The following is a 57,444-nucleotide window of genomic DNA, read 5'->3' on the forward strand; positions in this document are numbered from 1 at the left end:
CTGATAACCCTGCTCCGGCAGCCACCAGCTTCCGCCCAGGTGCATCGGCAGGTTGCCACCGTTGCCGTGCAGGTGCAGCACCGTGCCCTTGACCGCCACGCCCGGCTTGGCAGGCAGCCACCAGGCGTGCAGGCGCGTACCGTCCGCTGCCGTAAGGGTCAGGTCGCGGTATTCAAGCTTGGCTTTCTCGGGCGTGAACAGCTGGCCGGGCTCGGGGTAGAACAGCAGTGAACTGCAGCCGCCCAGACTCAACAGCACCAGCAGCAGGCCCAGGGTCCTGCACCATGCGTCAGAGAATGTTCGAATAATCGGCTTCAATCCGGTCCAGGCTCAGGTGGTTAAGGAAGTTGGAGAAACACATCCAGGCCGACAGTGCGTTGAGGTCGCGAAACTGCTCCGGCAAATACTTGGGCGGTTCCACCAGACCTTCATCGACCAGTTGACGCAAGGTGCGCATGTCCTCAAGGGTGGTCTTGCCACAGAACAGCAAGGGGATCTGTTCGAGCTTGCCCTTGCGCACGGCCAACTGAATATAGTTGTAAACCATGATAAAGCCCTTGAGGTAGGACAAGTCCTTGGTAAACGGCAAGCCATTGGGTACCGAACCACGAAACACCCGGCTGGCATTGCCGTAACTGGCTGCCATGTCGAAGCCCTGTGCGCGGAAGAACTCGTAGATCTGCATGAAGTCCGCCCCCTCCTCGACCATGTGAATGGCCCGGGTACGGTTGGTCAGCTTGCGCAAGCGACTTGGGTAAGAGGCAAAGGCGATGACCTCCATGAGGATCGCCAGGCCTTCCTGGGTCACCGTCGACGAGGGCGGCCCCTTGGCCAGGAAGGTACAGATCGGCTGGTTCAGGCCGTTCAGGGTGGTGCCAACATGCACCAGCCCTTCATGCACTTCCAGCGCGCGCACATCGCGGCTGTTGAACATCGCATCGCTGCGGATCTTGATGTAGTCCGCGCCGGCGGCGGCATCGGCGACGATACCGTCGGACTCGAACACCCGGATGGTGTCCTCGGCCTCGTTGAACACCTTGTTCAATCGCCCCTGGAGCATCTCCACCGCCTGCTTGGCGGTCAGATCCTTCGGTTCGTCCTTGAGGTCGCCGCGGCCGTCGATGTTGTTCAGGTAGTCCGAAAGCATCAGCCCCAGGTCTGCCAGGGTCGGGTCACCGGCATGAAACGCATCGGAGGCGGCGCCATACAACTCCTGGGAGATCAGGCCGAAATCCTCGGTGCCGCGCGCTTCGAGCATGCGCACCACCATGCGGTACTCCTTGCACATGCGCCGCATGATCTGCCCGACCGGGTTGAACTGGCCCAGTTGGCGGGTGATGTCGCGCTCGATGTTCTGGAACTCGAGCTTCACCGCCGCCGAATCGAACGACAGTGGCCGCCCCAGGTAATAGGCACGGTCCACCGCCGGTGGCTCCTTGCCTTTGGCCTTGAGGAAACCCTGGCGGATGCTGTCGTCCCATTTCACCGCATCGAGCACGCGAATGGGCGTTTGTGCCAGGACAATGCGATCAGACAGGGCACGTATCGTCTGCTGGTACTCGTCCACCCTACACTCCTTGATTGGTCTGTATTACTTGCCGGCCCGCTGGAACCGCGCCACTTCGATAAACAGGTCGGAATTGGCCGGATCGTCCAGATACGCCAGGACGCGCTCGGCCGGGCTGTCGATCAGCACGCCTTCACCGTGATCCGCTGACACCTCATAGGTGCGCCCGCTGAGCTCTTTCTTGTCCACGGCCTGGCTGACCTGTTCGACATCGAGGTTGTATACCACCAGTTCCTTGCGATCGGTGATTTCGAACCCGCCAATCAGGAAGTTGCCCCCCAGGCGCTTGGGCACACCGGCCGAGAGGTACCAGCGACTACCGTGACGAGATACGGTGAAGACGTACTCATCACGTTTTTTGTCCTTGCCGATGGCCACTGCCTTGTAGGCATCGCCACCGCTACGGCTGATCTGCAGCGTCAGCGGCTCTCCCCAGGCATCTTTGCTGGTCCATTTGCCGAGCAGGGCCTTGGGCGCCGCCTCATTGGCCGGCATGGGCTCGTTGAAGGTCACCAGACAACCGCCAAGCAGCAAAAACGACAGCGCCAACAGCAGACTTCTGGCTTTCATCAGGTTCTCCTTGAAATAGGGTCGCGTCTCACACGGCAGCCAGCACCAGATGCAGGTACCGGGTAAGGATAGCGAGCATCTGCGCATGCGCATCGGCCTGTGAGCCGTCGAGCAGGCCCTGATATTCCATCTGCTCGATAATCGCCGTCAACACCAGCGCATCCTGCTGAGGCTGGCGCGAACCCACGACCTGAAGCAGCTGGCAGGCACCGCGCAGCAAAATCTGCTCGTGCAGCTTGACCAGTTCAGCCAGCCGCGGGCACAACAGGGCCTCCTGGCGAAACGCCTGTTCGGCCATGAGAAAGTCGCGGCGGTTGTGCAATTGGCGCTGCACGTACTCAGCCGTCATCCTGGCCACTTCATCGGCCAGCTGCGCCCGCCATTGCGGGCTGCCATCGCCTTGGGACAGCAACTGGCGCAACAGCACTTCGCTGTTCTCCCACAGTTTGGCCATGTACGCGGCACTGCGTTCTACATACTGGGCGAAGGTATCGGTGAGCAGGTCCTCGATATCCTTGAAGTAGTAGGTGGTCGCCGACAGCGGTACCCCGGCTTCGGCAGCCACCGCGCGGTGACGTACACCGCGTACACCTTCGCGCACGACGATGCGCATGGCGGCATCGAGGATGTCCTGGCGCCGTTGTTCACTGCCCTGGCGACTGGCCTTGCGCCCTTGGTACTGCACACTTTCGGCAACCGCGGTGGCAACGCCGGCGGCACCCTGTTGAGCCATTGCAGGAGTCACTGCTGATCTACCCCCCAAAGTTGGATCCGATAAAGGAATTTTCTACAGGCATGAAAAAGCCGCCCCGGAAGGCGGCTTGTTCAGGTTACTCAGGCCTGTGGACGCATGTGCGGGAACAGGATCACATCACGAATCGATGGCGAGTTGGTCAGCAGCATGACCAGACGGTCGATACCAATGCCTTCACCGGCCGTTGGCGGCATGCCGTACTCCAGGGCGCGAACGAAGTCGGCGTCGTAGTGCATGGCTTCGTCGTCGCCGGCGTCCTTGTCGGCCACCTGGGCCATGAAACGCTCTGCCTGGTCTTCCGCGTCGTTGAGCTCGGAATAGGCGTTGGCGATTTCACGGCCACCGATGAACAGCTCGAAGCGGTCGGTGACGTTCGGGTTCTCGTCATTGCGACGTGCCAGCGGCGACACTTCGAACGGGTACTGGGTAATGAAGTGCGGCTGCTCCAGCTTGTGCTCGACCAGCTCTTCGAAAATCATCACCTGCAGCTTGCCCAGGCCTTCGAAGCCCAGGACCTTGGCACCGGCTTTCTTGGCGATCGCGCGGGCCTTGTCGATGTCGTTGAGGTCATCGGCAGTCAGATCGGGGTTGTACTTGAGGATCGAGTCGAACACCGACAGGCGTACGAACGGCTCGCCGAAGTGGAACACCTTGTCACCGTACGGCACGTCGGTGCTGCCCAGCACCAGCTGCGCCAGTTCACGGAACAGCTCTTCGGTGAGGTCCATGTTGTCTTCGTAGTCAGCGTAGGCCTGGTAGAACTCGAGCATGGTGAACTCGGGGTTGTGCCGGGTCGAAACGCCTTCGTTACGGAAGTTGCGGTTGATCTCGAAGACCTTTTCAAAACCACCTACCACCAGACGCTTGAGGTACAGCTCCGGCGCGATACGCAGGAACATGGCCATGTCCAGGGCATTGTGGTGGGTTTCAAACGGCTTGGCTGCTGCGCCACCGGGGATGGTCTGCAGCATCGGCGTTTCCACTTCAAGGAAGTCGCGCTTGATGAGGAAATTGCGGATGTGGTTGATGACCTGCGAGCGGACGCGGAAGGTATCGCGAACTTCTTCGTTGACCATCAGGTCGACGTAGCGCTGGCGATAGCGCTGCTCGGTGTCGGTCAGACCGTGGTGTTTGTCCGGCAGCGGGCGCAGCGACTTGGTCAGCAGGCGCACGTTGGTCATTTCGACGTACAGGTCGCCCTTGCCGGAACGGGCCAGGGTGCCTTCGGCGGCGATGATGTCGCCCAGGTCCCAGGTTTTCACGGCGGCCAGGGTTTCTTCCGGCAGGGTCTTGCGGTTGACGTAGACCTGGATACGCCCGGTCATGTCCTGGATCACCATGAACGAGCCACGGTTGAGCATGATGCGCCCGGCAACCTTGACCGGAATCGCTGCAGCTTCCAGCTCTTCCTTGGTCTTGTCGACATACTTTTTCTGCAGGTCGTTGCAGTAGCTGTCACGGCGGAAGTCGTTGGGGAAGGCATTACCCTTGGCGCGCTCGGCAGCAAGCTTTTCCTTGCGCAGCGCGATCAGGGTGTTTTCTTCCTGTTGCAGGTCTTGCGGGTCGAGTTTGAGGTCGCTCATGTCGTTACACTTTCCATCTGGGGTTCATTGCCCCCGCCCGCAGGCGAGGGTCTTATAGCGGGTCGGGAAACTTACAGCCCCTGCTTGAGGCTGGCTTCCAGGTACTCGTCGAGGTCGCCGTCGAGCACCTTGTTGCAGTCGCTGCGTTCAACGCCGGTACGCAGGTCCTTGATGCGCGAGTCATCAAGCACGTAGGACCGGATCTGGTGGCCCCAGCCGATGTCCGACTTGCTGTCTTCCAGTGCCTGGGAGGCGGCGTTGCGTTTTTGCATTTCCAGCTCGTACAACTTGGCCCGCAGCATTTTCATGGCGGTGTCCTTGTTCGCGTGCTGGGAGCGTTCGTTCTGGCACGCCACCACGGTGTTGGTCGGCACGTGGGTGATACGTACGGCCGAGTCGGTGGTGTTTACGTGCTGACCGCCCGCGCCCGAGGAGCGGTAGGTATCGATGCGCAGGTCCGATGGGTTGATGTCGATCTCGACCTTGTCGTCGATCTCGGGGGACACGAACACCGCCGAGAACGAGGTGTGGCGACGGGCGCCGGAGTCGAACGGGCTCTTGCGTACCAGGCGGTGCACGCCGATTTCGGTGCGCAGCCAGCCGAAGGCGTATTCGCCCTTGATGTGCACGGTGGCGCCCTTGATGCCGGCAACCTCACCTTCGGAAAGCTCGATGATGGTGGCGTCGAAGCCACGCTTGTCGGCCCAGCGCAGGTACATGCGCAGCAGGATGTTGGCCCAGTCCTGGGCCTCGGTGCCGCCGGAGCCGGCCTGGATGTCCAGGTAGGCGTTGTTCATGTCCATCTCACCGCTGAACATGCGGCGGAACTCGAGCAGTGCCAGGGCCTCTTCCAGGCCTTCCAGCTCGGTCACGACGTCGGCTACGGCGCCTTCATCGTTTTCGCCGACGGCCATGTCGAGCAGGTCCTGGCAGTCGGCCAGGCCACCGGCCAGCTTGTCCAGGGTCTCGACGACCTGCGCCAGCATGGCGCGCTCGCGGCCGAGTGCCTGGGCGTATTCAGGCTTGTTCCAGACGTTCGGGTCTTCGAGTTCGCGGTTGACTTCGATCAGGCGGTCATGCTTTTGATCGTAGTCAAAGATACCCCCGAATGGACTCGGAGCGCTCGGTCAGGTCCTTGATGGTGTTCAGGATCGGTTGGATTTCCATGGGCGGGCAACTCTCGTGCGTAATCGGTAGAAAAGCGGGAGAGTATAGCTGAGTTACACGCGCAAGCGCCAAGCCGCAAGCGACAAGAGGCCAGAGAAATACCGGCCGGCCGTGCCGTTACCTTGCCGCTTTTAACCTACAGCTGCCGTCAATTCACCCCGACCTGATTGCGCCCGTTGTTCTTGGCCTGGTACAGGCCCTTGTCCGCCGCCGAGATCAGTGACCGGCAATGGCTGCCGATGCTCGGTGTCTGGGTTGCCAGGCCAATGCTCACGGTCAGACGGGCATTGGCCTGCGGCATGTTGTGGGCAATGTTCATCGCCTCGACGCTCTGGCGCAGTTTTTCCGCGACCAGCCGCGCCCCGCCCGGTGAGGTGTTGGGCAACACCAGGACGAACTCTTCGCCACCATAGCGCGCCGGCAGGTCGCTTGGCCGGGAACACGAGCCACGGATGGTCTCGGCCACTTTGCGCAGGGCTTCGTCGCCGGCCAGGTGGCCGAAGGTATCGTTGTAGGCCTTGAAGTAGTCGACGTCGATCATCAGCAATGACAGCTGGGTCTGCTCGCGCATCGCCCGACGCCATTCCAGCTCCAGGTACTCATCGAAATGCCGACGGTTCGACAAGCCGGTTAGGCCGTCGGAGTTCATCAGGCGCTGCAGCACCAGGTTGGTATCGAGCAACTGCTGCTGGCTGACACGCAGGGCCCGGTAGGCCTCGTCACGCTGCAGCAGGGTCAGGTAGGAGCGCGAGTGATAGCGAATGCGCGCCACCAGCTCGATGTTGTCCGGCAGTTTGACCAGGTAGTCGTTGGCACCGGCGGCAAAGGCCGCGCTTTTTACCAGCGGGTCTTCCTTGGTCGACAGGACGATGATCGGGATGTCCTGGGTTGCCGGGTTGCTGCGGTAGGCGCGCACCAGGGTCAGGCCGTCGAGCCCGGGCATGATCAGGTCCTGGAGAATGACCGTCGGCTTGATCCGGATCGCCTGGGCCACCGCCTGGTGCGGGTCGGCACAAAAGTGGAAGTCGATGTTCTCTTCATGCGCCAGGCCACGACGCACCGCTTCGCCGATCATGGCCTGATCGTCGACGAGCAGGACCATTGCCGAGTTTTCGTTCGCGGCCGGGAAACCCTCGAGCGGTAATTCATTCATGCGCTGTCACCTGGTCACTACCGGCAGACCGGCGTGCCACAATACATATCGTCATTTAGGAAAAATTTCCATCAATCGTGCAGCAATGCGCTCCAGAGGGCGAATTTCCATTGCTGCATCTATTGCGGCCGCAGCCTTGGGCATGCCGTATACGGCACTGCTGTGTTGGTCCTGAGCGATGGTCAGGAAGCGCTGCTGGCGCATCAATTTAAGGCCCTGGGCACCATCGCGCCCCATCCCGGTCAGCAGGACGCCAACCGCGTCGCCACGCCAGTAACGGGCCACACTCTCAAAAAACACATCGATCGAAGGCCGGTAGATCTCGTTTACCGGCTCCGCGGTGTACGCCAGGCTGCCATTATCGAGCAAGCGTATGTGGTGATTGGTCCCTGCCAGCAGCACTTGCCCGGGTTGCGGCGGCTCACCTTCGCGGGCCAGCCGTACTGCCAGGCCCGAGGCACTGCTGAGCCATTCGGCCATGCCGGCGGCAAAGACCTGGTCAACATGCTGGACCAGCACAATGGCGGCAGGAAAGTCACGCGGTAACCCCTTGAGCAAAACCTCCAGGGCCGCCGGCCCTCCCGCCGACGATCCAATGGCCACCAGCGCCTGGCGCTGCGCAGCCTCACGCAACGGTGTAGCCAGGGGCCGCGGGGTATTGGTGCGCTGCTGGCCGACCAACCAGCCGATGTTAAGGATCTTGCGCAGTAGCGGTGCTGCGGCCTGCCGGGGGTCGCCGGCGCCCAGGGCGGGGGTGTCGACCACATCCAGCGCGCCGTAACCCATGGCTTCGAACACACGGTGGACATTCTGCTGACGGTCGACCGTGACGATCACGATCGGACAGGGTGACTCGGTCATGATGCGCCGGGTCGCCTCGACCCCGTCCATGACCGGCATGATCAGGTCCATCAGAACCAGGTCCGGGGTCTGCTCGGCGCACAGGCGCACGGCTTCGGCGCCGTTACTGGCAACCCACACCACCTGGTGCGCAGGCTCGAACGCCAACGCCCGGCGCAAGGCCTCAACCGCCATGGGCATGTCGTTGACGATAGCGATCTTCATCCCTGGGCTCCCCCGATCAGCTCGACCACGGCATCAAGCAAGGCGTCATCATGAAAACTGGCTTTTGCCAAATAGTAGTCGGCTCCGGCGTCCAGTCCACGACGGCGATCCTCTTCACGGTCCTTGTAAGAGACCACCATGACCGGCAGCGACTGCAAGCGGCTGTCGCGACGCAACAAGGTGACCAGTTCGATACCATCCATGCGCGGCATGTCGATGTCCGTGATGAGCAGGTCGAAATCCTCGCTGCGCAAGGCATTCCAGCCATCCATGCCATCAACCGCGACCGCCACCTCATAACCACGGTTGCTGAGCAGCTTGCGCTGCAACTCACGCACGGTGAGCGAGTCATCCACCACCAGAACACGCTTACGCGCCGCCTCACGTGCTGCCGACTGGCCGCGTTCGATGCGCTCCAGGCGCCCGGTGCTCAATAGCTTATCGACCGAGCGCAGCAAGTCTTCAACATCGATGATCAGTACAACGCTGCCATCATCGAGCAACGCACCGGACGAAATGTCCTGAACCTTGCCCAGTCGCGCATCGAGCGGCATGACGACAAGCACACGTTCACCGATCAGGCGTTCAACTGCCACACCATACAAGGTCTCGCGCTCGCGGATGACCACCACCTTGATGGTCTGGCCGTCGGCCTGGCTCGGCGGGCGATTGAGCAACTGACTGGCAGCGACCAGGCCGATGTGCCGGCCGTCGTGCCAAAAATGCTGGCGCCCCTCGATCTGGACGATGGCCTCGGCGGGCAGCTCCAGCGTGCGTTCGATATGCGCCAGAGGGAAGGCATAGGCCTCCTCCCCGACCTCAACCACCAGGCTGCGCACCACCGACAGCGTCAACGGCACCTCCAGGTGGAAGCAACTGCCCTGTTCGCCGGTATGGGTCATCACGATCGCGCCGCGCAGCTGGCGGACCATATGCTGCACCGCGTCCAGCCCGACACCGCGCCCGGACACTTCGGTAACCTCGTCACGCAAGCTGAACCCCGGCAGGAAGAGGAAGGTCAGCAGCTCCGCCTCGCTCATCTGCGCCACGGTTTCAGCAGGCGACAATTGACGGTCGACAATGCTCCGGCGCAAACGCTGTAAATCGACACCACCGCCGTCATCACTGATTTCAAGCACCAGCAGGCCGGCCTGATGAGAGGCGCGCAAGCGCACCTGGCCTTCCAGCGGTTTACCCGCCAGCAGCCGGCGCTCAGGCAACTCGATACCGTGATCGACCGCGTTGCGCAGCAAGTGGGTCAACGGCGCTTCAAGTTTTTCCAGGACGTCGCGATCAACCTGGGTCTTCTCACCCTCGATGTCCAGCCGCACCTGTTTGCCCAATGAGCGCCCCAGGTCACGGACCATACGGCTTTGCCCGGTCAGCACGTCGGCAAAGGGGCGCATGCGGCACGCCAGGGCGGTGTCATACAGCAACTGGGCGCGCTGGCTGGCTTGCCAGCCGAACTCATCAAGGTCGGCGGCCTGTTGCAGGAGGATCTGCTGGGTCTGCCCCAGCAACTGCTGGGCCTGGGCCAGCGCCTCCTGCACTTCGGCGCTCTGGCCACTGGCCTCGAGCTGGGTTTTCAACCCGTCCAGGGCACGGATGCTTTGGCTGTGCATGCGCTTGAGGCGCTGCAACGTAGCCAGGTACGGCTTGAGCCGCTGGGTTTCAACCAGGGATTTGCTCGACAGGTCGAGCAGGCTGTTCAGGCGCTCGGCCGTAACCCGCAAGACCCGCTCGCCACCTTCACCGCTACGCTTGCCTTTGCGTGGCGCGGTAGGTTCGGGCTCGGTATCAAGATGAGCAGCTTCGACCACGGCCTCTTCCACAAGCGGCATTGCCTGCGGTACCGGCATGGCGAGCGGCGCAGCAGGCGCCGCAATAGTCGCAGTAGCAGTCGGGTCCAGCAATGTGGCCATTTGCAGCAAAAAAGCCTGTACCGCAGGTTCAAGGGTGTCATCACCCGGCGTGGCAATGCGCATGAGCAGGTCGGTGCCTTGCAGCAAGGCATCGATGTGTTCTGCACTCAAACGCAGACGGCCTTCCTGGGCACCGACCAGGCAATCTTCCATTACGTGGGCAACACTGACCCCGGCATCCACTCCGACGATACGTGCCGCCCCTTTCAGGGAGTGCGCCGCACGCATGCAGGCTTCGAGCTGGTCGGCCTGTGTCGGGTTACGCTCGAGGGCCAACAGGCCGGCACTGAGCACCTGGGTCTGGGCATCGGCCTCCAGGCTGAACAGCTCGAGCAACGAAGCGTCGCGCATTTGCTCTGGGGTCATGTCAGGCTCCGGTTCACGGCAGACAGCACTTGTTGTTCATCCAGCACACGCACACTGCGTCCGCGCCACTGCAGCACCGCCGCAGTAAAGCGGGCCTCGCCCTGTTCGTGCTCCAGGCGCTCGGGATCCAGGCCATGGATGCCGTCTACTTCATCAACCCGGACCACCACCGCACCACCGGTGGCGGCAATAATCAACATGCGCGGCATGACCCGGCTGGAGGCGCTGGCCGAGGCGAGCACACCCAGGCCTAACAGCTCTGCCAGCGACAGGCACGGCACCAGCGCCCCACGCACATTGGCTACCCCTTGCAGTACCCGCGAGCGTTGGTGGGGTAGCGAATGCACCGGCTGCAACGGCGCGACTTCGACCAGGCAAGCGGTAGGCAGGGCCAGCCATTCTTCGCCCAGGCGGAACAGCAACATCGAGCGGCCACTCCCCTCCTCTTGCACCTGAACCTGTGCATGGCTGTCCTGAGACAGCGAGTAACGGTCCAGCAGTCGCGTTGCCGCACTGGCGTAGGTGGCACAGTTGCGGCAGTGAATATGCTCGACCAGCAAGGGGCAGCTTTTATCGCCGCGCACACCAATACGGTTCCAGCAGTCATCAATGGCAGCGGCATCCGTTGCAACAACCTGCACCTGGTTATCTCCAATCATTGTTCAGGCTCCCGGTCGAGCCGGCGTGCGGCGCGCTCCTGCAGACGGCGAGCACCTGCGCTGTCGCCCCGTGACTCAAGCAGTGCAGCCAGATGAACCAGGGCCTCGGGATGCTGAGGTTCAAGGTAGAGCGCCTTGCGGTAATGGCCCAGTGCCGCGTCGGCCTCGCCTGCCGTATCACTGAGCAGGCCCAGCCAATAGAACACCTGGGCATGCGGCGGATAGTGCTGCAAATAACGCGCGCAGGCCGCCTGAGCCTCGACGCTGCTGCCGGCGTTGGCCAGGCGCGCTATCTGTGCCAGCAACTCGGCGCTGTTGTCTGACGCCAGCACCCGGGCCGCCACAGGCGGCGTGATCGCCGTGCGTTTGCGCGCAGGCACAGGCAACGGTCGCGCCACGTTGGGCGCCGACGCCATGATTGGCACGACGTTCAGCGGTTTGGGCTCGATCACAGGCGCCGGCTCGGCCTGATGCACAAAAGCAAAGGACTGCGAGATGCCCAGCGGTCGCATGCCCAGGCGCGCCAGCAGGCTGCCTTCGGCAGGCCCGATAAACAGCACACCCTGAGCGTGGATCAGGCTTTTGAGCACCTCAAAGACCCGTTGCTGGGTGGGCACATCGAAATAGATCAGCAAGTTGCGGCAAAAGACAAAATCATAACTGCCTTCGCGCGACTTGAGTGCCGGGTCCAGCACGTTGCCCACCTGCAAATCGACCTGCTGGCGCACCCGCTCATGCAGACGATGGCCTTCATCGGTTTCATCGAAGTGCCGTTGACGGAAATCCAGGTGCGCCCCGCGAAAGGCGTTGCGGCCATACAACCCTTGCTCGGCACGCTGGACCGAAAACGGGCTGATGTCCATGCCGTCGATCCGGAACGAATGCCCGGCGATGCCTGCGTCGAGCAGGGCCATGGCAATGGAATATGGCTCCTCGCCAGTGGAGCACGGCAGGCTGAGGATACGCAGTGGCCGGAGTCCGCCAAGTTCTGCCAGGCGTTTGCGGGCAAGATCGGCCAGCGCCGTGAACGACTCCGGATAACGGAAAAACCAGGTTTCCGGAACAATCACGGCCTCAATCAGTGCCTGCTGCTCTTCGTTCGACTGCTGCAACCGCAGCCAGTAGTCGTCGAGGTCAACGGCGTTCACGGCGGCACAGCGTTGGCGCAGGGCCCGCTCGACCATCGGTGCGCCCACCGAGGCAACGTCCAGGCCGATACGCTGTTGCAAGAAGCTGAAAAAACGCTGTTCTTTACTCATGGCGACTCCCGCTGTTCACCTGCCTGCGGATCCGGCAAGGGGTACAGCAGCGCGCGCACAGAATCGCTGAGCAAGTCCTGCACGCCGATGCGTTGCACGAGCCCGTGCGCATCCTCGCGCACCGGGCCCAGGTAAGGCGCTTGCTGGTTATCCAGGCCGTAAGGCTGGAACTCCTCCGGCAGGCAACGCAAGGTGTCGGTCGCCTGCTCAAGAATCAGCCCCAGCAACAACTCCGGGCGCAGCGGGTCGGCCCGATAGTGCACCAGCACCAGACGCGTACTGGTGCGCACCGGTGCCGGCATGCCAAAACTCAAGGCACCTACGTCAATCACCGGCACCAGCGCGCCGCGATGGGCCAGCACACCGGCCACCCAGTCAGGGGCATGAGCAATGGGCTTGAGTGGCAGGCGTGGCAATACTTCGACCACTTCATGAGCATCAAGGGCGAAGCGGTGCTCAGCGATCCTGAACAACAGGTACAAGGTCCCGTGAGCAGTCGCGTTCTGGCCACGGCGAAGCGGAAAGTCGGTCATCGGCGCGTCAGACTTTAAACCGCGATACACCGCCACGCAGGCCGGTTGCAACCTGGCTCAACTCATCGATGGCAAAGCTGGCCTGGCGCAGCGACTCGACGGTCTGGCTGCTGGCATCGCCCAGTTGCGCCAGGGCGTGGTTGATCTGCTCAGCGCCGGTGGCCTGCGCCTGCATCCCTTCATTGACCATCAGCACCCGCGGCGCCAGGGCCTGGACCTGATGAATGATCTGGCTCAGTTGTTCACCGACCTGCTGCACTTCGAACATGCCGCGGCGCACTTCTTCGGAGAACTTGTCCATACCCATGACCCCGGCTGACACCGCCGACTGGATCTCGCGGACCATCTGCTCGATGTCGTAAGTGGCCACGGCGGTCTGGTCGGCCAGGCGCCGCACTTCGGTGGCGACCACAGCAAAGCCACGCCCGTACTCACCGGCTTTTTCCGCCTCGATGGCGGCGTTGAGCGAGAGCAGGTTGGTCTGGTCGGCGACCTTGACGATGGTCACCACCACCTGGTTGATGTTGCCGGCCTTCTCGTTGAGGATCGCCAGCTTGTTGTTGACCAGGTCGGCGGCGCCCATCACCTGATGCATGGTCTCTTCCATGCGCGCCAGCCCCTGCTGCCCGGAACCGGCAAGAATCGACGCCTGATCGGCGGCCGAGGTAACTTCGGTCATGGTCCGTACCAGGTCACGCGAGGTGGCGGCAATTTCCCGCGAAGTAGCACCGATCTCAGTGGTGGTCGCGGCGGTTTCAGTGGCGGTTGCCTGTTGCTGCTTGGACGTGGCGGCAATCTCGGTGACCGAGGTGGTCACCTGCACCGAAGAGCGCTGGGCCTGGGACACGAGGTTGGTCAACTCGCCCATCATCTCGTTGAAGCCTGTCTCGACGGCGCCGAACTCGTCCTTGCGGTCGAGGTTCAGGCGCACGCTCAGGTCACCGCCCCTGAGCTTGTCCAGGGCATGCACGATGCGTTGCATCGGCGCGGTAATGGCGCGCATCAGCAGCAAGCCGCAAATGGCTGCGGCAATGATCGCCAGGGTCAGCGAAATGGCCATGCTGAGCTTGGCCGTGATCACTGCACCATCAATCGACTCTGCTGCAGCTTCAGCGGCCTTGCGATTGTGTTCGATCACACCGTTCAAGTGCGTGCGGCCGGTGGTCCAGGCGGGCGTCAGCACCTCGTTGATCAACTGTCGAGCGGCGTTGTAATCCTTATTGCGGTAGGCCCCGACCACGCTATCCACAGCCTTGAGGTAGTTCTGCGCATAACCGCCAAACTCCTCGAAGCGGGCCTGGTCGTCAGGGTCCTGGATGGTGCGCTGGTAGCTGTCCATGTGCTGCTTGAGGCGCGCGTCGAAGCTTTTGTACAGCTCCATGTCAGCCGCAGTGAGCTCGCGATTGTCACTCAAGCCCACCAGTTGCTGGGTGAACAGATAGCTGTCTACCCAGGCACTGCGAATCATCGAGCTGTAGTAGACCCCGGGGATGCTGTCGGTGCGCACCGCTTCCTCACCGGCCTGGATCGTCAACAACCGCGAGTAAGCGGCAACCACCATGAGCAGCATGATGGCAATTATCGCGGCGAAACTCGCCAGTATCCGTTGGCGCAAGGTCCAGTTTTTCACAGTCAGCCCTCAAAGGTTCTACGCGAGCAGAAAAATTGGCTGAGTATAGCCCAGGCACTGCGCGGTTTTTCGCCTGACTTTGCGCACTGTTCGGCACTTATTGAGGGCAATAGTGGCCATTAGCCCGCATTCATTGCGCGGCGGCCATCCGCACCTGATTTTCCAGCTCTGCCTTCAAGGCCGGGTCGAGCTTCAATTGCCGCGCCAGTTCGTCCAGGTAGGCGCGCTCCATGAAGTGTTCCTCGTCCACCATCATGACGCTGGCGATGTACATTTCAGCGGCCATTTCCGGCGTACTCGCAGCCCGGGCCACATCAGCCGGATCCAGCGGCTTGTTGAGTTCGGCGTGCAGCCAGTGCTGAAATTGCGGGTCGTTGTCGAGCCTGACGAACTCACCTTCGATCAAGGCCCGCTCGCGCTCATCGACATGGCCATCGGACTTGGCCGCGGCTACCAGCGCCTTGAGGATCGCCTGGCTGTGCTGTTCGACCTGCGCCGGCGGCAAACGATCGAGAGTCTGCGGCTCACCCGCCGACGTGGCGCCCTGCTTGGACTGCCAGTTGCCATACGCCTTGTAGGCCAATACCCCAAGGGCAGCCAGACCGCCGTAGGTCAGCGCTTTGCCGCCGTACTTGCGTGCTTTTTTGTTACCCAGCAGCAAGCCCATTGCGCCGGCGGCCAGGGCACCGCCACCGGCACCGCTGAGCAGGCTGCCCAGGCCGCCGCCTTTGCCGCCGAGCAGATCACCCAGCCCACCACTTGCGCCGGGCTTTGCAGCCTGGCCTTTGCCAGCCTGGTTCTGCAACAGGTCCTGGCCGGATTTGAGCAATTGATCGAGTAAGCCACGGGTGTTCATCAGAGGTCTCCACTGTAGTCTTCGAGCTAGCTACTCTAGCGCGCTGCCTGTGTTGATCAGCTTGAAATGTATTGCTACACGTGACGAAGCCAATCACCTTCACTACCTGCGCCTTGCTCGCTTCGTCGCATAAATTAAATTTAAATTGAATTTAAACTTAATGAAGATCAATCTCTGCCAACGATCATCCTCTGCGGAGCGCTTCCCATGGCCACCTATCCCCGTGAACCTCGCAAAGACGGCGAAGCTACCCGCACGCGTATTCTCGAGGCTGCCGGCGAGCTCTTCGCCGCGCTTGGCCATGCCGATACCAGCAACAAGGCAGTGGCCGCCAAGGCCGAGGTTGACCTGGCGTCGATCAACTACCACTTCGGCAGCCGCAACGGCCTGTACCTGGCGGTACTGGATGAGGCCCGACGGCGCTTTCTGGATATTGCCGACCTCCAACGCATTACCCGCAGCGCACAACCGGCAGCGGAAAAACTGCGCGAACTGATCGAGCTCGTCGTACGCAAGGCGTCGCGAGGCCGTGAGAGCTGGCACTTGCGTGTGCTGGCGGCCGAAATTCTCACCCCCAGCAGCCAGAACCCGACAGGCCTGCAGACCGAGGCGTCACTGAAACTGACACTGCTCAAAGGACTGTTCAGCGAAATTACCGCTATTGCGGTAGACGACCCTGCACTGACCCGTTGCATCCTCTGCGTTACCGCCCCTTGGGCAATGCTGCTGATCGGCCCACGCGGTGGTTCCGGTGCCCTGCAGGAAATACTCGACATGCCCGGCGATGTCGTTTCTGCCCAGCTGTACAGCTTCGCCCTGGCAGGGTTGCAGGAAGTCGGCCGGCAATACACGCAACGCGAAAGCCGCTGAATACGCACAGCCATCATCGATTGCCCTTTTTTGTTCAGGTCCCCGCATGCAACCGACATCCGAGAACGCTGCCGCTATCGCTACCGCCGCGCCCGTCGAGAAGGCCGAGCACCCGCCCATCCCTCTGTTGCTCAGTGCCTTGCTGCTGGTGATGTTCCTCGCAGCGCTGGACCAGACCATCGTCTCGACCGCCCTGCCGACTATCGTCAGCGACCTGGGCGGTTTGCGCTGGCTGTCCTGGGTGGTGACCGCCTATTTGCTGGCGTCCACCGTGGTGGTGCCGCTGTATGGCAAGTTCGGTGACCTCTATGGCCGCAAGCGCGTGCTGCAGGTTGCCATCGTCCTGTTCCTGGTGGGCTCGGTGCTGTGCGGCGCCGCGCAGAACATGACCGAGCTTGTATTGCTGCGCGCGCTTCAGGGCCTGGGCGGTGGCGGCTTGATGGTGGTGGCGATGGCGGCTATTGGCGACGTCATTCCACCCGCTGAACGTGGGCGCTACCAGGGGTTGTTTGGCGGCGTGTTCGGCCTGGCAACCGTGGTCGGGCCACTGATCGGCGGCTTTCTGGTCGAACAGCTGTCCTGGCGCTGGATCTTCTACATCAACCTGCCATTGGGGCTGCTCGCGCTGCTGGTGATCGGCAGTGTGTTCCGTCCACCCGTGGCCCGGGTAAAGCACGACATCGATTACATCGGCGCGTTCTTCCTGACCGTGGCGCTGGCCTCGCTGGTGCTCATTACCAGCCTGGGCGGCACCCAGTTTGCCTGGGCCTCGCTGGACATCCTGTGCCTGTCGCTGTTCGCCCTCATCGGCCTGGCAGGGTTCGTTCTTGAGCAGCGCCGCGCGGCCGAGCCGATCATGCCGCTGCACCTGTTCCGTCACCGCACTTTTGTGCTGGCCGGGCTGATCGGCTTTATCGTCGGCGTGTCATTGTTTGGCTCGGTGACCTTCCTGCCGATGTACATGCAGGTGGTCAAGGACGCCACCCCGACCAGCGCCGGTCTGCAGATGCTGCCATTGATGGGCAGCCTGCTGGTGGTGTCCGCAATTACCGGGCGCCTGATCAGCCGCTGGGGCCGTTACCGGATCTTCCCGATCCTCGGCACCTTGCTCCAGGTGATCGCCCTGGGCCTGCTGAGCCGCCTGGACCTGGATACGCCAACGGCGCTGATGAACCTCTACATGGGGCTGCTGGGTGCCGGCCTGGGCATGGTCATGCAGGTGCTGATCCTCGCCGTGCAGAACAGCGTGGAGCTGCGCCACATGGGCGTTGCAACCTCGGGCGCGACGCTGTTCCGTTCGATTGGCGGAGCCATCGGTGTCTCGGTGTTTGGCGCCCTGTTCTCCCATAGCTTGCTCGATCGGCTGACCGGTGACTTCCCCGCCAGCGCCGGTGCCCCCGCCAGCTTGTCGCCGTCAGACGTGCATGCCCTCGCCGCGCCCCTGCAACACCTCTACCTGGAGGCGTTCTCCGGCGCCATGCACGGCGTGTTCCTGGTGGCCTGCGTGATCACCGGCGTTGCCTTTGCGTTGTCCTGGCTGCTGAAAGAAGTGCCCCTGCGCAAGGCACAGGGGGTCTGACGCCATAGCCATCGGAAAAAAAGATATACACTCCATCAGGCCGATAAAACTCATAAAAGATCGCCGCCATGATGACCCTGCGCCAGATTCGCCACTTCATCGCCGTTGCTGAAACCGGCTCGATTTCCGCCGCGGCCCAGACCGCGTTCATTTCTCAATCCACCCTGACCCTGGCGATTCAGCAACTGGAGCAAGAGATCGGTGTCAGCCTGTTCAACCGCCACGCCAAGGGCATGACCCTGACCCACCAGGGGCATCAGTTCCTGCGCCAGGCGCACTTGATCCTGGCCACCGTCGACAATGCCAAGCGCAGCCTGCAACAGAGCACCGACCAGGTTGCCGGGCAATTGACCATCGGCGTTACCAGCCTGGTCGCCGGCTATTACCTGGCCGACCTGCTGACCCGCTTCCAGCGCGCCTACCCCAACGTCGACATCCACGTCACCGAAGACGAACGTCCCTATATCGAACACTTGCTGGTCAGCGGCGAAATCGATGTCGGCGTGCTGATTCTCTCCAACCTCGAAGACCGCCTGGCGCTGCAGACCGAAGTCCTCACCCACTCCCCGCACCGGCTCTGGCTTCCGGCCCAGCACCCGTTGCTGGAGCGCGACAGCATCAGCCTGGCCGAAGTGGCACTGGAGCCGCTGATTCAGCTCAACGTCGATGAAATGGAGCAGAACGCCAAGCGCATCTGGGCCGGTGCCGGCTTGCGCGCGCAGATCAGCCTGCGCACGGCCTCTACCGAAGCGGTGCGCAGCCTGGTGGCGGCGGGGCTCGGGGTATCGATCCAGCCCGACATGACCTACCGCCCGTGGTCACTGGAGGGTGACATTATCGAAGCGCGGCCGCTGGCCGACCTGCACCAGACCCTCGACGTCGGCCTTGCCTGGCGCCGGGGCACGGCACGCCCGGCGCTGGTCGACCCGTTCCTCACTGTCGCCCGCGAACAACCGACTGCCGGAAGACGGCATTCGATTTAATCGAATGGTGCCTTCAGTATTTAGCATTTGTCGGGCTGGCTGAGTCGCTCTAGTCTCAGACAACGCATCCAACGTGCCACCATAAAAATAGAGAATCCGCACGATGTCAGGTTCCCCCTCCACTGCGCTACGCACCGCCCTGCTCATTGATGGCGAGCTGGTGAACGGCAATGGCCTGGCCGAGCCCATTCTCAATCCGGCCACCGGCGCCGTGCTGGCACATATCCCCGAGGCCAGCACCGAACAGGTCGAAACCGCGATCCTGGCCGCACACCGAGCCTTTGCCAGCTGGTCACGGACCACGCCACAACAGCGTGCCAACGTGCTCTTGGCGATTGCCGATGCCATCGAGCAGCATGCCGATCAACTGGCGCAGCTGGAGGCCCTGAACTGCGGCAAGCCGTTGCACCTGGCACGCCAGGACGACCTGCCGGCTGCCATCGATGTGTTCCGCTTCTTTGCCGGCGCCGTGCGCTGCCAGACCGGGCAACTGGCCGGCGAATACCTGCCCGGCTACACCAGCATGGTGCGCCGTGATGCATTGGGCGTGGTGGCGTCGATTGCGCCCTGGAACTACCCGATGATGATGGCGGCGTGGAAAATCGCCCCGGCCCTCGCAGCCGGCAACACCCTGGTGTTCAAACCGTCGGAACACACACCGCTGTCGATCCTGGCCCTGGCACCCGCGCTCAATGCGCTGTTGCCGCCCGGTGTACTGAACATCATCTGCGGTGGCGGCGAAAGCGTCGGCAGTCACTTGGTCAGCCATGCCAAGGTGCGCATGGTGTCGCTGACCGGCGATATCGTCACCGGCCAGAAAATTCTGCAGGCCGCCTCGAAAACCCTCAAGCGCACCCACCTTGAACTCGGTGGCAAAGCGCCCGTAATCGTCTGTGACGATGCCGACTTGCAGGCGGTGGTCGAGGGGGTTCGCACCTATGGTTACTACAACGCCGGGCAAGACTGCACCGCCGCCTGCCGCATCTATGCCCAGGCTGGCATCCATGATCGCCTGGTGGCCGAACTGGGTGCCGCGGTCGCCAGCCTGCGTTTCGCCGGCAAGCGCGACAGCGACAACGAAATCGGCCCGTTGATCACTGCCCGCCAGCGCGACCGGGTTGCCAGCTTTGTCGAGCGCGCGCTGAGCCAGCCGCATATCGAGCGGATCACCGGCGCCGCCGTGCACTCAGGGCCTGGCTTCTATTACCAGCCAACCTTGCTCGCCGGCTGCAAGCAAAATGACGAGATCGTCCAGCGCGAGGTGTTCGGCCCGGTCGTGACCGTGACCCGCTTCGAGGCGCTGAGCCAGGCGGTTGACTGGGCCAATGACTCCGAGTACGGCCTGGCCTCCTCGGTGTGGACGCAGAACCTCGACAAGGCCATGCAGATCGCCGCCCGCCTGCAGTACGGCTGCACCTGGATCAACAGTCACTTCATGCTGGTCAGCGAAATGCCCCATGGCGGCCTGAAGCGCTCCGGGTACGGCAAGGATCTGTCCAGTGATTCGCTGCAGGACTACAGCGTGGTCCGCCACATCATGGCGCGCCACGGCGAGCATTTGGCCTAGACCGGAACAACAGCACTACGCTTATAAGAGTTGTGTCACCGCTTTCACTACTGCCCCGACCATAATTTGAACAAGAGGGAATACCATGTCAGTGCACAAGAACGCTCTGCTCAGCGCCCTGAGCACCGCCCTGCTGGCCAGTGCCGCGGTCCAGGCCGCCGAACCGCTCAAAGCCGTGGGCGCTGGCGAAGGCCAGCTGGATATCGTGGCGTGGCCTGGTTATATCGAGCGCGGTGAAAGCGACAAGGCCTACGACTGGGTCACCGGCTTCGAAAAGGAAACCGGCTGCAAGGTCAGCGTGAAAACCGCTGCCACCTCCGACGAAATGGTCAGCTTGATGGCCAAGGGCGGCTACGACCTGGTCACCGCCTCGGGCGACGCCTCGCTGCGCCTGATTGCCGGCAAGCGCGTACAGCCGATCAACACCGCGCTGATCCCCAACTGGAAGAACGTCGACCCGCGCATGCAGAACGGCGACTGGTTCGTGGTCAACAAGCAGGTTTATGGCACCCCTTACCAGTGGGGCCCTAACGTGCTGCTGTACAACACCAATGTATTCAAAGAAGCGCCGACCAGCTGGAACGTGGTGTTCGAGCCGCAGAACCTGCCTGATGGCAAGCCGAACAAGGGCCGTGTGCAGGCCTATGACGGCCCGATCTACATTGCCGACGCCGCGCTGTACCTGAAGTCGGCCAAGCCGGAGCTGGGCATCCAGAACCCCTACGAACTGAACGAAACCCAGTACAAGGCCGTGCTTGACCTGCTGCGCCAGCAACAACCGTTGATCCACCGCTACTGGCACGACGCAACCGTGCAGATGAGCGATGTGAAGAACGAAGGCGTCGCGGCCTCCAGCTCCTGGGGTTACATGGTCAACGGGCTGAAGGCCGACAACCAGCCGGTGGCTTCGACTGTGCCGAAAGAAGGTGCCACCGGCTGGGCCGACACCACCATGCTGCACACCGACGCCAAGCACCCGAACTGCGCCTACAAGTGGATGGACTGGTCGCTGCAACCGAAGGTCCAGGGTGATGTCGCCGCCTGGTTCGGCTCTCTGCCAGCGGTACCGGCAGCCTGCACCGGCAGCGAGCTGCTCGGCGCCGAGGGCTGCAAGACCAACGGCTACGACTTGTTCGAGAAGATCGCCTTCTGGAAAACCCCGCAGGCCGAGGGCGGCAAGTTCGTGCCGTACAGCCGCTGGACCCAGGACTACATCGCGATCATGGGCGGCCGCTGAGTCCCCGTTCCCCTGTAGGAGCGGATTCATCCGCGAAGGCCCGCAGCGCGGGCCCAACATGGGGCTGCTTCGCAGCCCATCGCGGATAAATCCGCTCCTACAGGAAATTGCGCCCACACAAACAACCCGCAGTCCGGAGCAACACCATCATGACCCTTGCAGTCCAGTTCACCCAGGTTTCCCGCTCGTTCGGCGAGGTCAAAGCCGTCGACCGGGTTTCCATCGACATCCAGGACGGCGAGTTCTTCTCCATGCTTGGTCCGTCGGGTTCGGGCAAAACCACCTGCCTGCGCCTGATCGCCGGCTTCGAACAACCCAGCAGTGGCTCGATCCGCATTCATGGCGCCGAAGCCGCCGGCCTGCCGCCGTACCAGCGCGACGTCAACACCGTGTTCCAGGACTACGCGCTGTTCCCGCACATGAACGTGCGCGACAACGTCGCTTATGGCCTTAAGGTCAAGGGCATTGGCAAGCAGGAGCGTCATGCCCGCGCCGAAGAAGCCCTGGCCATGGTGGCCCTGGGCGGCTATGGCGAGCGCAAGCCGGTACAGCTTTCCGGTGGCCAGCGCCAACGGGTGGCCCTGGCCCGCGCGCTGGTCAACCGTCCGCGTGTGCTGCTGCTGGACGAACCGCTCGGCGCCCTCGACCTCAAACTGCGCGAGCAAATGCAGAGCGAGCTGAAAAAGCTCCAGCGCCAGTTGGGCATCACCTTCATCTTCGTCACCCACGACCAGACCGAAGCGCTGTCGATGTCCGACCGCGTGGCGGTGTTCAACCGCGGGCGCATCGAACAGGTCGACACCCCACGCAACCTCTACATGAAACCGGCAACCACCTTTGTCGCCGAATTTGTCGGCACCTCCAACGTCGTGCGCGGTGAACTGGCCCAGCAACTGAACGGCAGCCAGCTGCCCTTCTCGATCCGTCCGGAGCATATTCGCCTGGGCGATCAGGCCGCGGCCAGTCACGAAATCCAGGTCAGCGGCCTGCTCCACGACATCCAGTACCAAGGCAGCGCCACCCGCTTCGAGCTCAAGCTGGACAACGGCCAGCTGCTGGCGGTGAGCCACGCCAACAACCAATGGCAAGAACACGCCCAGCCCTGGCAAACCGGCCAGCGCGTTCAGGCGCGCTGGGCCCGCGCGGCGATGACCGCGTTGCAGGAAACCGTGCTGAGCGAGGGCCACTGAAATGAGCCTGGCCCTCGAAAAACCGGGCTTGCGCCCCGTAAACTCGCCGTTGCGGCGTTTCTCCAACCTGCTTTATCGGCGACCGAACCTGTACTTGCTGATGCTGCTGATTCCGCCGCTGATCTGGTTTGGCGCAATCTACCTCGGCTCGTTGCTGAACCTGCTGTGGCAGGGCTTCTACACCTTCGACGACTTCACCATGGCGGTGACGCCGGACCTGACCCTGGCCAACTTTGCCGCGCTGTTCAATCCGGCAAACTTCGACATCATCCTGCGCACCCTGGGCATGGCCATCGCCGTGTCCATCGCCAGCGCCGCGCTGGCCTTTCCCATCGCCTACTACATGGCGCGCTACACCACGGGCAAGACCAAGGCATTTTTCTACATCGCGGTGATGATGCCGATGTGGGCCAGCTATATCGTCAAGGCCTACGCCTGGACCTTGCTGCTGGCCAAGGGCGGGGTCGCCCAGTGGTTCGTCCAGCAACTGAGCCTGGAGCCGGTGCTGCACTTCATCCTGACCATCCCGGGGGTTGGCGGCAGCACCCTGTCGACGTCGCACCTGGGACGCTTCCTGGTGTTCGTCTACATCTGGCTGCCATTCATGATCCTGCCGATCCAGGCTTCGCTGGAGCGCTTGCCACCATCATTGTTGCAGGCTTCCGCCGACCTCGGTGCCAAGCCCCGGCAAACCTTCATGCAGGTGATCCTGCCGCTGTCGGTGCCGGGCATTGCCGCCGGCTCCATCTTTACCTTCTCGCTGACCCTGGGCGACTTCATCGTGCCGCAACTGGTCGGCCCGCCCGGCTATTTCATCGGCGGCATGGTCTACGCCCAGCAAGGCGCGATCGGCAACATGCCGATGGCCGCGGCGTTCACCCTGGTGCCCATCGTGCTGATCGCCGTGTACCTGTCCATTGTCAAACGCCTGGGGGCCTTCGATGCACTCTGAAAAAGCCTCGCTGGGCCTGCGCCTGGCCGCCTGGGGCGGGCTGGTGTTCCTGCACTTCCCGATCCTGATCATCTTTCTCTACGCCTTCAACACCGAAGACGCGGCCTTCAGCTTTCCGCCCCAGGGCTTCACCCTGAAGTGGTTCAGTGTGGCGTTCTCGCGGCCCGACGTGCTGGAGTCGATCAAACTCTCGCTGCAGGTGGCCTGTCTGGCCACCCTCATCGCTCTGGTACTCGGCACCCTGGCGTCGGCCGCGCTGTACCGCCGCAGCTTCTTTGGCAAGGAAGGCATCTCGCTGATGCTGATCCTGCCGATTGCCCTTCCCGGGATCATCACCGGTATCGCCTTGCTCTCGGCGTTCAAAAGCCTGGGCATCGAGCCGGGGATTTTTACCATCGTCGTCGGCCACGCCACATTCTGCGTGGTGATCGTCTACAACAACGTCATCGCCCGCCTGCGCCGCACCTCCCATAGCCTGATCGAGGCGTCGATGGACCTGGGTGCCGACGGCTGGCAGACCTTCCGCTACATCATCCTGCCCAACCTCGGCTCTGCCCTGCTGGCGGGCGGCATGCTGGCCTTTGCTTTGTCGTTCGACGAAATCATCGTCACCACCTTCACCGCCGGCCACGAGCGGACCCTGCCGATCTGGCTGCTCAACCAGCTCAGCCGGCCTCGGGATGTGCCGGTGACCAACGTGGTGGCCATGCTGGTGATGCTGGTGACCATGCTGCCGATCCTTGGCGCCTATTACCTGACCCGCGGTGGCGAAAGCGTCGCCGGTAGCGGCAAATAACTCTAGGAGGACCGAACGATGCAAACCCGACTGCTGATCAATGGCCAACTGGTTGCCGGTGAAGGCAACGCGCTGGCGGTACTCAACCCTGCGCTGGGCAGCACGCTGGTCGAGATCAACGAGGCCAGCGAGGCTCAGGTCGACGCCGCCGTGCGCGCCGCCGACCAGGCGTTTCAAAGCTGGTCGCAAACCACGCCCAAGGACCGCTCGCTGTTGCTGCTGAAACTGGCAGACAGCATCGAGCAGCACGGCGAAGAACTGGCGCGCCTGGAATCGGACAACTGCGGCAAACCCTATGCCGCGGCGCTCAATGACGAAATCCCGGCCATCGCCGACGTGTTCCGTTTCTTTGCCGGTGCAACCCGCTGCCTGAGCGGCTCGGCGGCAGGCGAATACCTGCCGGGCCATACCTCGATGATCCGTCGCGACCCGCTGGGCGTGATCGCCTCCATCGCGCCGTGGAACTACCCGCTGATGATGGTGGCCTGGAAGATCGCGCCAGCACTGGCCGCCGGCAACACCGTAGTGCTCAAACCCTCGGAACAAACGCCGCTGACCGCCCTGCGCCTGGCGCAACTGGCCAACGACATCTTCCCCGCCGGCGTGCTCAATATCCTCTTTGGCCGTGGCCCGAGTGTCGGCACGCCACTGGTGACCCATGCCAAAGTACGCATGGTGTCGCTGACCGGCTCCATCCCCACCGGCGCCAACATCATCTCCAGTACCGCTGACACAGTAAAACGCATGCACATGGAGCTGGGCGGCAAGGCCCCGGTGCTGATCTTCGACGACGCCGACATCGACGCGGCGGTCGAGGGCATCCGCACCTTCGGCTTCTACAACGCCGGTCAGGACTGCACAGCTGCCTGCCGGATCTATGCGCAAAGCGGCATTTACGAAAAGTTCGTGGAAAAGCTAGGCGCGGCGGTCAGCACGATCAAATACGGCCTGCAAGACGATTCTGAAACAGAGCTCGGACCGCTGATCACCGCCCAGCACCGCGACAAGGTTGCCGGCATGGTCGAACGGGCGATTGCCCAGCCGCATATTCGCCTGATTACCGGGGGTAAAGCAGTACCGGGCGACGGTTTCTTCTTTGAGCCGACCGTGCTCGCCGATGCCCAGCAGGACGATGAAATCGTGCGTCGCGAGGTATTCGGGCCGGTTGTTTCGGTCACCCGTTTCGACGCCGAAGAGCAGGTACTGGCCTGGGCCAACGACTCCGACTACGGCCTGGCGTCGTCACTTTGGACAAGCGACGTGGGTCGCGCACACCGCCTCTCGGCGCGCCTGCAGTACGGTTGCACCTGGGTCAATACGCACTTTATGCTCGTCAGCGAGATGCCCCATGGCGGCCAGAAGCTGTCGGGCTATGGCAAGGACATGTCCATGTACGGCCTGGAAGACTACACCTGCATCCGGCACGTCATGTTCAAACACTGACTTTCACACAGGTACGGAAACCTATGGACATCACCCGGCGCGACTTCATCAATGGAGTGGCCATCGGCGTTGCAGCGGGCCTGACCCCGCTGCAACTGCTTCAGGCAGCACCTGATGGGCGCTACTACCCGCCCGCACTGACCGGTTTGCGCGGCAGCCATGTCGGCGCCTTCGAGGTCGCGCACCAGATGGGCTGGGAGAAAAAGACCTTCGCCACCGACGACCTGCCGATCAGCGAGACCTACGACCTGGTGGTCGGCGGCGGCGGGATCAGCGGTCTCTCGGCGGCGTTCTTCTATCGGGAAAAGCACCCCGAGGCGAAGATCCTCATCCTCGAAAATCACGACGACTTTGGCGGTCACGCCAAACGCAACGAGTTCAGTGCCGGTGGCCGGATGATTCTCGGTTATGGCGGCAGCGAAGCGTTCCAGTCGCCCAATCACCTGTACAGCCCCGAGGTCAATGGCCTGCTGAAAAAGCTCGGGGTCGACATCAAGCGCTTTGAAACCGCTTTCGACCGTGGTTTCTATCCCGGAAAAGGCCTGTCGCGCGGCGTATTCTTCGACAAGGAAACCTTTGGTGCCGACAAACTGGTCACTGGCGACCCGACGCCCATGGTCGCCGACGACATTGCCCCCGGGCAGCTCAACGCCCGTTCGCCACGCGACTTCATCAACGATTTTCCCCTGCCGGAAGCTGACCGCACGGCGTTGATCGACCTGCACGAAGCACCCCGGGACTACCTGAAAGGTAAATCGGTGGAGGAGAAAACGGCGTATCTGGAAAGCACCAGTTACCAGGATTTCTTGCTCAAGGATGTCGGCCTGTCCGCGACAGCGGTGAAGTACTTTCAGGGCCGCACCAACGACTTCATGGCCCTGAGCATCGACACCGTGGCTGCCGCCGACGCCTACTATGTCGGCTTTCCCGGCTTTGCCGCGATGAACCTTGAGCCCATCGGCGAAGAAGCCCAGGCGGAAATGGAAGAGCCGTACATCTACCACTTCCCCGATGGCAACGCGTCGCTGGCCCGCTTGCTGGTCCGCAGCCTGATCCCTGCGGTGGCACCCGGTAAGAATATGGACGACATCGTCCTGGCCAATTTCGACTACAGCCAGCTCGACCGCGCCGGCCAACCGGTGCGCCTGCGCCTTAGCAGTACGGCGGTAAGCGTACGCAACGTCGATGGGGGTGTGAATGTCGGTTTCAGCCGCGCCGGGCAACTGGCCCAGGTGCGCGGCAAGCACTGCATTCTGGCCTGCTACAACATGATGATTCCCTACCTGTTGCGCGACCTCTCCACCGAGCAGGCCCACGCCCTGAGCCAGAACGTGAAGTTCCCGCTGGTGTACACCAAGGTCATCGTGCGCAACTGGCAGGCGTTCCAGAACCTTGGCGTGCATGAGATCTACGCCGCCACCCAACCCTATAGCCGCATCAAGCTGGACTATCCGGTGAGCATGGGCGGCTATGAGCACCCGCGCGACCCGGCGCAGCCCATTGGCCTGCACATGGTCTATGTGCCCACCAGCCCGGGCAGCGGCATGAACAGCCGCGACCAGGCGCGTACCGGCCGTGCGCTGCTGTATGGCACGCCCTTCGAGGTACTGGAAAGCCAGTTACGCGAGCAACTGCAACGCATGCTCGGCCCCGGCGGCTTCGATCACCAGCAGGACATCCTGGCGATCACCGTCAACCGCTGGCCGCATGGTTATGCCTGCTTCACCAACACGCTGTATGACGATCCGGAACAGACCGAACAGTGGATAACGCTGGCACGCAAGCCGGTTGGCAATGTCAGCATTGCCAACTCCGATGCTGCCTGGAGTGCGTATGCCCATGCCGCCATCGATGAAGCCTGGCGGGCGGTTGGTGAGCTGACCTGAGCATCCTGTAGGAGCGAGCGGGCGGCGCTCCGACTTGCCCGCAGCGCCTGGTTCGCCGGCAAGCCGGGGCTTTAGGAGCGAGGCTTGCCCGCGATGAACGATAATGCGGTCTGCCGACACACCGCGGCGTCTGGTTCGCCGGCAAGCCTGGCTCCTACAGGAGCGATAGAACGATCAGTCGCGCAGATCCGATTCGTGAATCGGGTTTGCCCGGCTGGTCGCCCGTTGGTACTGGGCAGGCCAGGTGGCTTTGTTACCGCCCAGATCATCATCGGCATGCAACGGCCAGTAAGGGTCGCGCAACAGCTCACGGGCGAGGAAGATGATGTCGGCCTGCGCCGTACGCAGGATGGTTTCCGCCTGCATGGGCTCGGTAATCATCCCCACCGTGCCGGTGGCAATCCCCGACTCCTCGCGGACCTTGGCGGCAAACCGGGTCTGATAGCCGGGGCCGGTCGGAATCTCGGCGTTCACCGAGGTACCACCCGACGACACATCGATCAGGTCGACACCCAGCGCTCTCAAGCGCTTGGCCAGCGCCACGGTTTCATCCGGGTTCCAGCCATCCTCCACCCAGTCGGTGGCCGACAGCCGCACAAACACCGGCAACTCCTCCGGCCAGACGTTACGTACCGCTTCGGTCACCTGCAGGGTCAGGCGAATGCGGTTTTCGAAACAGCTGCCGTATTCGTCACGGCGCTGGTTGCTCAGGGGCGAAAGGAACTGGTGCAGCAAGTAGCCATGCGCGGCATGCACTTCAACGACTTTGAAACCGGCATTCAATGCCCGATGTGCAGCGTCGACAAAGGCCTGGATCACCTCGTCGATCTGCGCCTTGGTCATTTCGATCGGAGCGGTGTGCTGCGGGTCGAAGGCAATGCTCGACGGGCCGATCGGTGTCCAGCCGCCGTCTGCCGGCTTGATGCTGCCCTGTTTGCCCAGCCACGGCCGGTAGGTACTCGCCTTGCGACCGGCATGAGCCAGTTGAATGCCGGGCACAGCGCCCTGGGCGGTGATGAAACGGGTGATGCGCTGCAACGGCGCGATCTGCGCGTCATTCCAGAGGCCCAGGTCCTGGGCGGTAATCCGTCCGTCGGCAGTGACCGCCGTGGCTTCAGTAAACACCAGACCGGCACCGCCCACGGCGCGGCTGCCCAGGTGAACCAGGTGCCAGTCATTGGCCAGGCCATCGACACTGGAATACTGGCACATGGGCGAAACAGCGATTCGGTTCGGCAGGGTCAGATGACGCAGGGTGTAGGGTGCAAGCAGCAGGCTCATGGGGCACCTCTCAAATCAAGTGGTAAGGCTCCAGATGGTTGACCGGCCGACCACAGAATCTTCCCCGCAGGTTCATCGACCAATCTTTTTGAGCCTAGACCACTTTGCTCCGAAGGTTCAGCGCGGCTCGATATGCACGATCATCAGCTGCACGCTCTCCTGGCCACGGAACTCGTTGACATCCAGCTTGTAGGCCAGCTCAACCCAACGCACTGTCGGGTTGGGCCACACCTCGCGATCGACGCCGAATGCGATGCCATCGAGCTTGACCGAGCCACACTCGCTCTTGAGCACTACCTTCAAGTGCCGTTCCCCCACAACCCGCTGCTCGACCAGCTGAAACACACCATGGAACAGTGGCTCCGGGAAGTGCTGACCCCAGGGGCCGGCATTGCGCAGAGCGCGGGCAAGCTCCAGGTGGAACTCCTCGGCAGACAGGCTGCCATCCGACAACAGGCGCCCGGTGAGGTCGTCCTCGCGCAGCTGGCGGCGCACTTCTTCGTCGAACGCCTGGGCGAACGCCGGAAAGTTATCCGCCGGCAACGACAGCCCGGCGGCCATGGCGTGGCCGCCAAACTTGCTGATCAGGTGCGGGTGCTGCGCCGCCACGGCATCCAGCGCGTCGCGAATGTGAAAGCCTGGCACCGAACGCGCCGAGCCCTTGAGCATGCCCTCGCCTGCATCGGCAAAGGCAATGGTCGGCCGGTGGTAACGCTCTTTGAGGCGCGAGGCGAGGATGCCGATAACGCCCTGGTGCCAGTCCGGTTCGAACAGGCACAGCCCGAACGGCATCGACTCCAGCGGCAAGTCCTTGAGCTGGGCCAGCGCCTCGCGCTGCATGCCCTGCTCGATGGATTTGCGGTCCTGGTTCAGCTCATCGAGCTGCACCGCCATGTCCCGTGCCAATTGCTGATCGTCACTGAGCAGGCATTCGATCCCCAGGCTCATGTCGTCCAGGCGGCCGGCCGCATTGAGGCGCGGACCGAGGATAAAGCCCAGGTCGGTAGAAGTGATGCGCGCGGGTTCGCGCCGGGCCACTTCAAGGATGGCCTTGAGCCCGGGCCGGGCACGACCGGCGCGGATCCGCTCGAGGCCCTGGTGAACCAGAATGCGGTTGTTGGCATCCAGCGGCACCACGTCGGCCACACTGCCCAGCGCCACCAGGTCGAGCAACTCGCCGATGTTCGGTTGCGGGCGGGTTTCATAGTGGCCCAGGCTGCGCAGGCGCGCGCGCAGGGCCATCAACACGTAGAAAATCACCCCGACCCCGGCCAGGGACTTACTGGCAAAGGTGCAGCCCGGCTGGTTGGGATTGACGATTGCATCGGCGTCGGGCAGTTCATTGCCGGGCAAATGGTGATCGGTCACCAGCACCTTGAGCCCGGCTGCCTTGGCCGCCGTCACACCCTCGACACTGGAAATGCCGTTGTCCACGGTGATCAACAGCTCGGGCTGGCGCTCCAGGGCGACCTTGACGATTTCCGGCGTCAGCCCGTAACCGTATTCAAAGCGGTTGGGCACCAGGTAATCGACATGCGCGGCGCCCAGCAGGCGCAAACCCAGTACGCCGACGGTGCTGGCCGTGGCGCCGTCAGCATCGAAGTCGCCGACGATCAGGATGCGCTGACGCTGCGCCAGGGCCTCGACCAGCAGGTCGACTGCAGCATCGATACCCTTGAGCTGTTGAAACGGCAGCAACCGCGCCAGGCTTTTGTCCAGTTCATCTGCCGACTGCACACCACGGGCGGCATACAGACGGGTCAGCAAGGGTGGTAATTCACCCAGAAATGGCAAGGTCGACGGCAGCGGACGGGGTTCAATACGCATGGGCAGTGGTGAGCTTCTCGTGAATCAGGAATAGTTGATTGTCAACAAACCGGCCTCAGCCGCGCTCGCCGAGCAACCATTGCAGCTGGACTTCGTGCTGACCACGGTCGTCGGTGACGAACACCGTCCCTTCGCTGATCATCACATCCCACTTGATCGCCCGTGGCATGTCGGTGGCCAGGGTCTCCAGCACCTCTTGCGGAACGGCCGCAATGTTCAGGTTCTTGAGGTTTTTAACCGCCGGGACCACCTTGGTCTCCCACACGCGCAGGCTGCCGTAGGCCAGCAGGCTGGTGCGCTCGGTACGGCGCGAGCACCACGTCAGGCGCTCGGCATCCGGTTGGCCAACCTCGATCCAGTGCAGGATGCGATCATCCAGGCTCTTTTCCCACAAGGCGGCCTCATCAACGTCCGACAGGCCACGCCCGAACGTCAGTTGCTCGTTGTACCACAGGGCATAGGCCAGCAGGCGCACGGCCATACGCTCTTCGGTTTCCGAAGGGTGGCGGGCAATGGTCTGCTTGACGCTTTCGTAGACACCGCGGTCAAGATCGGTGAGGTTCAGTTCAAACTTGTAGGTCGTGGAAGGCTGGGCCATGGCGGGCGTCTTGCGCTGAGAAAAAGTCGCCCAGTCTAACCGATCCGTACAATCCTTGCCCCGCAGCAGTATCTGAGCGCGTCGGCGTGTGATAAAAACGGGAGCTCTGACCCGCCGCCACGGACGCCCCATGCCTACACCCAGCAAACCCCTCGCCGGACTGAAAGTCATCGAACTCGGCACCCTGATCGCCGGGCCTTTTGCTGCGCGCATCTGCGCGGAATTCGGCGCAGAGGTGATCAAGGTCGAGTCCCCGGATGGCGGTGATCCCTTGCGCAAATGGCGCAAGCTCTATGAAGGCACGTCGCTGTGGTGGTTCGTCCAGGCCCGCAACAAACAGTCGCTGACCCTCAACCTCAAGCACGCCGACGGCATCGATATCCTCAAAAAGCTGCTGGCCGACGCTGACATCCTTATCGAGAACTTCCGTCCCGGCGTGCTGGAAAAGCTCGGCCTGGGCTGGGACACCCTCCACGCGCTGAACCCGAAACTGGTCATGGTGCGGCTGTCCGGCTTCGGTCAGACCGGGCCGATGAAAGACCAGCCCGGCTTCGGCGCTGTCGGTGAGTCCATGGGCGGCCTGCGGTACATCACCGGCTTTGAAGACCGTCCCCCCGTGCGTACCGGTATTTCCATCGGTGATTCGATCGCAGCGCTGTGGGGCGTGATCGGCGCCTTGATGGCCCTGCGTCATCGCGAGGTCAACGGTGGTACGGGTCAGGTGGTCGACGTGGCCTTGTACGAGGCCATCTTCGCGATGATGGAAAGCATGGTGCCGGAGTTCGACGTGTTCGGCTTTATCCGCGAGCGCACGGGCAACATCATGCCGGGCATCACGCCCTCCTCTATTCATACCAGTGCCGACGGCAAGCATGTACAGATTGGCGCCAACGGCGATGCGATCTTCAAGCGTTTCATGCTCGCCATCGGCCGCCAGGACCTGGCCGACGATGCGCAACTGGCCAGCAACGATGGCCGCGATCAGCGCCGCGACGAACTGTATGGCGTTATCGACCGCTGGGCCCGCAGCGTACCGCTGGATGAGCTGATGCAGGTGCTCAACGAGGCTCAGGTGCCGGCCAGCCGCATCTACAGCGCCGAAGACATGTTCAGCGACCCGCAGTTCCTGGCCCGGGAAATGTTCCTGCAAGCCAAACTGCCTGACGGCAAGCCGTTCAAGATGCCGGGGATTGTGCCCAAATTGTCGGAAACACCAGGTTCCAGCGAATGGGTCGGTCCGGAACTCGGCGCGCATACCGAGCAACTGCTTGGCGCACTGGGCTACGACGCGGCACACATAGCACGCCTGCGCGAGCAAGGGGCGATCTGACGCATTACGCCTCACCCTGTTACCGGCTGGACGGTGGAGACTCGCACATGATCGAACGCAGGCGGCAGCGCGTTGGTACCCTGCTGGCACTACTTTTCTGTGCAGTGGGCGCCAGCCTGCCCGGTACTGCCTGGGCCAAGGAGCGCTTGCTGTGGCTGCTACGCGACCTGCCGCCATTGACCGTCTTCGAAGGCTCCGGCAAAGGCCAGGGGGTGGTGGATCAACTGCTGCCGATGCTGATCGAGGCCATGCCCGAATATGACCACAGCATCATCCGGGTCAATCGTGCACGGGGCACGCAAATGCTTCAGGAAGGCCGCTTTACCTGTGACCCCACCTTGCTCTGGACCCCTGAGCGCGCCCGCTATGTGCACTTTGCCAAGCCGAGCCTGGGTGTGCTCAGCAGCGGTGTGGTGGTACGCAAGCAGGACCAGGCGCTGCTGACACCCTATGTAGAAAACCAGGCACTTGATTTGCGCGGTCTGCTCGAAGGCACGTCACTCAAACTGGGGGTAGTGGCTGAACGCAGCTACAGCCCACCTGTCGACGCCTTGCTCAAGACCCTGCCAGAGCAGACCCTCAGCCGCCACTATGGCAACGATGCGGTAACCAACCTGCTGCAGATGCAAAAGCGCGAGCGCCTGCAACTGCTGCTGGGCTACTGGCCGGAAGTCCGCTACCTGGTCCAGCAGCAGCACTGGGCAACCGAAGACTACCGGTTTTACCCGATCCAGGGCGTCACCCGCTACCAGTTCATCCACATCGGCTGCTCCGACACGCCACTGGGGCGCGAAGCGGTCAGCCACATCAACGAACTGCTCATGCCCTTGCGCCGAGACGTCCTGCCAGCGCTCTATGCACACTGGCTTGATCCGCACATGCGCGAGCAATACATGCAGGAAAGCCAACAGTTTTTCATCGCCCCCCAGTGAGCAGGCAAAAAGAAACCCCGGGCGTTGGGGAGCCGACCGGGGCTAAACAAAAGTCCCGCAGGACTTTTTTGCGACAGTTGAAAGGCATCGGAGCAAAACGCCAGTCAACCGCTCTCGTCAGATCTGAGTGCCCGCCGAACCAAAGGTTCCTTACAGGCCGAGTGTTTGTCCGCGCTGATGCTGTACCTGCTGCAGCGCTGCAATCATCGATGGCTGCAGTCGCCCTTCGACCACCCGTAAATCACGCTGCAAACCATCAACCAGGTCGATCAGCAGGCGCTGGTCTTCAAGCTCGCCAAGCGACACCGAGCGCTGTACAACGGGGTGGCTAGACTCATCAAAGACCTGCAAGGTGAAATGGCCGGGCTGTTCGTGTCGAACCAGCGTGACGTGATACGGTGCCAATGCTTCAGTTAGCAACAAGCCAATACGTTTCATCTTGTCCACTGCTCACCTACCTGTTTTCAAGGGATACACGAATGACCCCGAACCTTGCGGGAAAGTTCTATCGGTTTGGTTCACTGTCCGTTCACCGAGCATGACTGCCAACAATGACAGTTTGAATCAGCCAATGGTCTTACGGAGACTGCTTTGAGTAATTCCCCCACGCGCCCCTTGCGCATTGTCCTGGCCGACGACCATCCGATCTTTCGCATCGGCCTGCAGGCTGTGCTCGAGCAGATCCCCGGTGTGCGTGTCGTCGCTCAGGCCGGCAGCCCGACAGAACTGTTGGGCCACCTGCAGGCGACGGAATGTGATGTGGTCGTGACCGACTTCATGATGCCGGTAGAACAGCAGAACGATGGTTTGAAACTGCTCGAGCAAATACGCCGACAGTTTCCGACGCTGCCCATCCTGGTGGTGACCATGCTCAACAACGCCGGGTTGTTCCGGGCAATGCTCACCCTGGGGGTCAACGGTCTGCTGAGCAAGGCCAGCCTGGCTGACGAGCTGCCCCAGGCGATCGGCTGCCTGCGGCGCGGCAGGAACTACCTGGCCGCCTCGGTGCAACACCTGCTGCTTCAGGATGGCGCGGTACGCGAAGACATGATCGGTGTACAGGAGTCCCTGTCACCCAAGGAGCTGGAAGTCACCCGACTGCTTGCCGCAGGCCATACGGTGAGCCAGATCGCGGCCCTGCTCAATCGCAGCAAACAGACCGTCAGTACCCAGAAGGTCAGTGCCATGCGCAAACTCGGCCTGGCCAATGATGCGGCACTCTTTCTTTACCTGCAGGAACACGGCCTGAGCTGATCAGGCCGTGGCCAGCTGGGCGATACTGGTCTCATCGCGCTTGCCAACCCACTCCAGCAATTCGGCCCCCGGCATGGGCCTGGCAATGAAGTACCCTTGCATGACGGGCTGCCCCAGCGCCTTGATGGCCTGCAGATCCTCTCCCGTCTCAACCCCTTCGACCACCACCCTCAGGTTCATGCGCCGCGCCATGATCAAGGCACCGGCAACCACGGCGGCCTTGCGTCCGTCAGTGGCCATGCCGCGTACGAACTGGCTGGGCAGTTTCAACTCACTGAACGGCAGCTCCAGCAAACGCTGGACGTTGGAACCGTCCATGCCGAAATCGTCAATGGACAGCTGACAGCCAAGGATGCGCAAGTGCAGGAGGCCTTCAAGCTGATGCTCGTCCGGCGTGCAGCCGACGGTTTCGATCATTTCCAGGGTCAGGGCGCTGGCGGCAACAGCGTGGCGCTCAAGCGCCGCTTTGACCTGATCGTGCAAATCGGGGCGAGCCAGCATGTGCGGCGTGATGTTCACGGCCACAGGCAGCGCATTGCCGGTTTGTGCTTTAAAGCGCGCGCTGAACGCCAGTGCCTGGTCCAGCACATGCAAACTCAAGGTGTCGAGCAGACCGGCGCGCTCGATCAGCCGAAGAAACTGCCCGGGGTACAACAAGCCAAGGCAGGGATGCTGCCAACGCACCAGGGCTTCGACGCCCACCAGCTTGCCGTCGTGTGCCACCTTCGGCTGATAGTGCGCCCCCCACTGATTCTGGCCCTCGGCCAGTTGCGCGGCTGTCAGATCCAGCAGCTCGGGATACTGTGGCAGCCTCACCACCGCGGGCGGTGTGCAATCCTGCTCCAGGTACCGACGCAGCAGCTGATGCAGAACGATGCTGCTGGCCGGCTTTTGCACACAGCCCAGGACATTGACGCCCATGTGCCGGGCCAGTTTGCCAACGCTATCGATTACACAGGCCTCGGCACCGCTGAGGATGATCACCGAGGCCGCCAGGCCACTTTCAGCCAGGTGACGGATGAACGCCAGGCCGTCCGGACCCTCCATGTGCAAATCACAAATGGCGATATCAACCGGCCCGCGGCGTGACAGCACCTGGCAGGCGACATCGACGGACTCGGCGGTCAACACATCGAACACGCCATTGGCATTGAGCATTTGATGCAATGCCATGAGCTGGAAAGGATGATCCTCCAGAATCAGAACTTTGAGTGAATGCATACTCGCTACCCCCGCAGTTGCCGTCATGTGCGACAGCACGGGGGCTACTTTAGGCAACTATGCCCTGCCAACCTATCGGACAAGTCCTAAAGTACTCAAGGCGCTTTCGACAGCTCCCGCTCTACATCTGCATCAAGCTGCAACAACACCTGCTCCAGCGCCGCCCAGGCAGTCTCTAGCTCATCCGGGCCTGGTGCCTGGGATGCCTGGCGCAATGCCGCACACGCCTGAGCCAAAGGCACCGCATCAATCAGGCATGCCACCCCCTCAAGGCGATGCAACGAGGCCCGCACAGCATCCACGGCAAAAGCTGACACGGCCTTGTTGAGCATCACCTGCTCTTCACCGAGGTTCTTGTGCAACTCCAACAACATGCGGCGCATGATGACCGGATCGGCCTGGGTCATTTGCTGCAGCGCCTGCATCCTGAAACTGTGCAGGGGCGCCCACGCCGAGATGGTCCCGGCCAGCCGATCCAGCGAAACAGGTTTGACCAGCAAATCGTCCATTCCCGCCTCCAGGCACCGGTCGCGCTCGTCTTTCAAGGCGTTGGCGGTGTAGCCGATGATCGCGGTTGCCGCCCGCTGCTGCTCGCTCTCCAGGTGCCGAATGGCTCGCGCCAAGGCATACCCACTCATCACCGGCATGTTGCAATCGGTCAGGAGCAGATCGAATTGTTCGTGCTGCCAGCACTCCAGTGCCGCCTGGCCATTGTCCACCGCCACCACTTGATGCCCAAGAAACTCCAGCTGTTGCATGAGCACCAGGCGACTGGCAGAGAGATCGTCTACCACCAGCACACGTCGTGCGGGGGTATTCTGGCGCAGCGCAGCCACGGGGGTGGACCGCTCCTGCTTCTGCTGCACCGGCTCCAGCATCAGCGTCACCTCAACCTCAGTACCCTCGCCCAACACGCTGTGCAGGCTGATCGAACCGCCCATCAGTTCTACCAGCTGTCGACAGATACTCAGGCCAAGGCCACTGCCTCCGTACTCTGTGGCCGAGGCGGCGCTGGCCTGGGTAAAAGGCGTGAACAGCTCACGCTGCTGCTGGTCACTGATGCCTATGCCGGTGTCTCGCACACAAAGGCGCAGCCCGACCGCCAATGGGGAATCCTCCCCGGTACGGCTGATTTCGACAGTCACCTGGCCAAGGTGGGTAAATTTCAGGGCGTTGCTCACCAGGTTGATCAACACCTGGCGCAAGCGCACCGGGTCAAACCAGTAGGTGCCTTGCGTGTCATCGGCGACTTGCAGGCGCAGTGCCAGTCCTTGTGCCAGCGCCTGGCTGCGAAACTGGGTGATGACACTTTCGGCAAACGGCACCAGCGCCACTGCCTGTGGCGTAAGCTGAAGGCTGCCAGCCTCGATGCGGGCCAGGTCCAGGCTGTCACCGATCAGGGCGATCAGTTCACGTGCCGAGCGATACGCGGTCTCCAGCCTCGACGATGGCTCCTGCCCGAGCGCCAGGGCGCTTTCGCGCTCCAGTTCCAGCAAGCCAATGATCACCGCCATCGGTGTACGGATCTCGTGGCTCATGGTGGCCAAAAATGCACTTTTTGCCTGGTTGGCCTGCTCGGCATGCTGGCGGGCCTCTACCAGGTCCGCCTCCAGTCGCTTGCGATCGGTGATGTCGATCCAGCCGCCGAGCAAGCCCTGCAATTGGCCATCGGCATTGTAAAACGGCACGGTCCATTGATAGGCGTCGATCGGCACGCCTTGCAGCTTGATCCGGCGATCGACGAACACCGGCTTGGGGTCTTTGAGCAGGTTCAGGTAGTCGGCGTGCATTTTCGCCGACAGGTGCGGGGGAATCGACGCATTATCGGTTACTCGAAGCCCCCTGACCTCATCCAGGCGCACCGAAAACGCCTCTTCATAGCTTCTGTTGCACGAGAGCAGCCGCCCTTCCAGGTCACGCACATAGATCGGGTTGGGGATACCGTCGAGCAGTGCACGCTTGAACGCCAGCTGATCATTGAGCGCCGCCTCGGCTTTCTCGCGCTGCATGATCTGTGCACGCAGGCGGCTGCTCCATACAAACGATGCCACACCAAACAGCAGTGCTGCGGCGACGGCCCAGAACACCCAGGGCGGAATCCGTTGCCACACCGGCGCAGGCGGCGCCAAGGCCCCCAGCCATTTCATCCGCAAGGCGCGCAAGTCGGCAACCGGCATGGCCTCCAGTGCCTTGTTCAGAATACTCTCAAGCTCCGGTGCGCTGCGCCTGACCGAAAACCGGTCCGGCGCCCACTTGCCTTCGACCCCGCGCCCGACCTTCAGTACCGGATCACTGTTCAGTGCGCCGTATGCCCCGACCTCACTGTCGATGGTCGCCATGGCCTGGCCATTGCGCACTTTCTCCCGGGCTTGCTCCAGCGATTCCACCAGCAACAGGCGGATGCCGGGATGGGACTGGCGAATGCTGGCTTCCAGGGCATGCTCGGCGGGCAGCGCCAGGGTTTCGCCGTTCAGTTCATCGAGCGACGCCAATCCCAGGTTCGCCTGGCGCACGATGAACACCCAGCTTTGCCCACCCAGCGAATGGGTAAAGTTGAGAAACACCCTTCGCTGCGGCGTCTCGCTCAGCGTGGTGCTCATGTCCGCCTGCTCCTGCTCCAGCAGGGCCAGGCTCTGGGCAATGGATGAAGACGGCTTGAACACGAACTGCAGCCCGGTCAGCTGCGCAATCGCCGCCAACACGTCACGGTTCAGCCCGACCCAGGCGCCCTGACGATTGCGGAACAGGTACGGCGGATACTGGCTGCCGACGACCGTTACGGTCGGATGCTGGGCAATCCATTGGTGTTCCTGCGCGCTCAGCTGGACACGCCGGTGGGCCACATCAGAACCCAGTCCGGAGGTCCAGCGCTGGAGGATTTCGCGCCGTACCGGGTCGTCGATACTGCTCAGCGCACGGTCGAACATCCCTTGCAGCAGATGGTCCTGGGCGCGCAGGGCGAAGGCAAAGCCGATCGCCGGCAGCTCGCTGGGACCGACCACCTGCAAGCCCAGGTAAGGTCGCAGCGTACTGTAGGCGCGAACAATGATTTCGTTACCGATAAACGCATCCACCTCGCCCTGGTTCAACGCTTCCAGGGCGCTACTGAGGTTGGGCGCCAGAATTACCTGGCTGCCGGGATACACCTGATGCACCACACGCGTGTCGGCATAGCCGTCGAGCAGCACGATTTTCATGCCGTCGAGTGATTTGGCGGGTAAAGGGGCGCCGCCGCGTACTACCACCATGGAACGATCGGGAATGTAGTCATCGGTAAACACCAGCTCCGGCACACTGCGCTCAAAGCCATTGGCGCTGGTCAGAACATCAATCGAGCCCTGGTGCAGGGCTTCGATCGCTTCTTCGCGCCGGGTGAAGGCCAGCACCTGGGTCTTGACCCCCAGGCGCGCGGCCACCAGACTCAGGTAGTCGGCGCTGATGCCCTGATAGCGATTACGGTCAATGGTGATGTCTACCGGCTCATAGTCGGCCGAGGAGATCCCTACCCGTAACAGCCGTGCAGGGCCGAGCCACCGCTGTTCTTCCAGGCTCAGCGCAAAGGGCTCGAGCGTGGTGAACGGTGGTGCCAGGGTAAATGGCAGGCTCTGCGCAGCATGCGCCCAGCCTGCACTGAGAACCCATAACAGGCAGGCCAGCACAAGCCCGGCTGTTCGACTGCATCCTGTGCTCATTGCTGCATCATCCGTGTTTCTGACCTTGGCCAGTGTAGAAACAAAAAAGCCCGTCAGGGACGGGCTTTTTCGTGTGCCTATCGAGGGGTCAGAGCGGCTTGCCGCGATTGCCATGCTGACTGACGAAGGCTTGTACCGCTTTCAGATCGTTGGCCAGGACCGTGCAGCGCTCTTCCCGGGCGAACAGGTCGCTCAGGTGGGCTGGCAGCTCCAGCGCCTTGCCGACGCCGGCCTTCTCCACCGCTTCCGGGAACTTGACCGGATGCGCGGTACCCAGCACCACCATCGGCGTATCCAGGCTGCGGCGGCATTCGCGTGCGGCCTTGACCCCGATCGCGGTGTGCGGGTCGAGCACTTCGCCGGTCTGGGCGAAGACTTCGGCGATGGTTTCGCAGGTTTGCGCATCATCAACGGCCAGCGAGTCGAAGAGCTTGCGCGCTTCTACCCAACGGTCCTGCTCGACGCTGAAACCGCCACCTTGCTTGAAGTTGTCCATCAAGCCGGCGATGGCAGCACCGTTGCGGCCGTGCAGGTCGAACAGCAGGCGCTCGAAGTTGGACGAGACCATGATGTCCATCGACGGCGACAGGGTCGCGTGCAGGGTTTCCTTGACGTACTGGTTGCCGCTCATGAAGCGGTGCAGGATGTCGTTGCGGTTGGTCGCGACGATCAGCTGGCTGATCGGCAGGCCCATGTTGCGCGCCAGGTAGCCGGCGAAGATGTCGCCGAAGTTGCCGGTCGGCACCGAGAACGCCACCGAACGCGCCGGGCCGCCCAGCTGCAGGGCTGCGTGGAAGTAGTAGACGATCTGGGCCATGATCCGCGCCCAGTTGATCGAGTTGACCGCGACCAGGCGCGTGCCCTTGAGGAAGCCCTGGTCAGCGAAGCTGGCCTTGACCATTTCCTGACAGTCATCGAAGTTGCCTTCGATGGCGATGTTGTGGATGTTCTCACCGAAGATGGTGGTCATCTGCCGGCGCTGCACTTCCGACACACGCTGGTGCGGGTGCAGGATGAAGATGTCGACGTTGTCGCAACGGCGGCAGCCTTCGATGGCCGCCGAACCGGTGTCACCACTGGTGGCGCCGATGATCACCACACGCTCGCCGCGCTTGGCCAGCACGTGGTCAAGCAGACGTCCGAGCAGTTGCAGGGCGAAATCCTTGAACGCCAGGGTCGGGCCGTGGAACAGCTCCAGCACCCATTCGTTGCTGTTCAGCTGACGCAGCGGGGCGACCGCGGCGTGGGCGAACTCGCCGTAGGTTTCTTCAAGAATCTTTTTGAAATCGGCATCGGCAATGCTGCCGGTAACGAACGGACGCATCACCCGGAACGCCAGTTCGTGGTATGGCAGGCCGGCCCACGAAGCGATTTCTTCCTGGGTGAAACGTGGCAGGTTTTCCGGCACGTACAGACCGCCATCGCTGGCCAGGCCTGCGAGCAGGACGTCTTCGAAATTCAGGGCCGGTGCCTGGCCGCGGGTACTGATGTAGCGCATTTGTGCAAACCTTTGGTTAAAGCTTCAAGTGTCGGGCGCCGAGCTGCAAGTCACCGCCGTTGGGCGTCTGCCTTGCAGCCGGCAGCCTGGCGCTTGCCGCTGTTATCAATTCAGTTGTTCGACGCGGATACGCACCACGTTGCCGATCACGTCCTGCAGACCTTCCAGGGCGGTGATGGCGTCGTTCATGCGTTGCTCAAGCACACGGTGAGTCAGCAGGATCATTGGCACCAGGCCGTCTTGCTCCTCGACTTCCTTCTGCATGATCGATTCGATATTGATGCCGCGCTCCGAAAGGATGCTGGCCACCTGGGCAAGCACGCCCGGGTGATCCTTGGCCTGAATCCGCAGGTAGTAAGCAGACTCGCAGGCCTCGATCGGCAGGATCGGGTGCGCCGACAACGAATCCGGCTGGAAGGCCAGGTGCGGTACACGGTTTTCGGGGTCGGAGGTCATTGCGCGGACCACATCCACCAGGTCGGCAACCACGGACGAAGCGGTCGGCTCCATGCCGGCACCGGCGCCGTAGAACAGGGTGGAACCGGCAGCGTCGCCGTTGACCATCACCGCGTTCATCACGCCGTTGACGTTGGCGATCAGGCGGTCGGCCGGGATCAGTGTCGGATGAACCCGCAACTCGATGCCGTTGACCGTGCTGCGCGCCACCCCCAGGTGCTTGATGCGGTAGCCCAGCGCTTCGGCATAGTTGACGTCGGCGGTGGTCAGCTGGGTGATGCCTTCGGTGTAAGCCTTGTCGAACTGCAGCGGAATACCAAAGGCAATCGAGGCCAGGATGGTCAGCTTGTGGGCCGCATCGATACCTTCGACGTCGAAGGTCGGGTCGGCTTCGGCATAACCCAGCGCCTGGGCTTCGGCCAGCACGTCAGGGAAGGCCCGGCCTTTCTCGCGCATTTCGGTGAGGATGAAGTTACCGGTGCCGTTGATGATACCGGCCACCCAGTTGATGCGGTTGGCCGAGAGGCCTTCGCGGATCGCCTTGATTACCGGGATGCCACCGGCCACGGCCGCTTCGAAGGCGACGATTACGCCCTTCTCGCGCGCCTTGGCGAAGATCTCGTTACCGTGCACGGCGATCAGCGCCTTGTTGGCGGTGACCACGTGCTTGCCATTGTCGATAGCCTTGAGTACCAGATCGCGGGCCACGGTGTAGCCGCCGATCAGCTCGATGACAATGTCGATTTCCGGGTTCGTTGCGACCTCGAATACATCAGCGGTAATGGGGGTACCGGTAATCTGGCAATTCGGGTTTGGCGAACGCATGGCAATCTGTGCCACTTCGATACCACGCCCGGCACGGCGGGCGATTTCCTCGGCGTTACGCTGAAGTACATTGAAGGTACCGCCACCGACGGTCCCCAACCCACAGATGCCTACTTTGACCGGTTTCACTGTGAACTCCCCATTGAACGAACGGCGCGAAGCCGTTCGTGAAAACAGCCGTCTCCCCATGGTGACGGCTAGCTTGTTGATTTATTTGCTGCCGGCGAGCGCCAGCTTGGCTACCTGTGGAGCCGGTTGATAACCCGGAATCACCTGGCCGTCTTCAAGCACGATGGCCGGGGTGCCGTTGACACCAATCGACTGACCCAGCTGGAATTGCTTGCTGACCGGGTTGGCGCACTTGGCAGCCTTGATTTCTTTGCCGTCGATCATTTTGTCCAGCGCCGCTTTACGGTCGCTGGAGCACCAGACGGCTTGCAGCTGTTCATCGCCCGGGGAGCCGAGGCCTTGACGCGGGAAGGCAACGTAACGCACTTCGATACCGCGGCGGTTCAACTCAGGCACTTCGGCGTGCAGCTTGTGGCAGTACGGGCAGGTCGTGTCGGTAAACACAGTGATGTGCGATTTGGTTTCGCCCTTGGCAGGATAAACCACCATCTCGGCGGCTGGAATAGCATTGATGCTCTTGGCGATGGCCTGACGCTCGGTTTTTTCCGTCAGGTTGACCGGCTTGCCGTCCTGGATCTGGTACAGGTAACCCTGCATGACGAACTGACCGTCGGGGCTGGCGTACAGCACGCGGCCACCTTCGAGCTTGACTTCGTACAGCCCGTTCAGCGGACTGGAGGCAACGCTGTCGACCGGCACACCCAGCTCCAGGGTTTGCAGGGTCTTGCGGATCGCCTGCTCGGCGGTGTCGGTGGCAGCGGCAAAAGTACTGACCAACGCCAGGGCGGCGGTGGCGATAATCTGGGTCACGCGCATGGGAACTCCTGAAGGCGGGCAAAGGGCCGATCAAGCAACGCAGGTCTGAAACGACGGCGGCCAGACGGTCCTTGATGCAAACCGCCCAAGCCTACCACATCATGCCCGCACAGACCGCCCCCGGCCGATACAAGCCCTGCAGGTTCAGCCACGCGGGTGATGGCGCGCGTGCATCTCCTGCAGCCGGGCGCGGGCGACGTGGGTGTAGATCTGCGTCGTTGACAGGTCGCTGTGGCCGAGGAGCATCTGCACCACCCGCAAATCGGCGCCGTGGTTGAGCAGGTGAGTGGCAAAGGCGTGGCGCAAGGTATGCGGCGACAGGCTCTTGCCAATGCCGGCCACTTGCGCCTGGTGCTTGATCCGGTGCCAGAATGTCTGCCGGGTCATCTGTTCGCCGCGCTGGCTGGGAAACAGCACGTCACTCGGGCGTCCACCCAGCAGCTCATTGCGCCCGTCCCGCACATAGCGCTCCAGCCAGACCACCGCCTCTTCGCCCATCGGCCCCAGACGTTCCTTGCTGCCCTTGCCCATTACCCGCAGTACGCCTTGGCGCAGATTGACCTGATCCAGGGTCAGGCTGACCAGTTCAGTCACGCGCAAACCACAGGCGTAGAGCACCTCAAGCATGGCGCGGTCACGCTGGCCAATCGGCTCGCTCAGGTCGGGAGCCTGCAACAGCGCCTCCACGTCCTCTTCTGAGAGGGACTTGGGCAACGGACGCCCCAACTGCGGCATCTCGACCTGCAACGTCGGGTCAACGCCAATCAGTTTCTCCCGCAGCAAATACCGATAAAAACCACGTACACCGGAGAGAAAGCGTGCTGTTGAGCGCGGCTTGTAGCCCTGGTCCAGGCGCCAGGCGAGGTGATCGAGGATCAACTCGCGCCCGGCGTCCGGCAATGCCACGTGTTGTTCCTGCAACCAGCCGTTGAACAAGGTCAGGTCGCTGCGGTACGACTCGCGGGTGTTGTCCGCCAGGCCTTTTTCCAGCCACAGGGCGTCGAGAAACTGATCGATCAAGGGGTGTTCAATGGCAGGCATGACAACTCGGCGGCATATAACAAAACAGAAATTAGCCGCTAGTCTTCCATAACACGGTCAGCATAGGGAGCTTGAATGAACGAACAACAGATATTGCTGACTTTCGGTGGCATCGGAGCCGCCGCCCTCGCCTGCCAATGGCTGGCCTGGCGCCTGAAGTTACCTGCCATCCTGTTTCTGTTGCTCAGCGGCATTCTCGCCGGGCCGATCCTGGGCTGGCTCGACCCGCAGGCCATGTTCGGCCCGCTGCTGATGCCGCTGGTGTCCCTGGCGGTCGCCCTGATCCTTTTCGAGGGCAGCCTGACCCTGCACCTCTCGCAATGGCGCGAAATAGGCAGCGTTGTGCGACGCATGGTGACCCTCGGCGCCCTGTCGACCTGGGTGATCATTACCGTCGCCACGCACTGGCTGCTCGGTTTCGACTGGCTGCTGGCGACCTTGTTCGGCACCCTCACCCTGGTCACCGGACCAACCGTGATCGTACCGATGCTGCGCGTGGTGCGGCCAAAGTCGACGATTGCCAACATTCTGCGCTGGGAAGGTATCGTCATCGACCCCATAGGCGCACTGCTGGCCGTTGTGGTGTACAGCTTCATCATTGCCAGCGCCGAAGGTAACGGCCTGAGCCAGAGCCTGATGACCTTTGCCGGGGTGATTGTCTGCGGCAGTGCGTTTGGCGCTGCGGGTGGCTGGGTGCTGGGGACTATCATGCGCCGGCAATGGCTGCCCGAGTACCTGCACAACCTGGCCTCGCTGGCTGCAGTGCTGGGCATTTTCATCGCGGCCAATGAAGTGACACATGAATCAGGCCTGCTGGCGGTCACCATCATGGGCATGTGCCTGGCCAACATGAAGGGTGTCGATGTTCGGCAGATCCTGCACTTCAAGGAAAACCTCAGCGTCTTGCTGATCTCCGGCCTGTTCATCCTCCTGGCGGCGCGCCTCGACCTCAATGCCCTGCTCGGCCTTGGCCCCGCGGTGCTGGCATTGCTGCTGGTGATTCAGCTGATCGCCCGGCCGCTCAACGTGGCGCTGTCTACCTGGGGCTCACAACTGAACTGGCGTGAGCGCACTTTGCTGAGCTGGATTGCCCCGCGCGGCATCGTCGCGGCGGCCGTGTCGGCCATCTTCGCCATCCGCCTGCACGAGGCCGGTCATGAAAGTGCCTTGCTGCTGGTACCGCTGACCTTCGCCGTGATCATCGGCACGGTGGTACTGCAAAGCGCCACCGCCCGGCCTCTGGCCAGGCTGCTGAAGGTCGCCGAGCCCGCCCCCAGCGGTTTTTTGATCGTCGGCGCGAACCCGCCGGCGCGGGCGATTGCCAAAGCCTTGCAACAGCTGGATTGCCGGGTACTGCTGACCGACTCAAGTTGGGAAAACATTCGTGCGGCACGCATGGAGGGCCTGCCCACCTACTTTGGCAACCCGGCTTCGCAACACGCCGACGCCCACCTCGACCTGGTAGGCCTGGGCCATCTGCTGGGGCTCTCTCCTTCCGGGGAGCTGAACACCCTGGCTTGCGCGCGCTTTCGCCATGATTTCGGTCATGCCCGCCTGTTTGTCCTGGCCAGCGGCTTCGAGGCGCAACGCAGTGACAAACACCGCGCCAGCGATGAACATCGCGGGCATGTCCTGGGTAGCCAGGCACTGACCTATGGGCAGTTGGCCAGCCAATTGATCGAGGGCGCCGAGCTGTACAGCACCAACCTGACGGATGAGTTTGACTGGGACGACTACCACGCTCTGCACGCTGAGCGCGCCAATGTGCTGTTTGCCCGGGACGCGAGTGGCTGGGTGCATGTGATCGGCCCTGACAGCCGCCTTAAACCTGCGGCGGGGTGGACGCTGGTGGCCCTGATTCGACCGCAAACTGCCTGAACCGGCCTGGCTTCGTTGCTAAACAATACGGCGATGAAGCCAGGCCACTTGCTCAGAACCCGGGCAGCACAGGCACGGGGCGCTTGTCTTCGTCGATGGCGACAAAGCTGAACAGGCCATGAATGGCTTTTTCACGGCTGTCGCAGCTCATGCTTTCGACAAACACCTCGACTTCGACCTTGAGGCTGGTGTTACCCACACTGGCCATCCGCCCTACCAGCTCGACAATGGAACCCGCCGCAATCGGGTGCTTGAAGTCGATGCGGTCGGTGGACACGGTCACCAGCGGCAAACGGCAGAACCGGGTGGCGGCGATGAACGAGACTTCGTCCATCCAGGCCAGGGCGGTGCCGCCAAACAGGGTGTTGTGGTGGTTGGTGGTAGACGGGAATACCGCCTTGGTCACGCGGGTCACCGACAGTTCGGTGCGGCGTTCGATTTCCTGCTCTCTGGGACTCATTCACTTCACATCTGGGACAAATTGCAGACAACAAAAAAGCAGCCCGAAGGCTGCTTTTTTCGCATGGCGGCCGAAGCTGCCGGTCAAACTGTCATCAGGACAGTTTTTCCTTGATGCGAGCGGCTTTACCGGACAGGTCGCGCAGGTAGTACAGCTTGGCTTTACGCACGTCACCACGACGTTTCACGGCCAGGCTGTCGATTTGCGGGCTGTAGGTCTGGAAAGTACGCTCAACACCAACACCGTTGGAGATCTTGCGAACAGTGAAAGCGCTGTTCAGACCACGGTTGCGCTTGGCGATGACAACGCCTTCGAAAGCCTGCAGACGCGAACGATCGCCTTCCTTCACTTTCACCTGAACGACAACGGTGTCGCCCGGGGCAAAGGTCGGGATCTCTTTGGACATCTGCTCAGCTTCGATCTGCTGAATGATTTTGTTGGTCATGCTGTGCTCCTAAGGTAAATCGTCGGATCTACCATCGATACGTTAACTATCGTCCCGCTCTCGGAGATACTCCTCGAGCAGCTTCTTCTCTTCTCCAGAAAGTGAGCGACTTTCCAGAAGATCGGCGCGTCGTTCATAGGTCCGCCCAAGGGACTGCTGTAAACGCCATCGCCGGATGTGTGCATGGTTGCCACTAAGCAACACGTCGGGAACACGCTGATCCGCATACACCTCCGGTCGGGTGTAGTGCGGGCAATCAAGCAGACCATCGGTAAAGGAATCTTCCTCTGCCGAGTCCGCATGCCCTAAAGCTCCGGGCAGCAGTCGCGTAACCGCATCAATCAGGACCATTGCTGGTAGCTCACCACCAGACAATACGTAGTCCCCAATCGACCACTCTTCATCGACATGAGCTTCAATAAAGCGCTCGTCAATGCCTTCATATCGACCGGCTATCAGAATCAACGACTCTTGACTCGCCAGGTCTTTGACCGCCGACTGACTCAGCTTGCGGCCTTGCGGGCTCAGGTAGATCACCTTCGCCGCCTCTCCGGTTGCCTGCCTGGCATGGACCAGGGCGTCTTCCAGAGGCTTGATCTTCATCACCATGCCCGGACCACCGCCAAAAGGCCGATCATCCACTGTATGGTGGCGATCTGTGGTGTAGTCCCGCGGGTTCCAGCAGGTCAATTGCAACAACCCCTGTTTTACCGCTCGGCTGGTAATGCCGTACTCACTGATGGCCGAGAACATCTCGGGGAACAGCGTGATGACGTCTACGCGCAGGCTCGCCATTGCTTAGAAGTCCGCGTCCCATTCCACCCTCATCACGCCTGCATCCAGGTCGATTGCCAGCACGCATTGCTCTGTATAGGGCAACAACCGCTCGCGATCATCCAGGCTGCCCGCGCAGGGCTTGACCACCATTACATCGTTCGCGCCGGTCTCCAACAGGTGATCAACCGTGCCGAACAGCTGTTCGTCCTGATTGATGACTTTCAGACCCACCAACTGGTACCAGTAGTACTCGTCGACAGGCAGGTTGGGCAAAAGGCTACGCGAGATACAAATCTCATAACCGCTCAGAAGACGGGCTTCATCACGATCGTCGAGGCCTTTGAGCTTGGCGACCAGATCCTTTTGAGTGGAACGGCCACTGACCAGCTCTACCTGTTTAACCACGCCTTCGCGCCGAAGCGTCCAGTTGCGGTAATCCAACAGGTTTTCAATCGGATCAGTAAAGGAATACACCTTCACTTCGCCGCGAACGCCGTGAACCGAGAAAATCTTGCCAACAACGATTAAATCGTCAGCACTTTCTGGCGTCGCGTTCATATTGCTCAGGCAGCAGCCTTGGCAGCTTGCTTCAGCAGTTGAGCAACGCGCTCGGACGGCTGTGCGCCAACGCTCAGCCAGTGAGCAACGCGGTCTTGTTTAACGGACAGACGAACTTCCTGACCACGAGCGATAGGGTTGAAGAAACCAACCTGCTCGATGTGCGAACCGGTAACCGGGTTACGCGAGTCGGTCACGGTCAGGGTGTAAAATGGGCGCTTTTTAGAGCCACCACGGGCAAGACGGATGGTTAGCATTGAACATCGTTCCTGTAGTCGGTGCTGCAAATCATAATGCACAGCGGGCACACGGGTGCCCGAAAGGCCGCATATTCTCAAGGAATACACGGACTTTTGCAAATGCCTTTTTACGACAAGGAAAAAGGCCAGCCTGCAGATTTGCGAATAACGCTGCCTTATATAAAGCAGCAGTGTCCCGCCGAAGGCGGGGTTCCGATCAGCAGCCCGGTTTCAGGCCGCTGATCTGAATCGGGTTACAGCTTGGGCATGCCGCCACCAGGCATCATGCCGCCCAGGCCGCGCATCATTTTGGCCATGCCGCCCTTGGCAGAAAACTTCTTCATCATCTTCTGCATTTGCTTGTGCTGTTTGATCAAGCGACCGATGTCCTGCACCTGGGTGCCGGAACCCATGGCGATACGGCGCTTGCGCGAACCGCTGATCAGGTCAGGGTCGCGGCGCTCGGCCGGGGTCATGGAGTTGATGATCGCTTCCATCTGCTTGAACTGCTTCTCGGCCGCACCCTGGGCATTGCCCATCTGTGCCAGGTTGACGCCACCGATGCTTGGCAGTTTGTCCATCAGGCCGCCGAGGCCGCCCATGTTCTTCATCTGTTGCAGCTGGTCACGGAAGTCTTCGAGGTCGAAGCCCTTGCCCTTCTTCAGCTTCTTGGCCAGTTTGTCGGCCTTTTCCTTGTCGAGGGTCTGCTCGGCCTGTTCGATCAGGCTGAGCACGTCACCCATGCCCAGGATGCGCGAAGCGATACGGTCCGGGTGGAACGGTTCGAGCGCTTCGCTCTTCTCGCCCATACCGATGAACTTGATCGGCTTGCCGGTGATCGCACGCACCGACAGCGCCGCACCACCACGGGCATCGCCGTCGACCTTGGTCAGGATCACACCGGTCAGCGGCAGCGCGTCACCAAACGCCTTGGCGGTGTTGGCCGCATCCTGACCGGTCATGGCGTCAACCACGAACAGGGTTTCGATCGGCTTGACCGCGGCGTGCAGGTCCTTGATCTCGGTCATCATCTCGGCATCGATATGCAGACGACCGGCGGTGTCGACGATGACCACGTCGATGAATTTCAGTTTGGCTTCGCGGATGGCCGCTTCAGCAATGGCCACTGGCTTCTGGCTGATATCGGACGGGAAGAAGGTCACGCCGATGTCGCCCGCCAGCGTTTCCAGCTGCTTGATCGCCGCCGGACGGTAGACGTCAGCCGACACCACCATCACCGACTTCTTCTTGCGCTCTTTGAGGAAGCGCGCCAGCTTGCCGGCGGTGGTGGTCTTACCCGCACCCTGCAAACCGGCCATCAGTACTACAGCCGGCGGCGCGGCGTTGAGCGACAGCTCTTCGTTGGCCGCGCCCATCATGCCTTCGAGCTCGGCCTGGACAATCTTCACGAATGCCTGGCCCGGTGTCAGGCTGCGCGACACCTCGGTGCCGACGGCACGCTCTTTGATCTTGTTGACGAAATCCTTGACCACCGGCAGGGCGACGTCAGCCTCGAGCAACGCCATGCGCACTTCACGCAGGGTGTCTTTGATGTTGTCTTCGGTCAGCTTGGCCTTGCCGGTGACATGGCGCAGCGTCTGTGACAGACGGTCGGTCAGGTTTTCAAACATGGTGATCCTTTCTGGCTCTGTAGAACCGAGGTTTATCAGCTGCCTCTGGCGTGTTCGACGGGCCTTGGGCAGGGGCAGGTCGGCGATTATAACGAAGACTCGGGCAAGCGCACACCTCGCCGTCGGCTGGCAGTCTTCCTTGGCGGGCGCGTTCTATGCCAAACTCAGCTCTTTTCGGGCTTGCCTAACAGGACTTATGCTCCCTTTGTCACCCAGCTTGCTACCCAACCTGATCGCCGCCTGCCTGTATGCCGCCGCGACTCTCTATCAAGGCTCGCGCCTGGCGCAAGGCGCCAAGGCCGACAAGCGCCTGCTCGGCCTGCTCGGCGCGCTGGCGGTCATTGCCCAGGGCACTGCGTTGTGCTGGCAACTGATCACGCCGCTGGGCCTGAGCCTGGATTTTTTCAGCGCCGCCAGCCTGATCGCCACCGCGGTCATCGCCCTGACCCTGCTCGCCTGCCTGCGCATCCCGGTAGAAAACCTGCTGGTGCTGCTGTTTCCGCTGGGCATGCTCACCGCGTTGACCGCGCAGTTCGCGCCACCCGGCACGGTGCCGCTGATCGACGAAGAGCCCGGTATCCTTGCGCACATCCTGCTGTCGATCCTGGCGTACGGGATGTTCACCATCGCCGTGTTCCAGGCGCTGTTGCTGCTGCTTCAGGATCACCAGCTCAAGCACAAGCACCCGTCGGGGCTGATCAAGAACTTCCCGCCCCTGCAAACCATGGAAAGCCTGCTGTTCGGTTTTCTCTGGGCTGGCTGGGGACTGTTGTCGCTGTCGCTGATTTCCGGCTGGCTGTTTCTCGACAACCTGTTTGCGCAACACCTGGCGCACAAAACCCTGCTGGCCTGTGTGGCCTGGGTGGTGTTCAGCGTGCTGTTGTGGGGCCGCACCCGCCTGGGCTGGCGCGGACACAAGGCCATTCGCTGGACCCTCGCCGGTTTCTGCCTGCTGATGCTGGCCTACTTCGGCAGCAAGCTGGTACGCGAATTCATCCTGCACATCTGACGGGCACAGGTAAATGGACGCTCTGCCGTTAGGCCCCTTGCTTGGCATATTGGCACTGGCCCTGCTCTGGTCGGCACTGTTCACTGCGGTGGACGCCGCCCAGCAGCAACTCAATCACCTGCGTCGCAACAGCGTCACCGGCGAACACCCTGAGCTGGCTTTCACCCCGCAATCGCTGGTGCTCTGCTCGACCCTTGGAAAGTTGCTGGTCATGGCCCTGGCCTGCCTGCTGGGGCAGCGCTACAACGGTGAGCAGGGTTTCTGGCTGGCCGGGCTGGGCGCCGCCGTGCTGCTGCTGGTACTTTCCGAGTACCTGCCACGCCAGCTGGCCCGTCGCAACCCGCTGACCTTCATCAGCCTCGGCAACAGCCTGCTCAAAGCCCCGCTGACACTGCTTCGCCCCCTGGCCTGGCTGCTCGATGGCTGCGCCCGCGTATTGCTGCGCCCGTTCCGCATTCAGCCACACGCTGTTGCCCTGCACGATCAAACCGATGCCGACGACACCGAAGACGACCTGCAGGCCGGGCACCGCCTGAACCTGCCTGAGAGCCTGTTGGCCCTGGACAAGATCACCGTCAACGACATCCTGGTGCCACGCAACGATGTCGACGGCATCAACCTTGATGATTCCATCGAGCAGATCATCGAACAGCTGATCATCAGCCGCCACACCCGTCTGCCGGTGTATCACAGCGACATCAACCAGGTCGAAGCCATCCTCAACACCAAGCTGATCAGCCACCTTTTGCCCAAGGCCGAGCTGACCCGCGAAACACTTCAGGCAGCTTGCTACGATCCATATTTCGTGCCGGAAAGCACCCCGCTGCAACTGCAACTGCTCAATTTCCACAAGCAACAGCGCCGCCTGGGCGTCGTCGTCGATGAATACGGCGAGGTACAGGGCATTGTCACGCTCGAAGACATCCTTGAAGAGATCGTCGGCGAGTTCGAAGACGAACACAGCCTGGACAACCCGCACATCCACCCACAGGCAGACGGGCGCTTCGTCATCGAAGGCAACGTTGCCATCCGTGAGCTCAATCGCAGCCTGGGCTGGCACCTGCCAAGCGACGGCCCGAAAACCCTCAACGGCCTGGTGACCGAGGCCCTTGAGAGCATACCGGCCAGCGCGGTTTGCCTGAAAATTGGCCGTTATCGCCTGGAAATCCTCGAAACTGAAGACAATTGCGCCAGCCGCATACTGGTCTGGACCGTAACTCGCTAGTTATACTCAAGCCACGCTTACCCAGCCCAGCCGTCGCGCCCGCTACCCGCATTTGGCGTTTCTCGGCCAGTCCGCTCGACCGAATACTGCGCGCCCAGTACGCACTGGTTCACACCCCGAACCGTGCCCGCGCCGCCCCTATCCCCAACGGGCGTATGCTCAGTCACGCGACCAACAACAATACGCTTCGGCGCCTGCCCGCCTGGGCCTGCCTGTGCAGGTCGGCGGCTACGCCAAGGGAGCACTCGACTGTCAGGGATAATCGCATGACAACCAGCAGCACCTACTCAGACACGGCACCGGCCAGCACCGGCAACTCCCCGGCAAGGGTGGCCACCGCCAGCTTTATCGGCACCGCCATCGAGTTCTACGACTTTTACGTCTACGCCACTGCCGCCGCGCTGGTCATCGGCCCGGTGTTTTTCCCGCAAACCTCCGGCACCGCACAGATGCTCTCGGCGTTCCTGACCTTCGGTATCGCCTTTCTGGCCAGGCCCCTGGGCTCGGCGCTGTTCGGCCACTTTGGCGACCGCATCGGGCGCAAGTCGACCCTGGTGGCCTCCTTGCTGCTGATGGGCGTGTGTACAACCCTGATCGGCGTGCTGCCGGGATACGACAGCATCGGCGCCTGGGCACCGATCCTCCTGTGCGTACTGCGTTTCGGCCAGGGCCTGGGCCTTGGCGGCGAATGGGGCGGCGCTGCCTTGCTGGCCACGGAGAACGCCCCGAAAGGCAAACGCGCCTGGTTCGGCATGTTCCCGCAACTGGGTCCTTCCATCGGCTTTTTGGCGGCCAACGGCCTGTTCCTGACCTTGGCCATGGTCCTGACCGACGAGCAGTTCCGCAGCTGGGGCTGGCGGATTCCCTTCCTGCTTAGCGCTGCACTGGTCATCGTTGGCCTGTATGTGCGACTCAAGCTGGAAGAAACGCCGATCTTCGCCAAAGCCATTGCCCGCCATGAGCGGGTGAAAATGCCAGTGGTCGAACTGTTCTCGCAGTACTGGATGCCGGTGTTGCTCGGCGCCGCCGCCATGGTCGTGTGCTATGCGCTGTTCTACATCTCGACGGTGTTCTCGCTCAGCTATGGCGTGTCAACGCTGGGCTACAGCCGTGAGACGTTCCTCGGCCTGCTGTGCTTTGCAGTGTTGTTCATGGCGCTGGCTACCCCGCTGTCGGCGTGGCTCAGCGACAAGTACGGGCGCAAGCCGGTGTTGATCGTCGGTGCGATCCTGGCGATTCTCTCGGGCTTCACCATGCAGCCGCTGCTGACCTCAGGCTCCACCACCGGTGTCGCGCTGTTCCTGGCCATCGAGCTGTTTTTGATGGGCGTGACCTTCGCGCCGATGGGCGCGTTGCTGCCTGAACTGTTCCCCACCCACGTACGTTACACGGGGGCATCGGCAGCCTATAACCTCGGCGGCATCGTCGGCGCTTCGGCAGCACCGTTCTTCGCCCAGAAGCTGGTGGCGATGGGTGGTTTGAGCTGGGTGGGCGGTTATGTGTCGGCAGCAGCGCTGCTGAGCCTGATTGCCGTGCTGTGCCTGAAAGAAACCCGCCACTCGGAGCTGTGACGGGATGAGCCGCAAGCTGCAAGCCACACAGCTTGCGGCTTGCAGCTATCGGTCAGTCAGAACTCGACGCTGACTGCCTGCGAAGCGCGGGTCGCTTTGGCCCGCGCAGCCTCGATCGACTCGTCGCGCGCCAGGCACACGCCCATACGGCGCTGGCCATTGACCTCAGGCTTGCCGAACAGACGAATCGCCGTATCCGGCTCGCTCAGGGCCACGCCCAGGTTGGCGAACGCCGTCTGCTGCGATTGACCTTCCACCAGAATAACTGCCGAAGCCGAAGGCCCGAACTGACGGATCAATGGAATCGGCAGGCCAAGAATTGCCCGCGCATGCAGGGCGAACTGCGACAGGTCCTGGGAAATCAGGGTCACCAGGCCAGTGTCGTGCGGGCGCGGCGACACTTCGCTGAACCACACCTGATCCCCCTTGATGAACAGCTCAACGCCAAACAGGCCGCGGCCACCCAGCGCCTCGGTGACAGCCTTGGCCACACGCTCGGACTCAGCCAGGGCCTTGGGACTCATGGCCTGAGGCTGCCAGGATTCCTGATAGTCACCTTTCTCCTGACGGTGCCCGACCGGCGCACAGAACGTGGTACCGCCGACGTGACGCACGGTCAGCAGGGTAATTTCGTAGTCGAAGTCGATGAAGCCTTCGATGATCACCCGGCCCTTGCCGGCGCGACCACCCTCCTGGGCGTACTCCCAGGCCTTGTGCAGGTCACCGGCGCTGCGCAGCAGGCTCTGACCCTTGCCCGACGAACTCATCACCGGCTTGACCACGCACGGGAAGCCCAGGTCCTCGACGGCCTTGGCATAGTCTTCGAAGGTGTCAGCGAAGTGGTACGGCGAAGTCGGCAGGTCCAGCTCTTCGGCAGCCAGGCGACGGATACCTTCGCGGTTCATGGTCAACTGCGCAGCACGCGCCGTCGGTACCACGGTGAAGCCTTCGTTTTCCAGCTCGACCAGGGTCGCAGTGGCAATGGCTTCGATCTCCGGCACGATGTAGTGCGGCTTTTCCGCCTCGATCACCGCACGCAGTGCTGCGCCATCAAGCATGTTGATCACATGGCTGCGATGGGCCACCTGCATGGCCGGGGCATTGGCGTAACGGTCCACGGCGATCACTTCAACACCCAGGCGTTGCAGCTCGATCACCACTTCCTTGCCCAGCTCGCCGCAGCCACACAGCAGTACGCGGGTCGCTGTTGGCGACAATGGGGTTCCGATACGGGTCATTTCAGGTCCTCAAGAGGAAGGAATCCAGGGCCGCCCCGTGCTCGGTGCAACCCGGTGAAAAGGAGCGCCATTTTACATGAACCGTGCCGCCCGGCCTCAGCCGATGGCAGCACGCTTGCGCAAACGCCAGGCCATGATCAGCCAGACCGCCGTCACCCCGGCAAATTTAGATGCCAGTGCGGTGCCGACCACCGCCGGGGTCAACGCCCCGATCATGCCGAAAAAGATAAAGGTATCGACCGGAATGCTCAGCGCCGAACTCAACCACAGACGGTCATGCAAGGGGCGCCGGGTAATGCTGAAGACCAGCCAGTCGATCAGCTCGGAAACGGCAAACGCCGTGGCACTGGCCAGGGCAATGGCAGGCTCGGAAGTGATGTACGACAGTGCCAGCGCCACCAGCATGGCGATCAGTGCGCCATGACCAAAGCGGGTCTGGACCATATCGCGCAGGATGAACACCAGCCCGCCCCAGGCAGACCAGATGACATCAAGGTGCGGGGCGCTGGAAAAGGCGTAGTTGATCAGCACGACACTGCTGATGTAGGCAATCAGAAAGGGCATGGGCATTACCGCTGGACAAGCCCTACAGGGTACTTGAGCCGCAGCCTGCGGCCAAGTACCCGCTCAACCGGCAATACTGTTCGCGTTGAAGATGAGCCCGGCCGCCAGCGCCCGCTCATGGCACAACTGGAGCACCTGGCGCCGCTCGGTGTTGTCCATACGGCCCCAGCGGGTGATTTCCATGGCCGTGCGCTGACAGCCCGTGCAGATATCCGCTTCATCCAGGGCACAGATCTGCACACAGGGCGAGGCGACCGGGCGTTCACTGCTGCTCATCAGTCCTCCTGAGGTGCGAGGTCGCGGGCATAACGCTCGGCATTGTGCACATAGTGCGCCGCGCTGGCCTCGAGCATGTTCTTCTGCGCGTCGGTGAGTTCGCGCACCACCTTGCCCGGCGAGCCCATTACCAGTGAACCGTCGGGGATTTCCTTGCCCTCTGGAATCAGGGCATTGGCGCCGATGATGCAGTACTTGCCGATTTTCGCGCCATTGAGAATGACCGCATTGATCCCGACCAGGCTGTAATCGCCCACGGAGCAGCCGTGCAGCATGGCGTTGTGGCCGACAGTGACGCCCTTGCCCAGGGTCAGCGGCGAGCCCATGTCGGTGTGCATGACGGTACCGTCCTGGACATTGCTGTTCTCACCGATGTCGATCAGCTCGTTGTCGCCGCGCAGCACTGCGCCAAACCAGACACTGGCGCCGGCCTGCAAGCGCACCTTACCAATCAGCGTGGCAGTGGGCGCCGCCCAGCTGCGTGGATGGGTTTCGACCCGCAGGTCGCCCAGACGGTATTTCATGCGTGGTTCCTCACGGTGCGGCGGTCGTGGCGGGTGGGCCCGCTCAAATTGGGGTAAAGCGTTCAGGCGGCTGATGCAGGCTGATCCGGGCATCGTAAAGCAAGTTGACCAACTCGACGATCATGATCGCCGACAGCCCCCAGATCTTGTACTCGCCAAAGCGGTAGCTGGGCACATACCAGCTGCGCCCCTGGTAATCGATACGGTGGGTGTGATCGCGCGGGTCCTGGCGAAAGAATTCCAGCGGCACGGTAAACACTGCAGCAATTTCCGCATCGTTGGCCTGGTACTCGACAAAATCGGGGATCACCCCGACAAAGGGCGTTACCTTGATCCCGTGCAATGAAATCAACGGGCTCAACGGACCGATGATCTCCACCAACCCCGGTGGCAGGCCGATCTCTTCCTCGGCCTCACGCAAGGCCGTGAACACCAGGTCGGGATCTCCCGGGTCGCGGCGCCCGCCAGGGAAGGCCACTTCGCCACCGTGGGTCGACAGTCCCTTGGCGCGCAGGGTCAGTACCAGTTCAGGCGCTTCGCTGCGGGTGATGGGCAATAACAC

52 protein-coding genes (2 of these 52 running past the window's edge) are annotated in these 57,444 nt (G+C 62.1%); 17 read left to right on the plus strand and 35 right to left on the minus strand.

From position 1 onward, the window contains the following. The 14 genes from I5S59_RS16380 to I5S59_RS16445 form a co-directional block, all read right to left on the minus strand. Positions 1 to 318 carry the beginning of an alpha/beta hydrolase gene (locus I5S59_RS16380; protein WP_197877554.1) on the minus strand. It extends 606 nt beyond the left edge of the window, so only the first 318 of its 924 coding nucleotides appear in the window; it begins with the start codon at positions 316 to 318; the stop codon falls past the left edge of the window. Then, positions 290 to 1,567 (minus strand): flavohemoglobin expression-modulating QEGLA motif protein, encoded by a 1,278-nt coding sequence (locus I5S59_RS16385; protein WP_197877555.1) that lies wholly within the window; start codon positions 1,565 to 1,567, stop codon positions 290 to 292. The genes I5S59_RS16380 and I5S59_RS16385 overlap by 29 nt, the downstream gene beginning before the upstream one ends. 24 nt (positions 1,568 to 1,591) lie before the next feature. Then, a complete protein-coding gene (locus I5S59_RS16390) occupies positions 1,592 to 2,137 on the minus strand; it encodes a hypothetical protein (protein ID WP_197877556.1) in 546 nt (181 codons plus the stop codon). A gap of 28 nt (positions 2,138 to 2,165) precedes the next feature. Beyond that, entirely contained in the window at positions 2,166 to 2,870 is a 705-nt protein-coding gene (locus tag I5S59_RS16395; RefSeq protein ID WP_197877557.1) for a TetR/AcrR family transcriptional regulator, read from the minus strand. Positions 2,871 to 2,971: 101 nt separating this feature from the next. Then, positions 2,972 to 4,474, minus strand: a complete 1,503-nt coding sequence (lysS, locus tag I5S59_RS16400; protein WP_197877558.1) for a lysine--tRNA ligase — start codon at positions 4,472 to 4,474, stop codon at positions 2,972 to 2,974. A 71-nt stretch (positions 4,475 to 4,545) separates the two neighbouring features. Further along, positions 4,546 to 5,641, minus strand: a protein-coding gene (gene prfB, locus I5S59_RS16405) for a peptide chain release factor 2 (protein WP_128322463.1) whose coding sequence is annotated in 2 segments (ribosomal slippage) — positions 4,546 to 5,568 and positions 5,570 to 5,641 — 1,095 coding nt in all. Because the reading frame shifts where the segments join, the coding sequence is not laid out codon by codon here. Positions 5,642 to 5,789: 148 nt separating this feature from the next. Further along, positions 5,790 to 6,794 carry a response regulator gene (locus tag I5S59_RS16410; RefSeq protein WP_197877559.1) on the minus strand — a complete coding sequence of 335 codons (1,005 nt, stop codon included), beginning with the start codon at positions 6,792 to 6,794 and terminating at the stop codon, positions 5,790 to 5,792. A gap of 51 nt (positions 6,795 to 6,845) precedes the next feature. Beyond that, positions 6,846 to 7,859: a chemotaxis response regulator protein-glutamate methylesterase gene (locus tag I5S59_RS16415; RefSeq protein WP_197877560.1), complete on the minus strand. Its 1,014-nt coding sequence runs from the start codon at positions 7,857 to 7,859 to the stop codon at positions 6,846 to 6,848. Beyond that, the gene (locus I5S59_RS16420) at positions 7,856 to 10,147 is read right to left on the minus strand and encodes a hybrid sensor histidine kinase/response regulator (RefSeq protein ID WP_197877561.1); all 2,292 of its coding nucleotides are present in this window, start codon (positions 10,145 to 10,147) and stop codon (positions 7,856 to 7,858) included. Before I5S59_RS16420 ends, I5S59_RS16415 begins: the two co-directional genes overlap by 4 nt. After that, on the minus strand, positions 10,144 to 10,806 hold the full coding sequence (locus I5S59_RS16425; RefSeq protein WP_197877562.1) for a chemotaxis protein CheW: 663 nt from the start codon (positions 10,804 to 10,806) through the stop codon (positions 10,144 to 10,146). Before I5S59_RS16425 ends, I5S59_RS16420 begins: the two co-directional genes overlap by 4 nt. Further along, complete coding sequence (locus I5S59_RS16430; RefSeq protein WP_197877563.1) at positions 10,803 to 12,065, minus strand: CheR family methyltransferase; 1,263 nt, start codon at positions 12,063 to 12,065, stop codon at positions 10,803 to 10,805. The genes I5S59_RS16425 and I5S59_RS16430 overlap by 4 nt, the downstream gene beginning before the upstream one ends. After that, a complete protein-coding gene (locus I5S59_RS16435; RefSeq protein ID WP_197877564.1) occupies positions 12,062 to 12,598 on the minus strand; it encodes a chemotaxis protein CheW in 537 nt (178 codons plus the stop codon). Before I5S59_RS16435 ends, I5S59_RS16430 begins: the two co-directional genes overlap by 4 nt. Positions 12,599 to 12,605: 7 nt before the next feature. Next, complete coding sequence (locus tag I5S59_RS16440; protein WP_197877565.1) at positions 12,606 to 14,228, minus strand: methyl-accepting chemotaxis protein; 1,623 nt, start codon at positions 14,226 to 14,228, stop codon at positions 12,606 to 12,608. Positions 14,229 to 14,358: 130 nt separating this feature from the next. After that, entirely contained in the window at positions 14,359 to 15,084 is a 726-nt protein-coding gene (locus I5S59_RS16445) for a tellurite resistance TerB family protein (RefSeq protein WP_197877566.1), read from the minus strand. A gap of 207 nt (positions 15,085 to 15,291) precedes the next feature. Between I5S59_RS16445 and I5S59_RS16450 the strand changes: the two genes are divergently transcribed. The 10 genes from I5S59_RS16450 to I5S59_RS16495 all read left to right on the plus strand — a co-directional run bounded on the left by I5S59_RS16450 (position 15,292) and on the right by I5S59_RS16495 (position 27,587). Next, a complete protein-coding gene (locus tag I5S59_RS16450; protein WP_197877567.1) occupies positions 15,292 to 15,954 on the plus strand; it encodes a TetR/AcrR family transcriptional regulator in 663 nt (220 codons plus the stop codon). Positions 15,955 to 16,000: 46 nt separating this feature from the next. After that, on the plus strand, positions 16,001 to 17,533 hold the full coding sequence (locus I5S59_RS16455; protein WP_197877568.1) for an MDR family MFS transporter: 1,533 nt from the start codon (positions 16,001 to 16,003) through the stop codon (positions 17,531 to 17,533). 68 nt (positions 17,534 to 17,601) lie between these two features. Next, the gene (locus I5S59_RS16460; RefSeq protein WP_197877569.1) at positions 17,602 to 18,516 is read left to right on the plus strand and encodes a LysR family transcriptional regulator; all 915 of its coding nucleotides are present in this window, start codon (positions 17,602 to 17,604) and stop codon (positions 18,514 to 18,516) included. 103 nt (positions 18,517 to 18,619) lie between these two features. Further along, complete coding sequence (locus I5S59_RS16465) at positions 18,620 to 20,083, plus strand: gamma-aminobutyraldehyde dehydrogenase (RefSeq protein ID WP_197877570.1); 1,464 nt, start codon at positions 18,620 to 18,622, stop codon at positions 20,081 to 20,083. Positions 20,084 to 20,168: 85 nt separating this feature from the next. Next, positions 20,169 to 21,320 carry a putative ABC transporter substrate-binding protein YdcS gene (gene ydcS / locus I5S59_RS16470; protein ID WP_197877571.1) on the plus strand — a complete coding sequence of 384 codons (1,152 nt, stop codon included), beginning with the start codon at positions 20,169 to 20,171 and terminating at the stop codon, positions 21,318 to 21,320. 149 nt (positions 21,321 to 21,469) lie between these two features. Next, positions 21,470 to 22,510, plus strand: coding sequence for an ABC transporter ATP-binding protein (locus I5S59_RS16475; protein WP_197877572.1), 1,041 nt, complete (start codon positions 21,470 to 21,472; stop codon positions 22,508 to 22,510). A 1-nt stretch (position 22,511) separates the two neighbouring features. After that, positions 22,512 to 23,462, plus strand: a complete 951-nt coding sequence (locus tag I5S59_RS16480; protein WP_128322483.1) for an ABC transporter permease — start codon at positions 22,512 to 22,514, stop codon at positions 23,460 to 23,462. Next, positions 23,452 to 24,258 carry an ABC transporter permease gene (locus tag I5S59_RS16485; protein ID WP_116552142.1) on the plus strand — a complete coding sequence of 269 codons (807 nt, stop codon included), beginning with the start codon at positions 23,452 to 23,454 and terminating at the stop codon, positions 24,256 to 24,258. Before I5S59_RS16480 ends, I5S59_RS16485 begins: the two co-directional genes overlap by 11 nt. Before the next feature lie 18 nt (positions 24,259 to 24,276). Then, positions 24,277 to 25,701 (plus strand): gamma-aminobutyraldehyde dehydrogenase, encoded by a 1,425-nt coding sequence (locus I5S59_RS16490; RefSeq protein WP_197877573.1) that lies wholly within the window; start codon positions 24,277 to 24,279, stop codon positions 25,699 to 25,701. 23 nt (positions 25,702 to 25,724) lie between these two features. After that, the gene (locus I5S59_RS16495; protein WP_197877574.1) at positions 25,725 to 27,587 is read left to right on the plus strand and encodes an NAD(P)-binding protein; all 1,863 of its coding nucleotides are present in this window, start codon (positions 25,725 to 25,727) and stop codon (positions 27,585 to 27,587) included. 174 nt (positions 27,588 to 27,761) lie between these two features. On the opposite strand, the gene I5S59_RS16500 is transcribed toward I5S59_RS16495, so the two are convergent. The 3 genes from I5S59_RS16500 to I5S59_RS16510 form a co-directional block, all read right to left on the minus strand. After that, positions 27,762 to 28,868, minus strand: coding sequence for an NADH:flavin oxidoreductase/NADH oxidase (locus tag I5S59_RS16500; RefSeq protein WP_197877575.1), 1,107 nt, complete (start codon positions 28,866 to 28,868; stop codon positions 27,762 to 27,764). Positions 28,869 to 28,985: 117 nt separating this feature from the next. Continuing rightward, positions 28,986 to 30,695: a single-stranded-DNA-specific exonuclease RecJ gene (gene recJ, locus I5S59_RS16505; protein WP_197877576.1), complete on the minus strand. Its 1,710-nt coding sequence runs from the start codon at positions 30,693 to 30,695 to the stop codon at positions 28,986 to 28,988. Positions 30,696 to 30,750: 55 nt separating this feature from the next. After that, positions 30,751 to 31,293, minus strand: coding sequence for a YaeQ family protein (locus I5S59_RS16510; protein WP_128322488.1), 543 nt, complete (start codon positions 31,291 to 31,293; stop codon positions 30,751 to 30,753). Between the two features lie 130 nt (positions 31,294 to 31,423). Here I5S59_RS16510 and I5S59_RS16515 point away from each other — a divergent pair, with 130 nt between their 5' ends. After that, positions 31,424 to 32,623: a CaiB/BaiF CoA transferase family protein gene (locus I5S59_RS16515; RefSeq protein ID WP_197877577.1), complete on the plus strand. Its 1,200-nt coding sequence runs from the start codon at positions 31,424 to 31,426 to the stop codon at positions 32,621 to 32,623. Positions 32,624 to 32,670: 47 nt separating this feature from the next. Continuing rightward, positions 32,671 to 33,555 carry a TIGR02285 family protein gene (locus I5S59_RS16520; protein WP_197877578.1) on the plus strand — a complete coding sequence of 295 codons (885 nt, stop codon included), beginning with the start codon at positions 32,671 to 32,673 and terminating at the stop codon, positions 33,553 to 33,555. 150 nt (positions 33,556 to 33,705) lie between these two features. Here I5S59_RS16520 and I5S59_RS16525 read toward each other — a convergent pair whose 3' ends face one another. Next, a complete protein-coding gene (locus I5S59_RS16525; RefSeq protein WP_197877596.1) occupies positions 33,706 to 33,993 on the minus strand; it encodes a DUF3509 domain-containing protein in 288 nt (95 codons plus the stop codon). A 153-nt stretch (positions 33,994 to 34,146) separates the two neighbouring features. Between I5S59_RS16525 and I5S59_RS16530 the strand changes: the two genes are divergently transcribed. Continuing rightward, positions 34,147 to 34,809 (plus strand): response regulator transcription factor, encoded by a 663-nt coding sequence (locus I5S59_RS16530; protein ID WP_197877579.1) that lies wholly within the window; start codon positions 34,147 to 34,149, stop codon positions 34,807 to 34,809. On the opposite strand, the gene I5S59_RS16535 is transcribed toward I5S59_RS16530, so the two are convergent. From I5S59_RS16535 to xerD, 6 genes are all read right to left on the minus strand, one after another. Then, positions 34,810 to 36,030: an EAL domain-containing protein gene (locus I5S59_RS16535; protein ID WP_232239795.1), complete on the minus strand. Its 1,221-nt coding sequence runs from the start codon at positions 36,028 to 36,030 to the stop codon at positions 34,810 to 34,812. Positions 36,031 to 36,125: 95 nt separating this feature from the next. After that, positions 36,126 to 39,722, minus strand: coding sequence for an ATP-binding protein (locus I5S59_RS16540; RefSeq protein ID WP_197877581.1), 3,597 nt, complete (start codon positions 39,720 to 39,722; stop codon positions 36,126 to 36,128). Positions 39,723 to 39,810: 88 nt separating this feature from the next. Beyond that, positions 39,811 to 41,220, minus strand: a complete 1,410-nt coding sequence (thrC, locus tag I5S59_RS16545) for a threonine synthase (protein ID WP_197877582.1) — start codon at positions 41,218 to 41,220, stop codon at positions 39,811 to 39,813. A gap of 105 nt (positions 41,221 to 41,325) precedes the next feature. After that, on the minus strand, positions 41,326 to 42,630 hold the full coding sequence (locus tag I5S59_RS16550; protein ID WP_197877583.1) for a homoserine dehydrogenase: 1,305 nt from the start codon (positions 42,628 to 42,630) through the stop codon (positions 41,326 to 41,328). Between the two features lie 81 nt (positions 42,631 to 42,711). Beyond that, positions 42,712 to 43,446, minus strand: coding sequence for a bifunctional protein-disulfide isomerase/oxidoreductase DsbC (gene dsbC, locus I5S59_RS16555; RefSeq protein ID WP_197877584.1), 735 nt, complete (start codon positions 43,444 to 43,446; stop codon positions 42,712 to 42,714). Positions 43,447 to 43,590: 144 nt separating this feature from the next. Further along, the gene (gene xerD, locus I5S59_RS16560; RefSeq protein WP_197877585.1) at positions 43,591 to 44,487 is read right to left on the minus strand and encodes a site-specific tyrosine recombinase XerD; all 897 of its coding nucleotides are present in this window, start codon (positions 44,485 to 44,487) and stop codon (positions 43,591 to 43,593) included. Between the two features lie 75 nt (positions 44,488 to 44,562). Between xerD and I5S59_RS16565 the strand changes: the two genes are divergently transcribed. Further along, positions 44,563 to 46,365 carry a cation:proton antiporter gene (locus I5S59_RS16565; protein WP_197877586.1) on the plus strand — a complete coding sequence of 601 codons (1,803 nt, stop codon included), beginning with the start codon at positions 44,563 to 44,565 and terminating at the stop codon, positions 46,363 to 46,365. A 52-nt stretch (positions 46,366 to 46,417) separates the two neighbouring features. On the opposite strand, the gene I5S59_RS16570 is transcribed toward I5S59_RS16565, so the two are convergent. From I5S59_RS16570 to ffh, 6 genes are all read right to left on the minus strand, one after another. Further along, on the minus strand, positions 46,418 to 46,825 hold the full coding sequence (locus tag I5S59_RS16570; RefSeq protein ID WP_197877587.1) for an acyl-CoA thioesterase: 408 nt from the start codon (positions 46,823 to 46,825) through the stop codon (positions 46,418 to 46,420). A gap of 94 nt (positions 46,826 to 46,919) precedes the next feature. Further along, entirely contained in the window at positions 46,920 to 47,270 is a 351-nt protein-coding gene (rplS, locus tag I5S59_RS16575) for a 50S ribosomal protein L19 (RefSeq protein ID WP_128322500.1), read from the minus strand. 42 nt (positions 47,271 to 47,312) lie between these two features. After that, positions 47,313 to 48,065, minus strand: coding sequence for a tRNA (guanosine(37)-N1)-methyltransferase TrmD (gene trmD / locus I5S59_RS16580; protein ID WP_128322501.1), 753 nt, complete (start codon positions 48,063 to 48,065; stop codon positions 47,313 to 47,315). A gap of 3 nt (positions 48,066 to 48,068) precedes the next feature. Further along, positions 48,069 to 48,605 (minus strand): ribosome maturation factor RimM, encoded by a 537-nt coding sequence (gene rimM / locus I5S59_RS16585; protein ID WP_128322502.1) that lies wholly within the window; start codon positions 48,603 to 48,605, stop codon positions 48,069 to 48,071. A 5-nt stretch (positions 48,606 to 48,610) separates the two neighbouring features. After that, a complete protein-coding gene (gene rpsP / locus I5S59_RS16590) occupies positions 48,611 to 48,862 on the minus strand; it encodes a 30S ribosomal protein S16 (RefSeq protein WP_128322503.1) in 252 nt (83 codons plus the stop codon). 236 nt (positions 48,863 to 49,098) lie between these two features. Further along, on the minus strand, positions 49,099 to 50,475 hold the full coding sequence (ffh, locus tag I5S59_RS16595; protein ID WP_128322504.1) for a signal recognition particle protein: 1,377 nt from the start codon (positions 50,473 to 50,475) through the stop codon (positions 49,099 to 49,101). A gap of 196 nt (positions 50,476 to 50,671) precedes the next feature. On the opposite strand from ffh, the gene I5S59_RS16600 reads away from it, so the two are divergent. The 3 genes from I5S59_RS16600 (at position 50,672) to I5S59_RS16610 (ending at position 54,280) form a co-directional block, all read left to right on the plus strand. Next, positions 50,672 to 51,484 (plus strand): cytochrome C assembly family protein, encoded by an 813-nt coding sequence (locus tag I5S59_RS16600; RefSeq protein ID WP_420066459.1) that lies wholly within the window; start codon positions 50,672 to 50,674, stop codon positions 51,482 to 51,484. Positions 51,485 to 51,497: 13 nt separating this feature from the next. Continuing rightward, complete coding sequence (locus tag I5S59_RS16605) at positions 51,498 to 52,709, plus strand: transporter associated domain-containing protein (RefSeq protein ID WP_197877589.1); 1,212 nt, start codon at positions 51,498 to 51,500, stop codon at positions 52,707 to 52,709. 266 nt (positions 52,710 to 52,975) lie between these two features. Beyond that, entirely contained in the window at positions 52,976 to 54,280 is a 1,305-nt protein-coding gene (locus tag I5S59_RS16610) for an MFS transporter (protein WP_128322507.1), read from the plus strand. Between the two features lie 56 nt (positions 54,281 to 54,336). Here I5S59_RS16610 and purT read toward each other — a convergent pair whose 3' ends face one another. The 5 genes from purT to I5S59_RS16635 form a co-directional block, all read right to left on the minus strand. Continuing rightward, entirely contained in the window at positions 54,337 to 55,518 is a 1,182-nt protein-coding gene (gene purT, locus I5S59_RS16615; RefSeq protein ID WP_197877590.1) for a formate-dependent phosphoribosylglycinamide formyltransferase, read from the minus strand. Positions 55,519 to 55,614: 96 nt separating this feature from the next. Beyond that, positions 55,615 to 56,082, minus strand: a complete 468-nt coding sequence (locus I5S59_RS16620; RefSeq protein WP_128322509.1) for a VUT family protein — start codon at positions 56,080 to 56,082, stop codon at positions 55,615 to 55,617. A gap of 63 nt (positions 56,083 to 56,145) precedes the next feature. Next, positions 56,146 to 56,358, minus strand: a complete 213-nt coding sequence (locus I5S59_RS16625) for a DUF1289 domain-containing protein (RefSeq protein ID WP_197877591.1) — start codon at positions 56,356 to 56,358, stop codon at positions 56,146 to 56,148. Further along, positions 56,358 to 56,882: a gamma carbonic anhydrase family protein gene (locus I5S59_RS16630; RefSeq protein ID WP_197877592.1), complete on the minus strand. Its 525-nt coding sequence runs from the start codon at positions 56,880 to 56,882 to the stop codon at positions 56,358 to 56,360. Before I5S59_RS16630 ends, I5S59_RS16625 begins: the two co-directional genes overlap by 1 nt. Before the next feature lie 43 nt (positions 56,883 to 56,925). Continuing rightward, positions 56,926 to 57,444, minus strand: the 3' portion of a protein-coding gene (locus tag I5S59_RS16635; RefSeq protein ID WP_128322512.1) for a CoA pyrophosphatase. 81 nt of this gene lie beyond the right edge of the window; only the last 519 of its 600 coding nucleotides appear in the window; its start codon lies beyond the right edge, outside the window — the gene reads right to left on this strand; its stop codon occupies positions 56,926 to 56,928.

Source organism: Pseudomonas alkylphenolica (assembly GCF_016009175.1).
Taxonomy (GTDB): domain Bacteria; phylum Pseudomonadota; class Gammaproteobacteria; order Pseudomonadales; family Pseudomonadaceae; genus Aquipseudomonas; species Aquipseudomonas alkylphenolica_B.

Excerpts from the sequence above, each read along its gene's own strand:
- I5S59_RS16390 (WP_197877556.1), bottom strand. The coding sequence starts at position 2,137 with ATGAAAGCCAGAAGTCTGCTGTTGGCGCTGTCGTTTTTGCTGCTTGGC.
- I5S59_RS16395 (WP_197877557.1), bottom strand. The coding sequence starts at position 2,870 with ATGGCTCAACAGGGTGCCGCCGGCGTTGCCACCGCGGTTGCCGAAAGT.
- lysS (WP_197877558.1), bottom strand. The coding sequence starts at position 4,474 with ATGAGCGACCTCAAACTCGACCCGCAAGACCTGCAACAGGAAGAAAAC.
- I5S59_RS16410 (WP_197877559.1), bottom strand. The coding sequence starts at position 6,794 with ATGAATGAATTACCGCTCGAGGGTTTCCCGGCCGCGAACGAAAACTCG.
- I5S59_RS16415 (WP_197877560.1), bottom strand. The coding sequence starts at position 7,859 with ATGAAGATCGCTATCGTCAACGACATGCCCATGGCGGTTGAGGCCTTG.
- I5S59_RS16420 (WP_197877561.1), bottom strand. The coding sequence starts at position 10,147 with ATGACCCCAGAGCAAATGCGCGACGCTTCGTTGCTCGAGCTGTTCAGC.
- I5S59_RS16425 (WP_197877562.1), bottom strand. The coding sequence starts at position 10,806 with ATGATTGGAGATAACCAGGTGCAGGTTGTTGCAACGGATGCCGCTGCC.
- I5S59_RS16430 (WP_197877563.1), bottom strand. The coding sequence starts at position 12,065 with ATGAGTAAAGAACAGCGTTTTTTCAGCTTCTTGCAACAGCGTATCGGC.
- I5S59_RS16435 (WP_197877564.1), bottom strand. The coding sequence starts at position 12,598 with ATGACCGACTTTCCGCTTCGCCGTGGCCAGAACGCGACTGCTCACGGG.
- I5S59_RS16445 (WP_197877566.1), bottom strand. The coding sequence starts at position 15,084 with ATGAACACCCGTGGCTTACTCGATCAATTGCTCAAATCCGGCCAGGAC.
- I5S59_RS16450 (WP_197877567.1), top strand. The coding sequence starts at position 15,292 with ATGGCCACCTATCCCCGTGAACCTCGCAAAGACGGCGAAGCTACCCGC.
- I5S59_RS16455 (WP_197877568.1), top strand. The coding sequence starts at position 16,001 with ATGCAACCGACATCCGAGAACGCTGCCGCTATCGCTACCGCCGCGCCC.
- I5S59_RS16460 (WP_197877569.1), top strand. The coding sequence starts at position 17,602 with ATGATGACCCTGCGCCAGATTCGCCACTTCATCGCCGTTGCTGAAACC.
- I5S59_RS16465 (WP_197877570.1), top strand. The coding sequence starts at position 18,620 with ATGTCAGGTTCCCCCTCCACTGCGCTACGCACCGCCCTGCTCATTGAT.
- ydcS (WP_197877571.1), top strand. The coding sequence starts at position 20,169 with ATGTCAGTGCACAAGAACGCTCTGCTCAGCGCCCTGAGCACCGCCCTG.
- I5S59_RS16475 (WP_197877572.1), top strand. The coding sequence starts at position 21,470 with ATGACCCTTGCAGTCCAGTTCACCCAGGTTTCCCGCTCGTTCGGCGAG.
- I5S59_RS16480 (WP_128322483.1), top strand. The coding sequence starts at position 22,512 with ATGAGCCTGGCCCTCGAAAAACCGGGCTTGCGCCCCGTAAACTCGCCG.
- I5S59_RS16485 (WP_116552142.1), top strand. The coding sequence starts at position 23,452 with ATGCACTCTGAAAAAGCCTCGCTGGGCCTGCGCCTGGCCGCCTGGGGC.
- I5S59_RS16490 (WP_197877573.1), top strand. The coding sequence starts at position 24,277 with ATGCAAACCCGACTGCTGATCAATGGCCAACTGGTTGCCGGTGAAGGC.
- I5S59_RS16495 (WP_197877574.1), top strand. The coding sequence starts at position 25,725 with ATGGACATCACCCGGCGCGACTTCATCAATGGAGTGGCCATCGGCGTT.
- I5S59_RS16500 (WP_197877575.1), bottom strand. The coding sequence starts at position 28,868 with ATGAGCCTGCTGCTTGCACCCTACACCCTGCGTCATCTGACCCTGCCG.
- recJ (WP_197877576.1), bottom strand. The coding sequence starts at position 30,695 with ATGCGTATTGAACCCCGTCCGCTGCCGTCGACCTTGCCATTTCTGGGT.
- I5S59_RS16510 (WP_128322488.1), bottom strand. The coding sequence starts at position 31,293 with ATGGCCCAGCCTTCCACGACCTACAAGTTTGAACTGAACCTCACCGAT.
- I5S59_RS16515 (WP_197877577.1), top strand. The coding sequence starts at position 31,424 with ATGCCTACACCCAGCAAACCCCTCGCCGGACTGAAAGTCATCGAACTC.
- I5S59_RS16520 (WP_197877578.1), top strand. The coding sequence starts at position 32,671 with ATGATCGAACGCAGGCGGCAGCGCGTTGGTACCCTGCTGGCACTACTT.
- I5S59_RS16525 (WP_197877596.1), bottom strand. The coding sequence starts at position 33,993 with ATGAAACGTATTGGCTTGTTGCTAACTGAAGCATTGGCACCGTATCAC.
- I5S59_RS16535 (WP_232239795.1), bottom strand. The coding sequence starts at position 36,030 with ATGCATTCACTCAAAGTTCTGATTCTGGAGGATCATCCTTTCCAGCTC.
- I5S59_RS16540 (WP_197877581.1), bottom strand. The coding sequence starts at position 39,722 with ATGAGCACAGGATGCAGTCGAACAGCCGGGCTTGTGCTGGCCTGCCTG.
- thrC (WP_197877582.1), bottom strand. The coding sequence starts at position 41,220 with ATGCGCTACATCAGTACCCGCGGCCAGGCACCGGCCCTGAATTTCGAA.
- dsbC (WP_197877584.1), bottom strand. The coding sequence starts at position 43,446 with ATGCGCGTGACCCAGATTATCGCCACCGCCGCCCTGGCGTTGGTCAGT.
- xerD (WP_197877585.1), bottom strand. The coding sequence starts at position 44,487 with ATGCCTGCCATTGAACACCCCTTGATCGATCAGTTTCTCGACGCCCTG.
- I5S59_RS16565 (WP_197877586.1), top strand. The coding sequence starts at position 44,563 with ATGAACGAACAACAGATATTGCTGACTTTCGGTGGCATCGGAGCCGCC.
- I5S59_RS16570 (WP_197877587.1), bottom strand. The coding sequence starts at position 46,825 with ATGAGTCCCAGAGAGCAGGAAATCGAACGCCGCACCGAACTGTCGGTG.
- rplS (WP_128322500.1), bottom strand. The coding sequence starts at position 47,270 with ATGACCAACAAAATCATTCAGCAGATCGAAGCTGAGCAGATGTCCAAA.
- trmD (WP_128322501.1), bottom strand. The coding sequence starts at position 48,065 with ATGGCGAGCCTGCGCGTAGACGTCATCACGCTGTTCCCCGAGATGTTC.
- rimM (WP_128322502.1), bottom strand. The coding sequence starts at position 48,605 with ATGAACGCGACGCCAGAAAGTGCTGACGATTTAATCGTTGTTGGCAAG.
- rpsP (WP_128322503.1), bottom strand. The coding sequence starts at position 48,862 with ATGCTAACCATCCGTCTTGCCCGTGGTGGCTCTAAAAAGCGCCCATTT.
- ffh (WP_128322504.1), bottom strand. The coding sequence starts at position 50,475 with ATGTTTGAAAACCTGACCGACCGTCTGTCACAGACGCTGCGCCATGTC.
- I5S59_RS16600 (WP_420066459.1), top strand. The coding sequence starts at position 50,672 with ATGCTCCCTTTGTCACCCAGCTTGCTACCCAACCTGATCGCCGCCTGC.
- I5S59_RS16605 (WP_197877589.1), top strand. The coding sequence starts at position 51,498 with ATGGACGCTCTGCCGTTAGGCCCCTTGCTTGGCATATTGGCACTGGCC.
- I5S59_RS16610 (WP_128322507.1), top strand. The coding sequence starts at position 52,976 with ATGACAACCAGCAGCACCTACTCAGACACGGCACCGGCCAGCACCGGC.
- purT (WP_197877590.1), bottom strand. The coding sequence starts at position 55,518 with ATGACCCGTATCGGAACCCCATTGTCGCCAACAGCGACCCGCGTACTG.
- I5S59_RS16620 (WP_128322509.1), bottom strand. The coding sequence starts at position 56,082 with ATGCCCTTTCTGATTGCCTACATCAGCAGTGTCGTGCTGATCAACTAC.
- I5S59_RS16625 (WP_197877591.1), bottom strand. The coding sequence starts at position 56,358 with ATGAGCAGCAGTGAACGCCCGGTCGCCTCGCCCTGTGTGCAGATCTGT.
- I5S59_RS16630 (WP_197877592.1), bottom strand. The coding sequence starts at position 56,882 with ATGAAATACCGTCTGGGCGACCTGCGGGTCGAAACCCATCCACGCAGC.